Source organism: Shinella sp. GW835-FHT14H05, from assembly GCF_058793575.1.
The window spans coordinates 106,762-163,470 of record NZ_JBXAFY010000007.1; the positions used below are offsets into that span (position 1 = coordinate 106,762).

The following is a 56,709-nucleotide window of genomic DNA, read 5'->3' on the forward strand; positions in this document are numbered from 1 at the left end:
TTCCAAACCTGGTTGCCGATGTCGGCCGTCACGCCCTCGAATACAAGGACATCAACGAGCCACGACTCCAGCCCCCGCCCCCAACCCCAGACGTGCATTTCGACGCGGTCACGCTGGACGTCGATGCCGGCGGTAAGGAAGCAGGCGCCGCGCGGAACGGTTCCGATCGAATGGTGGTCGCGGCGGTCGTACAATTTCCGCCACTCCGGGGCATCCCCGGTGATCTGGAAGGGCAAACCCAGCTGCGTGTTATAAAACGTCTTCAGAAGTTCCGAATTCTTGGACTTCGATGCCTTGAGCCACTTGCGTGCAACGTCGTCCAGACCGCCCCACGGCGAATAGAGCTTGGACGCCCAGAACCCGGCATGTCCCTCGAACAGGGACCGCTTGCCACAGTGCTCGCAAAGCGAATGACCTTCGCCGTCCCACTTGGTCGGCGTCTGCTCATGGCCGCAGCACATGAAGGTCGCAGTCTGACGCCATTCAATGGCATCGGACGTACGAAGAAGGCGCTGACGCGCCGTCTCGTCCCATGGCTGGTCGCACTCGACGCAATGGTAGCGCGCCGTGCTCGGAAGGTGCTCACCGTCCGCAGACTTGTCCCACCTTACCCGCTCGAACTCGAGGACCTGGCGGGTGTCGCAATGCGGGCACGCGAGAAACGGCTTCCGCTGGTCGGACGCCTCGTATTCCGATTCGATCTTCGAGTTGCCCCCGATGGTCGGCGAGCAAGCGCGAATGAACTTGCGATTCCAGAATGACGCGGCGCGCTCTTCAGCAAGCGACAGCGGGTCGCCTTCCTTGCCGGCGCTGGCCGGGTACTTGTCGACCTCATCCGCGAGAACGACACGGATCGGCCGCGACGCAAGGTCCACCGGGCTGTTCGCACCGACGATCGTCAGGTGGCCGCCGTCGAAATCCTTATGCAGGATGGTGGTGCCGCTATCCTTGGATCGCGCCTCTCGCACGCGTTCCTTGATCACAGGCGTGTCGCGCCGCATCTTGTCGAAGCGGTCCTTCGACCAACTCTCTCCGAGCTTGGTCGTCGGCTGGATCAGGATGATTGGGGCCGGGTCCTGGTGGATGTAGAATCCGACGACGTTGTTTAAAAGCTCCGTCTTCATGAGCTGCGTGCAGCACATGATGGTGACAGTATGGATTCGCAGGTCGGTTGCAGCCAGCATCGGGCCGCGCGCCACTTCGACGTTCGAAGTGCGCCAGCGGCCAGGAGACGACGACGCTTCCGGGCTGAGATACCGGTGGGTATCGGCCCATTCGACCAGATTAAGCTTAGGCGGAGGCGTCAGCCCCTTCTGCCTGGATATCGTCAGGCGCTCGCGCAGCTTCGCTTGCCCTGCCGAAGTCAGTGCCGGATAGCTCATTGAGTGCCCCCGAAATCTCGTCAAAGACGCGATCACGAACAACAGCCGGATCAGGCTCGTTCGTCAGCGTCAGCGCCAGCGTTCCGGGTATTGCCAGGAGCCGCGCACGGACGCCGCTCAACACCATGTCGACCTCGGTGCCTACGACCTCGATCTCGACCAGTTCCCCGCTTTCGACAGCAAGCTTCAGTTCGGCAAGCTGCGCCTCGGCAACCACCTTGCGGCGCCTGCCCTCATCCTCTGAGATGACCGCGCCATCCTCTCCCTTGCCGCCGGCAACCTTCGACAGAAGGCGCTGCTCGCACCAGCGAATGACGTCCGCCGTGTTGTAGGTCGCAGACTTGCCGCGCCCCCCCTTCTGCAGCACCGGCATGCCTTCCTTTTCCCACGCTCTGATGGTGACCGCGGAAACATCGATGATGTTAGAAAGCTCCGACTGGTTGACTTCTTTGCCGCCGGCCATGTCGAGCGCCTTTCGAACTTAGCGGAGGCGCAATGTTACTACGTAACATTGACGGCTACCCGAACCTGGAAAGCAAAGTCGGTATGAAAATTTTCGAACCGAGTTCGAGATCGGGCCTCATCGCCCGCATCGGGGGTGGGGGTGGTTTCGGAGGACCCGACCGAGGGAGGGGTGGTGTGGCACATCTGCCACACTAGGAGACGATGCCCTTCGATATGACCCTGATCTCATGTTCGATACGCGGTTGAAGTCGCTTCGCACCCTGGAGCCAGGCAGCAGCGGTTGCGCCCTGCACCATCTCCACGGGAATGAATAGACCTGAGCGTTCTTTCTGGAACTTGGTGCCCTCACGCCGCCGCTTGATGATCCCCGCCCTGACGAGCGGATTGCTCTTCACGGCGTTATAGCTGTGGCCATCACCGACTCTGGAAAAGACCTGGCCATTCCAATTTGGTTTGACGACACGCTTCGGCCACCATCCGGCTTTCATAAAAGTACCGAGAATAACTCGTGGAGAATTCCACGGCTTGGCCTGCACGCCTCGGCGCGTCTCGCGCGGACTGAAGTAGCGCAACGAGATATTGCCGCCTTGGCCATGCACAACGTATGCGAGGGTGGACGGCGTCGCCTGCTCTACCTCTCGCCTCACCGCCTTGATGCCCGTCCTGCGAGGCAGGCCCGTCTGATCGGCAAGAGCCCTGCCCGCCTCGTTGCCTACCGTCTGGCCAGTGCGGTTGATGGCACGGGTGAAGGCTCGTCTGGCCTTGGCTTCGCTGCCAAGGCTGCGCGTGGCTTCCTCCAGCAAGGCAAGGCCATTGCCTTGGACGGTGATGAGGATGACCATGTGTGCGGCCCTCAAAGTGTGAAAATGCCGCGAGCCAGGCTTCGAACCCGCATCCACCCCTAGGGGCTGACTTGACCGATTAGTCCATCACGGCAAACTGGTTGCGGGGGCAGGATTTGAACCTGCGGCCTTCAGGTTATGAGCCTGACGAGCTACCGGGCTGCTCCACCCCGCAGAAAAGCGCACCACGAACGCCCGGTGCCGGGAGAGCGCATATAGCGCAGGCATGAATGCCGGCAGTTTCCGTTCATCAGGCGGGATTGCCGGCCGAAGGCTGTGGGCCTTGAAGAAAGAAACGTGTTGCCTGGAATCGAACCAGGTCCAGCCTGCCAGTGGCCGCCGTGCTTTGCCGTTACACCACAACACGTAAACAAAAGCGGCCGCTCAACCCCGCATCGCAGGGGAGCAGCCGCACGATCACCTGTCGCCGAGGAGAGAGGAGGCGCCAGGGGATGGGAATGAAGGCAACCGCGCCACCGGTTGAATTGCGCGATTTTCTGAAGCGGGGCTACGCACATAACCGCTGTGGCCGCCATCATGGCGTTTAACCGGTCGCGGGGCACTGCGCCCTACGGCACCACGAAAGAAGTCACGAAGATGGATGCACGCGCAAGTCAACGTGCATCGATAGTCGGCGTCCGCGCTTGCCTGCGGCTGATAGCCATAAGCGCAACCGTCACCGGCTCGCAGCATCTTCGTGGGCAAGGCGCAATGCGCCCGCTGATATGGACGAGACGGCCATGGGTAACTGATTAGCCCCAGCGCCTCCGTCTCGATGGTTAGACGATCTTGACGCCGCCACGGTAGATAATACCTACCTCGATGCTGCGCTGAACGAGTGTCTCGATCGGGGTTCGTGGCGCAATAGTAGTCGTCTTCATCATCTTCTCCTCTGATTCCGCGAAAACCTACAGCAAGCTGCGGCTTTCGCCCCTTACGTCGCGGCTCTATAGCTCGTGGCGCAAGGTGGGATAGTTAGGCGGTCATCGACCCGGCAATACCAGCTCGAACTGTATCGATCAGTTCCAGCGCCTCGCCCATATTTCGAACAACGAAATCCGGATCGGGACCTAGCGGGTTCGCGAGCCCAACGTCGATCACCCTCTCACCGATCGCGACATAGGAGACGCCAATCCCGCTGTAAGACTTGGTCGGGACGACCAGATCAGGACTGTGTGTCGGAAGCGCTTTTTTCTTCCGGGGCGCTACGTGCTCTGGCAAGTAGTATTCACGGGGATTGGATCGCACCAAGTCGCGCCGACGCGCCGCGTCCCATCGCATCCTCGCCATGCCTTCCTCCCCCAACTGCCGATAGTGACCCGAGGCTCAGCGGCTGCAACGAGGTGCAGCATGGCCACGGGTGGGGCATTCGTACCCCTTCATTCTTAAAGGGGTACGAGACTGGCAAAAAGTCAGACTATGCCGGCGAAAAACTACGCCGCGGACGCAATTTCCTTCGCAAGGAGGAAATTATCATTGGCTGCAACAAGAATCCGCCTTCCCGCCTCAATGGCGTACTTGCCCTTGTAGCCCTTGAGGTGCCCTAGTTCTTGTAGGCTTTTGGCGGACATTGCCTTGGTCAGTGTTTCGATATGCTCGTCCTTCATGTTCTGCAGGGTGACGTGCCAGACATTGCGCGCCTCCAGTCCGGAAGCTAGCCCCTCCCATGCTTGAGAGCCGCTGTCCCCCGTGGCCACCTTCACAAGTCCTGGCCAGAGGTGAGCAAGATTGCGCGGGCCGGCCGGGAAGCCATCGGGATATCTCTTGACCTCCGGCAGCACAGGCGTGTTCGCATAGGCGTCTGCCAGCATCTGCCGCTCCTCGGCTTTCGTGAGCGTCAGCCGCTTCTGCGAACGAGGCTTACTTCGAACCTTATTCGGGCGTTGCGCCTGGAACAGGCCGCCGATCTTCTTCTTTGTACGCTTCTCGGAAAAATAGGCATTCGTCCGCGCAGTCTCGACCGGATCCGGAAGAGACCCTTTGTCCCGCGCCGCCTTTTCGCGTGTCCTGAGCATGGCACCGACAGGCATTCGGAGATTAACGGCAATCACCCGTCCCTCGGAGATCTTGAATCCCGGTTCTGTCTGTGAACCGTCGCTGAAGCGCAAGCGACCGATACGGACAATAGTACGATGATGCTTCACCTGCTTTTCGCCGTTCTCGTCGATGTAGGCGTCAACGAAGTAACCGTAATCCACATCGCCGCCGGTGATGACGCCGTGAACCTCGCGCATTCTTGCCTGGTCTTCATCCTGCGCTCGCATCCACTCAGGTAGCCCGCCCCCGAGTACCATCGGTTCAGAGCGGTAGCTCATCTTGACGTTGGTAAGCGACGCTTCGATTGCATCTGGCGACGGGATGTACTCAACCGCTTGTTCGGTCCCGGCCCCCTCCCCAGGTCCGCGGTTGTCGTTGGCAGGCGCCAGGCTCCAGTTGCTTTTGAGCGCTGGTTCGGTGTCTGCCCCCCCGCCCTCCTTCACGCCGTCCGGCCGCCGGTAGAACGCCATCAACGAAGCCAGCTGGGCCAGATCCTTGTGCCTGCGTTTCTTGCCATTCTGATCGCCTGCGAAGAGTGCCTCATCATCTTGCGGCGCACTTTCACGCCACTGGTCCAGCTCGGCGCGGCGCTGTTCGATCGTGCGTTCCATATTATGTCCTCCTGCCATTGTAGCGTTCCAGTGCAGCTTGCCCTTTGGGTGAAAGCCCAAGGTGGTAAGTTCCATCTTGGCGCCTCTTCCACATGAACATCCTGCGCGACTCCAGGATCGTCTCCGTCCGCTGATTGATCTTCTCATGAACTGAGATGTCCCCGCTGTTCATGAATGCGGCCTGCGTTCGAGTGAGCCGCAACTCGTCGGCCGACCAAGTCATTCGGTAAGCCTTTCGTCGTCGCCCGACTGCTTAACCGGAGCGACCTTCACGACCGGCCACGCATCCGGATGGTTCAGTCGGTCGAACTTGGCCCTCTCGTCACGAGGAAGATGAAGGGGTCTCGTCATGGCGGGAGCTGCTCCCCTGCCGGGGAATGCGCCTCCGATGTTCTGGATTCGGGTTCTGATCATGATTGACTCCTAGTTCTGGTAAGCCACCCATTTCGCACCACGGCGTCGGGCGTACCGCGTGTCATCGCGACCGCCGGCGATGGTCTGGATTTGCATGACGCGGGGATCGATACGCCGGAAGAGGGTGATGCAGCCGGTCATGTCGGTGCAGTCGCCGTCATCAATATGGATGACGCCCAGCTTGGTGACGAAGTCGTAAGAGATACCGAGGACGTCACATTGGAGTTCAGGGTGATAGGTGGATGGTGCTGTCATGATGGTTCCTCCATTCACACTTTGATTATGAGCAATTCCTTGCTCGCTCTCGTTACGGCCGTATACAGCCATCGGAAGCGCCGCTCGCGAAAGACGTCGCTTTCGTCGAAAACGCATATCCGCTCCCATTCAGACCCCTGCGACTTGTGAGCCGTGATCGCCCAAGACCATTGAGCGTGCACGAGTGGCTTGGCGGCTATGTCCTCGATCCGCTTGCGTGCGCTGAATTCTTCCTCACAGTCGAACGGCAGCTTCCAAAGCGCCGCGCCTTCGATTCGCGTCGGTCTGCCGTCCAGACGAGTGATTGTGACCGGGTGGTCGATCGTTCGATCATCCCGGTAATAGGGCTTGATTTCACCCTCTCGGCTGCGGTCCTCCTCGACGCTGATCTCAGCCCCGTTCGCGATGAAGTGGTCGTCGATGAAGATGTTGCGGAGGACGATGAGTTTTTCATTCGGCACACCGATGGGGAGCGCGTTGCGAATGCCGTGCCGCTCCTTCATGAAGTCGTTGATGGCAAATCGGGTCTCATTCTTCCCGCAAATGATCTGGTCGAAGTATTCCGGATGATCGACCCCGACCTTGTCAAAAATCCTCCTGATATCTCCCCGACAACCCCTTCCGTCCACGTACTCGACGTTGTCAACCTCGGCCGCGCCGAACCCGAAATGCTCACGGCGCCTAATCATTGTCGCCAGTTCAAGGATTGTGGAATCCCCTTCTTGGCGGACAACCTTCTCCAACATGACGTCAGGGGCATCGACATCCGTCACCAGCGACGGTGGCGGGTTAGGTCCCTCGACAGGTGGGAGCTGACCGGGGTCGCCGACCAGCAGCAGCGGCAGTTGCAAGGAGAGCAGGTCTCTGTACATGTCGTTTTTGATCATGCTGCACTCGTCCACGATGATGATCTTGACGCCTGAACCGATCGCCCTTGTGCCTTTGAACGCAAACTCAGGCTTAGCCGCAGATGAACTGTCATTCATCTGCGCTTCGACTACCTCCAGCCGCCGCTCGTAGGCCGCACGGTTTTCCAGTACGCGAAAGCCCAACTTGGCTCTGATCGAATTCGCCTCCCGCTCAAGCGCCTCGAAAACCGAGTCATCCTCTCCAGTCTGGGTGTAGAGGGCCTTATGGATGGTCTGGGCGGCGTGCCCCTTGCCGATCAGCACCGCGGCCGCCTTACCGGTCGGAGCAAGGAACAAGACCTGAGACGGCGTGACACCGAGCTCGTCGAGTAGAGCCTGTTGCACCGTCGACTTGCCGGTGCCGGCGTATCCAAAAAGCCGGAACACCTGCTGAGATTCCCGGCCGTGAAGGAACCATGCTTTCGCCTTTGCGATTGCCGCCTTCTGGTCGGGTGAAAGCGTGATGAATTTACGCATACTCGTTCCTCCGATAGGCTGTTCCCAAATTCCCGATTTCCCGCGTATTAGGGAAAAGGGTGGGAAAAGGACCCGAAATTACGTTTTTCGGGAATTTTGGGAAATTGGGAACTGAGCTAAAAAGTAGATGAAAAATAATATCTATATTACTGATATTATTATATCTTCCCTTTAGCTTTTCAGTTCCCAGATTTTGGGAACTGACGGGACAATTGGGAACTGAAAGCCCGTTTTTGCCCCTACCAGTTCCCAAGTTCCCGTCATTCATCAGCTTCATGGGAACTGATCATGACCTTCGACCCGTCACCGGCATCGGATATGTCGATGACCGCACCAGATGCGTAAAGCCATGCCATAGCGGCCGTGTATTCCTGCATTGATGCATGCTTGATACCCGACAAGCGCATGAGCCTGCTTCGATACATCACGCCTCCCTTCGCCTTCCCCAGTGCCTCGACGATGGCGTTGCGAAGCTCCTCCTGATCTGAGCCGGCCATGTTTCTGACCCCTGCATCCATGATCGAAACTGACCGGTGGACAAGCGCCCATCCCCATTGAACGTCCTCGACGGTGACAAGGGGCTTCCAGGGGTTTCTGCTGATGGCCCTGAGCGTCGCAAGACGGATCGAGTTCTCGGCGGCGCGCCCCCGGATTTTGCTCTCCGTCTCGTCCCATGCTCGGCTGTGCTGCCACATGAAGAGCTCGTTCCACGCCTTATGGGCCGGGCTATCAATCCCGCCATCGAACGGCACGCGGTGCTTAACCTTGGCGGACTTTCCCGGTGCGGGCGCCGCCACAGGAAAACTGGTTACCGCCTTCTGCAGGTCCGCCACGAGCCTCGCTGGCGGCGAGTTATCCGCCCGCAGGTCGGGAGGCTTGATGCCTTCTGGATCGGGCGTAGCCTCGACAAACACGAAACGATTTAGAAACCCGTCCGTGACGCTTTCTCGCGACACCCCTTTATAGAGCGTCTCGGCAGTCGTCATGGCGAGCACCGTTAGGGCCGGCCCCTCGATGGGACTGTCGTCCTTCTTCGTGTCGGCGCTGGCATAAGCCTTGCCGTCGAAGCTCGAGTTCGCTTGATCGTAGATCGCCAAAAGAAACTTCCGGATCGACGCCGCTGCCGGGTCCTGTTTTTTCGAGTTCACGCCCTGAAGCGTGAGTCCAAATTCGTCCATCACGGTGACAACCGACGAGTTCTTTCGAAGGATGCGCTCGAACGCGGCGTAGCTGGTAGGGTCACCATTGGACACGGCGCCAGGAACTGCCTTATCCGCGAGAGCCCGTATCGCATTCGGTGGGCGGCCCTTGCCGCCGGCGGTTTTCACGATTGTGGTCGCGTAGATGTTGACGCCAGAATCGGTCGGAGTGAGCGCCCGGCTTCCGAATATGCCGGCCAGCAACGCGATTGAAGATGCAAGCGAGAGTTCTGCGACCTTCACGACGGACGTGCTCGTGATCCAGCGCGCGATGTCCCCGATGAGCCCGCCCGCTACCGTTGGGTTGTATGGATCAGGGTGCATCGCGGGAGTGGTCGGCAGTTCGCGTTTGTTGTCATTAGCTGCAACTAGCTCCTTTGTGGGGCGTTCCGACGCGCTCGCCGATTCAGGACGATGGTGCTTAGCCCTGCTTTTCGCAATCATGCCGCCGTACTGGTGGGGGTCGGCCGGCGGACGCTCATCGCCCACGCGCGCACGCAGCCAATCCGCCGCCTCTGTGGGACTGATGCCCAACGCGACCGAGGCTATGTCGATAGGGTTGTAGCCGCGGTTGCCGTCCGCATAGTCGACGATGCCGATCGGCGCGAAGCACACCGAGAGACCGCGCTTCGATCCGGTTTTCCCAGTTGAGGAGGTTGAAGGTCGGAAGTCCGCGCGGGCGAGGTAGCCCTGCTCATAGGTGCGCGTTCCTGATAGACCAAGCTCTGGCACCCATGCCCCAAGGTTAGCCATTGCCCGTGCCTTTAGCTCCGCCCAGACGCCGTCACCGGCAGGAGCGCGCTGCTTGGTCGGCTGATACTCGGGGTAAGTCGGCTCAGCACGCGGCTTGATCACCGGCTCCCCGGTGGCAGCAAGGTAGGCTTCCGCCTGTGCGATGTACTCATCGATCGCATCAGCGTCGAGTTCAGGGAGATCAGCGAATGGCGTATCGAGGGGCGATGCGCCCAACCACTCATAGGGCTTGCCGGTGTCGGGATGGACGCCAAAGCCGAGCACCTGCTGGCCGTCGCCCATCACCTCAACTTGGCACTTCTCCCCGCGTACAATGTAAGCTTTGGTCGAGCGCTTCTTCCTCGCCTCTGCGGCCCGGAAGAACAAGCAGATCTTGGGCGCCTTCCCGACCCGTTTCAGCGCCTGCTCGAATCCTGGCAGAATTTCAGCCATGGCGAGCAGATCCTCGGCCGCCTCGGCGTCGGGAGCGTCTATATCGACGGCGACGAGCGTGCCGCACAGCAGCCCGGTATTTGCATATGCAGCATTGGCATAGGTGAGTTCGCTGATTTCCTGTTCGGACTTAACCGGCGTGCGCCAGCCGGTGACGTCCGAGACCTTGCCGCGGGCCAGGACGGGCGAATAGCCGTTGGCGAAGAGGGCGAGGCGCAGCGCGAGAACAGAAAGGTCTTCAGGAGCTTGTCTTGATGCGATCATTGGACTTCCGGTCCCTTTCAAGTTCACGAACAGCGATCTCGGTGATCTGGGCCGCGGCCTCCTTGGAAAAGGTCACGCTGCGCTTCGATCCCGCGTTCGGCCCATATGACAGCCGGGTGCCGTCAGCGGCCTCGACAAGCCGCATCCCCGAGACGCGAACATGCGGCGACAACTCGATGTCGAAGGTGGCTATCGTGCTGTAGGTGGCATCATGAACGGGTGATGCGCGTTCCATTCTTAAAATGCGCAAAGGGTCTCCTTCTGGTGTGAACAGTGGTCAAAAGGGTAGTGCTGATGAAGAGGGCGCGACGCTAAGCCGGCGGCGCCGACCAGATACTGGTCGTGGCCGTTGAGTGCCTATGTCATTAACCTCATCCCGACTGAAATCGTAAAGGGCGAGTGAAGTCAGAACCGTCGGCCATTTTTAACGTAGGGGTCGCCGGTTCGTATCTACGGCAATGATTGGCAACGAATGGACGTTTTCAGGCGAGTTTTCGCGCCACAAACGGTCGCAAGAAATGCCGGTTTCTCAGGCTTTTGGGGCTCATTCTTGTTGTTCGGGACGTGGGGGTCGAGTGTTCGAATCACTCCACTCCGACCAGCTTGAACCGCTTAAAATTCAGGCGGTTCAGACCTTTCCCGAAAACTTCACGAAAACCATATTTATGCGTAACGGCCCGGTTGCGGACCTTTTCGGAATGCGTTCGCCGTACTCTCGCTTGGTCGGCTTGCCAGCTCCATGGGGCTGATGCGCTACGACGCGCCCGGGATGTCACCTTTCGGCTGTGCCCTTCTGGCGCGTTTGGCAAGCGTGATCTTGATAGCGACCAGCACGGGAGCGGCAAAGAGGAAGAGTAGGGCAACGGCGGCGAAGGCGGTGTCGAAGGCGATCACTGTCGACTGGCCGGTCACCGACCTGCCGAGAAGGCTGGTCGCCGCGCGGCCGGCGGCGGCCGCGTCGAGACCCTTCGCGCTGAACAGGGCCGTCGTGGCAGTCAGCCGTTCGACGACGGCGGGCGTTCCTGCCGTGACATTGGCGCCGATGACGGCAGTGTTTGCCACCGTGGCGTGGTCGATCAGCGTCTGGAGCCCGGCAACGCCCATCAGCCCGCCAAGCTGGCGGCCGCTGTTGAAAAGGCCGATCCCGGCGGCAAGATTACGCCCGTCAAGCCTGCTGAAGGCGATCAGGGTGATCGAGAGAAACAGGAAGCCGAGGCCAAAGCCGCGCAGCAGGATCGCTGCCATCATGTCCGGCGCGCCGCTCTCGCCGCTCGACCCTGACAGCATCCACATCGCCGCCATGATCATCAGAATGCCGAAGGGCACGGTGGCGAAGGGAGGAACGCCGCGCACCTGCACCAGAAAGGCAGCGATAAGCAGCGCGACGACGAACAGCGCGCCACTCGGCAGCAGCAGCAGACCGGCATCGGTGGGCGTGAAGGCGAGCACGGAGACGGCGAAGGACGGGATCAGGAAAGCGCTGCCAAAAAGTGCGGCGCCCGCCACGAAACTGACGATGAAGGCGAATGTAAAATCCGCGGACGCGAACAGGGTTGCATCGACGAGGCCCCGCTCCGCGGCAAAGAGCTGACGGCCGAGGAACGTCACCAAGGCGGCAGCGGCGATCACCGCCAACCACAGGAGATGCGGTGCCTCGAACCAGTCCCAGCGACTGCCCTGGCTGAAAACATACGTGAGGCAGAACAGTGTGATGGCAAGGAGCACGAAGCCTATCCCGTCGAAGGGTCGGCGTGCCATCTTCGCTGTGATCGGATCTTCGGCGGCGAGGAGAAGCCCGGTCGCTGCCAGCGCAACGGGAACGACGCAGAAGAAAATCCATGTCCAGGAATGGCTGTCGAGCAACCAGCCCTCCAAGGCGGGCGCGATCGTCGCGGGGGCAACGACGGAGCCGATGGCGAACAGGCATTGCAGGACAGGTTGGCGGGATGCCGGATGGGCGAGGAAGATCGCCGCCTGGCCCGCCACCAGCAAAACGCCGCCGGAAAAACCCTGCAGGAGCCGGAGGGCGATCAAGACATCGAGGCGCGCCGTGACGGCAGCGATCGCACACGCGCCCCCCATGACAAGGGTCGCGCCGAGGATAAGATTGCGAAGATTGAAGCGGTCCATCAGCCCGGCCGCGGCCATGAAGCCGATCAGCTTGAGCGCAGTGTAGCCGATGTCCAGCCACGCGAATTCGTCAGGCGTGGCATAGGTGTCGCCGATCATGTCGGCACGGCCAAGTGCCAGGACAGTGCTGGCGATCGCTTCGGTCAGCGCGGCCAGCGCGATGCCGCCGACGAACAGTGGCCCGGCCATCGACCGGCCGCGGGACGGCATATCGGCGAGGATGACGGTCATGGCCTGTCTCCAAGATCGACGGCGACACGGGCGGAAAGGCCGGGTACCAGGCGGCCGGGCAACGGATTGCCGGCAAAACGGATTTTGACGGGAACGCGCTGCACGACGCGGACGAAGTTTCCGGTCGCATTGTCAGCGGGAAGCAGACTGAAGGCCGAGCCGCTACCCGGCGCGAAACTGTCCACCACGCCTTCCAGCGTCTCGTCGGGATAGCCATCCACGGTGATGCGGACCCGCTGGCCCGGACGGATATGTTCGAGCTGGGTTTCCTTGAAATTCGCCACCAGCCAGACGTCGGCGACCGGAACGATATCGAGCAGCGAGACGCCGGGCGCAACGAGCCGACCGACGCGCACCTGGCGGTTGCCGACGACGCCGCCGACCGGCGCGCGAACGACAGTGCTGTCGACGTCGATCTCGGCAAGATCTCGCGCGGCCTTGGCCTGTGCCACGGCGGCGACGGCGGCTTCGCGCTGGGCGGCGAGCACGACAGTGCGCTGCTGCTGGGCCTCGACCAGTGCGGAAGCCGCAGCAAGGTTCGCCTCCGCCCGCGCCCGCGCGGAATCGCTTTCATCGACGCGCGCCTGGCTGACGGCATTGCTGAGGATAAGGCCGCGCTGCCGGTCGGACGCCTTGGTCGCGAGGTCCAACTCGGCAATGGCCGACCGACGCTGGGCCTCAGCCTGCCGAATGAGCATGCCTTGAAGCCGCACCTCGGCGTCGACATTGGCGAGGCGGGCGTCTGCTGCCTCGACATTGGCCGCCGCCTGCGCCAGCCGTGCGCGATAATCGCGGTCATCGATCCGAAACAGCACGTCGCCAGCCGCGACCGTCTGATTGTCGTTAACCTCGACCTGCGTGACATAGCCGGAAATCTTCGGCGCAAGCGAGGTGACGTCGCCGCGCACATAGGCGTTGTCGGTCGATGCCGTATCGCCCGAGCGGGCAAAGACCCAGCCTCCGGCCCCGATTGCCACAGCCAAAAGGCACAGCATCAGGCCGGCGATCTTCCTTCCCTTCCCGGACTTCGTCGCTGACGTGGCGGCACCTTCTTCCTGAAGCTGTTCCGTCATCTCAGTTTCCCCCGGCCTGCTGGCCAAGCCAGTCTGTAAAACCGATCGTGCCAAGGCGCGGATTCCGGCCTGGCGTCAGCGAGCGGTCGTCGAGAATGGCGCCGAAATAACGCGCACGGATATCGGCAATGACCTTGCGTCTGTCGCCCGTCGCCTGCGCGAAGCCGCGAACCGCTTCATCAAGCGGGATGGCCTGCGGGCCGGCAACTTCAATCGTGCCGTTCACCGGAGGCGCCAGCGCGAGGTCGGCGAGCGTATCGACAACGTCGTCAGATGCGATGGGCTGGAACAGCGCTGGCGACACGCGGATTTCCTCGCCGTCGGCGATGGACTGCGCAATACCGCCAACGAACTCGAAGAATTGCGTGGCGCGCAGGATGGTGTAGGCGATGCCGGAGGCCTTGATCAGGTTTTCCTGCGCGACCTTCGCCCGGAAATAGCCGTTGCCGGGCAGCCGTTCGCTGCCGACAATCGACAGGGCGACGTGGTGGCGAACGCCGGCGGCAGCCTCTGCGGCGAGAAGGTTGCGCCCCGAGGTCTCGAAAAAGTTGAGCACGGCCGCGTCTTCCCAAACTGGCGCGTTCGCCACGTCGATGACGACGTCTGCGCCATCGAGCGCTTCGGCGAGCCCCTTGCGGGTGATGGTATTGACGCCCGTGCTGGGCGAGGCGGCAAGTGCCTCATGGCCTCGTTCGACAAGGGCCTTGACGAGCTTCGATCCGATGAGGCCACTGCCTCCGATCACAACGATCTTCATGGCATCTCTCCACATGTTCCGACCGCTGGATTGCCGTCGACGTAAACAAAGAGTGCCTGCCGGCCGCCTCGAAGTCCTTGGCGCGCGCTTGAATTCCTCTTGAAGAAGTCTTGGTTATTCGTCCAAGGATGCGGGTCGTGTTTGGAGACCGGGCAAAAATCGGTGACGGCTCCGATGGAGCGAAGACGCTTTGGTGGGTTCAGTGAGCTCTTCGCCCGTTATCCCTTGGAAAGGAGTGAGCATGACCTTTTGGCACGGCCACGACGCCGGTTGCCAGTTCCCTTCATTCTTGCCGCCGTGGTCATTCGGGCAAGCCCGCCAGACGCAAACCCTCTGTCATGCGCAGAAGGTCTTCCGAGCGATGGATCGGCAGCCAATCCTTAAGGTTGGAGAGGCGGGCAGCAGGCTGCAAGTGGCGCAGGCGCCGCATTGCCTGCTGCGCCTCCATCGAGCGCCCCGCGAGCGCATGGCTTGCCGCCAGGAGGGTAAGGGCAATCAAGAGGTCGGGCAGGTTCCCCAAGGCCTTTTCCGCAGTGGCCGCAGCCGCGTCGAAGCGGCCGGCGCAGAAATGCGCGAGTGCGATGCCAGCCTGCATGCGAAACATCTCCGGATCGAGCGGGCTCAACCGGACGGCATGAGCGAGATCCTCCATCGCCTGTTCCGTTTCGCCGCGGAAAATGCGCAGGAAGGCGCCGAGGAACCAGGCAGGGGCGAAATTGGGATTGAGCAGCCGCGCCTTGTCGATGATTGCGATGCCGCCGTCGAGATCGCCGGCGAGGTGGCCGAGTGCATGGCCCGCGCGCGTCAGCGCCACCGCATCGTCGCGTCCGAATTCCACTGCCAGCCGCGCCAAACGTATGCCTTCGGCATTCTCCGCGGCCGGATTGCCCATCCAACCGTTCAGCTTACGCCAAAAATGGCACCATGCCGCACCGCTATAGGCAGACGCGAATTCCGGATCGCGTTCGATTGCCTGATGGAACAGGGGCAAAGCCTCCTCGATGGCGTCGCGCGTGCCATTGTGCAGCCGGGCCATGCCGCGCAGATAATAGTCGTAGGCGTCGAGGCTCTCCGTAGGCTTGCGCTTGGCGCGCTCGATCTCGGCCCGTTCGAGTTGCGGCGAGATCGCGCCGACGACGCTTTCGGCGATCTTGTCCTGAAGTTCGAAGAGGTTACCGAGTGTACCCTCGAAACGTTCGGCCCAGAGATGCGCGCCTGTCGAGGCCTCGATCAGCTGTCCGGTGATGCGCACCTTGTCGCCCGCCTTGCGCAGGCTCCCCTCCAAAACATAGCGCACGCCGAGCGCGCGGCCGACCTCTTTCACATCGACGGCCTGTCCCTTGTAGGTGAAGCTCGAATTGCGGGCGATGACGAAAAGCCACCGCAGACGGGATAGTGCTGTGATGATGTCCTCGACCACGCCGTCGGCGAAATAGTCCTGCTCCGGATCGCCGCTGAGGTTGTGAAACGGCAGCACCGTGATGGAGGGCTTGCTGGGCACGGCAAGAGCGGGGACCGGTTCCACGATTTCCACGGCAGGCGTTTCCACGGGGCTTGGCATACGGATGGAAATGTCGCCGACAAAACAGAACCCCTTACGGGCAACGGTGCGAATGAGGCGTTGCGCCTCGCCGCTGTCGCCGATTGCCTTGCGCACCGCATTAATATGGCTGGCAATAGTCGATTCAGAGACGATCCGCCCACCCCAAACCGCCTCAAGCAGATCATCCTTGCTGACGACGCAGTCGCGGTTCTTGACGAGATACAGCAGGAGATCGAAAACCTGCGGCCCGACAGCCACGACCTCGCCACACCGGGTGAGCTCCCGGCGCGGTTGGTCGAGCAGGTAGTCTCCAAACATGAACTGCACGATCGGCATCCTCGCGCGATGTCCGTCCACGCCCTGCGCTGCACGAGCGGGTTTCCGGCATTGTTACCACACTATCGCCTAGCGCGCCCGTTTGCTGGCTGCAAGCGTTTCGGCATCGGACGAAAATTCAAGGCATTTAAGAAGCAATTCGCGTCCACAACCAAGGGCTTCCGGCGGCTCGCAGAGAGACGATCCGCCTTGTCCGGCTTGACGAAAAACCGGGACATCCCTTAGCCTTCTGGTTAAGGCCGGGGGACACACTAGGGGATAGCAGTACTGCGCGGGCTGAACATCCAATTTACGTTGGCAAGGGCGGCAGCGATGATCATCATTGCGATGTTCATTTCGCTGCTCTTCATGCTCGGCCTGTGGCTCAACACGAGTTATCGGGACGCGGTCCGCCGTACCGAGGAACGGGCCATTGCGGCCTCCAAGATTGTCGCAAGCAACGTTTCGCTGCTCGACTCCCTGGCACGTCAGGCCCTTCGGCGCATCGACGAGACGCTTGGCGAGGACATCGTGCCGCCGGCATCGACCGAGGTGCGCAACATCGCGGAGGCCGCCGCAGACTTGCCCGGCCAGGTGAAGGCGTACGTGGTCGACGATAACGGTCTCACCCTCTATTCGACCGATCCCATGGTGAAGCCGATCAGCATCGTTGACCGACCCTATTTTTCGGATCTGGCAAAGGGTGCCAAGCGGCATATTTCAAGCCTCCTGATGAGCCGCCTCAACGGCGAGCAGATTTTCGCCTTCAGCCGCAGGCTGGAGCGGAATGGCCGCTTCGCCGGCGCCGCAGTGGTTTCTTTCGAAGCCAAAGTCCTTGCCGATGTCTGGGAGGCCGTCGATCTCGGCCCGAACTCCACTGTCAGCTTCGTCCGCTCTGATGGCCAGTTGGTCGCCCGCTATCCGCTCGCCGAGGGGCCGCTCGATATGAGCAAATACGTGCTTTTCACGGATTACTTACCCAAAGCGGAGGCCGGCACCTATGACGCCATTTCGCCCGTCGATAGCGCCCACCGCATCGTCGCTTACAGAACAGTCGAGGACACAGGGCTGATCGCACTCGCTTCGGCCGACTACGATTTCGGCATCCAACGCTTCTGGCGAGATGTGACCGTGGCGATTTCAGTGCTGATCCTGGCCAGCATCAGCCTTCTTGCCGCCGGCCAGTGGATCCGCCATCTGCGGCAACGCGATGCCGCGCAATCGCAACTGCTCCGCAATGCGCTCGCGGACAATCAGCTGCTCCTTCGCGAGATCCATCACCGCGTCAAGAACAACCTGCAGGCCGTCCAGAGCATCGTGCAGCTTCAGCGCCTGCCCTCGGACGTTCAACAATCGCTGACCGATCGCATCTCCTCCATGGTCGCCGTGCATGAGCAGATCTATCGGCATGACGAATTTTCACGTCTGCGCGCGCGGGACCTGATGACATCCGTGGTGGAGAAACTGATCAACGCCTATGGCGCACCCGTGACGGTGGACTATGACATCGACGATATCGCCGTCTCGGCCGACAATGCCACCCCCCTCGCCCTGCTGACGAACGAACTCCTGACCAACACCCTCAAATATGCCTTTGCGGATGGCCGCACTGGCATGGTTTCCATCGCGCTCAAGGCTACTGGGGGACGGCGAGCCCGGCTTACCGTCAAGGACAACGGCATCGGCTTTGATTCACAGACCATAAAACAGGGTATGGGAAGTCGCTTGGTCCGGGGCGTCGTCAACCAACTGAACGGTACGTATACCTTCGACGGAAGCAGCGGAGCGACCTTTGTGGCTGAGCTTGATATCGTGGATATATGAGCACCGCGCGCGCCGTTCGCAGACAACATTGAGGCACCAGTGCAGGCCGTCGGATCGATAAACGTATGCCCGACCCGACGCCATCGATCAGCAGACGGGTTCCCAGAAGATCGACAGCGACGGCGACCACGTCGCGTGCGAAACAACGCTCATCCATTCCGCAAGCGACCGTCAGACCCTCGATCCCGCATCGGGAACATAGGTCAGCCTAATCACATCATCGTCAATCCGATCGTTCGTGACGAGGCGGAGCGGCGGGCGGGGACCGGCGAAATAGGGTTTGCCGTGGCCGAGCACGACGGGATGCAGGTAGATTCGATATTCGTCGATCAGGCCAAGCTCGGTGAGGCTTTTCGCCACGTCCGGGCCGGCAACTTCGATTTCACCCTCGTGCGCGGCCTTCAGCGCGCGGATCTCGCCCTCAAGATCATCTCCAAGAAGCGTGGCATTGGGGCCGACCGACGTCAACGAACGCGAGACGACCCACTTGGGCTGGGCCCGCCACGCCGCGGCGAAGGCACGTCTATCTGCGTCCCACTCCGGATGATCGTCATCCCAGTAACGCATGATCTCGTACATGCGCCGACCATAGATACTGCCCGCCTGCCCCCGCGCCTCCTCGATGAAATGGCGGAACAGCGTAGGGCTCGGCCCGAAAGACATATGGTCGACATAGCCGTCGAGGGACTGGTTCATTCCAAACACGAGCTTCGCCATGCCAGTTCCTTCCTCGCGCGGCACATTCCCAAAGTGCTGATTGCGATATGCAACCGGTTAAAGGCTAGATCGAGTGGTTTCATATTGCAACCGGTTTTTTGAAGTATGTATGAATGCTCAAGGGCGACCGGTCGCTTTTCGGCAACTCAACCGCCGCTTTTTCGCCATCTTGACCACGCGTTTCCACTCCCTATATTGCGCTGCAACAAAGGAGCGAAACATGAACGTAGCGCCGAGAAATCCAATCACCGACCTTCGCGCAAGCACTGGCTATACCATCGAGGAGCTGTCGGTGGTTTCCGGTCTCACCGTTATCGAGATCATGAAAATCGAGAGCGGTGAGTTGGTCGACCCTGCAAAGGTTGCCCGCCTCTTTGCGGCGGCGGGGTTAAAGCAGGTGTAACTAGCGCATGACATCTATCTCCAAGACAGCTTGGTTGGACATTTAAGGGGGCTTTTGCCCCCTTTGTTTTGCGTGCCCCATGCGGCTGGCCTTGAGCAACTTTTACTGGAGCGCTCAATCGCTATGCTCGAATGAAAAATACTCCGGCTAGCAGCACCAAGGCGGCCGCCTGCAAAAACCACATTGGCCATTCTGACGACATGACAATTCCTCCTGTAACGGAAGGCGTGTAGAAGGGTTTGGTTCCGCAAAAGCGGCACTGGGCACGCAAAGGGGGTAGGGAAAATGTCGGTTCATGAAATCACAGCCAAGATAAACAATAGCAGCATTCTCGGCATGGGGTCGAAGCCCGATTCGAACAGTACGAACCGGCACAACACGCTTTCGGCGACGCACCGGCTGAAAAACTCCTTCGTACACACCAAAGCAACGGTGAACGCCACCAGCAACCGGCTTTCCTTTGTCGATGCCGCCAGCTCTATCGATTTCAATTCGAGCTACATTCACTTCCAGGACGACTGGACGACCTGCGGCACCCTGGACGTAAACCGCCGCCTTGTTGCGAGCGGCAACTTCAGCGGCTGCACCTACAAGGTCTTCGATTCCGGCTCCGGCGCCTTCACCTGCCTGCATATTGCACGGCCGTCGGGCAAAGGTGCGGATGCCCTGGTCGGGCTCGCCGACGATTATGCGGCTCAAAAGAAGTGGACGCTGGTGCGCGAGGTCAAGACCGTCGGCCATATCGGGGTCAACGGGTGCAAGGAAATCTTCCTGATTTCCTATCTCTCGCCGAACAAGGAGATCCACACGATCCGCGTGAACCTCAACAATATGGGCCTCGTCGTCGACAAGGAATTGTTTGTCGACAAGGTTTGATGCGCGCGCCGAATCAACGGCGTCGGGCTGGCGGGCCGGGCATCCAGGCCGCCAGCGCGTAGCCCTCCGGCCTGACGATATCTCGAAAAACTCCACAAAAGCCTGGTTTTTAGCCCTGCGGTCAGTCAGTTCGCGCCTTCATGCGCAATACTGCCCCGATAAGCAGAAGTATGACCAAATTTGTTCTTCCGTGCATGAATAAGGCTTCTTGCAGGAACGTTTCCCATTCCTATGATACCAGCATTCAAGGGGCGGGAGTGCGTCCGACGCAGGCACAATGCGTGCGGACCGGGGGAAATACTCGCCTTCCAGCAGAAATCCAGACGTTTTGGTCGAAGGGGCAACACGCATGACCGGCACAGGCAAGACGACAAAGACAATCTTCGCGACGGGATCGCAGTTCATTGACGCCGTCCTCAGCGGAAACGCCTGGGGCGGCACGAACATCACCTATGCATTCCCGACATCCACCAACAACTATTCCTACACGAACGAGACGAGCAACAATTTCGGCTCCGTCTCGCTCATGCAGAAGAATGCGGCCCTCTTCGCCATGGAGAAGAGTTTCGGCGGCACTGCGAATGACGGCTTTTCCGTCGAAGGCTTTACCAACCTCAATTTCAGCGCCGGCTCGTCGAGCACCGCAACGCTGCGCTTCGCCCAGTCCGATGCTGCGAACCCGACGGCCTATGCCTATTATCCGGGCGGGTCGGCCGAGGCCGGCGACGTCTGGTTCAGCACGGCCTATGCCGGCACGATCAACGACTACCGCACGCCACAGGCCGGCAACTATGCCTGGCACACGATGATCCACGAGCTCGGCCACGCGCTGGGTCTCAAGCACGCGCATGAAACTGATACATTCGGCGCCATCCAGCCCGAGTGGAACAGCCCCGAATATACCGTGATGACCTACAACGCCTTCGTCGGCGATTCGGGCGGGCCCTATCAATATGAAGAGTTCGGCGGACCACAGACCTTCATGATGGCCGACATCTACGCGCTCCAGCACATGTATGGCGCGGATTACACGACGAACAAGGGCGCGACCGTCTACAAATGGAAGCCCGGCAGCGGCGACACGTTCGTCAATGGCAAGGTCGCGATCGACGCCGGCGGCAACCGCATCTTCGCGACGATCTGGGACGGCGGCGGAAACGACACCTACGACCTGACGGCCTACAAGACGGGTGTCGAGATCGACCTTCGCGCCGGCGCCTATTCGATGTTCAGCAAGACCCAGCTTTCGTTCCTCGGCGGCGGGCCGAACGACGGCTATTCCCGCGGCAACATCTTCAATGCGCTGCTGTTCAACGGCGACAAGCGCTCTCTCATCGAGAATGCCAAGGGCGGCTCGGGCAATGACAGCATTCTCGGAAACGAGGCCAAGAACAAGCTGTACGGCAATGGCGGCAACGATACGCTGAACGGCGGAGGCAACACCGACAGGCTCGACGGTGGCGCCGGCAACGACAAGCTGACCGGCGGTTTCGGCGCGGATATCTTCGTGTTCAAGAAGGGTTATGGTCGCGACACCATCACCGACTTCAAGAACAATATCGACGATATCGACCTGCGCTCCTACAATTTCTCCAAGATCAGCCAGGTGCTGAGCAAGGCGGACCAGGTCGGCAGCGACGTGCATATCGAGCTCGGCGGCAACGACGTGCTGATCCTCAAGAAGTTCAACATCGACAATCTCGACAAGTCGGACTTCATTCTCTGAAGCCTCTCCCGGCGTGCCCTGACCCATTCGCGGCCGGGGCACGCCCTCACGCTTGCGCGCCGTCGACGCGAACTGTTGCAAATCCGCACGTTTGACGCCTCTTCGATGGGGATGACGGGAAAGTTCGCATGGTGGCGATTCCCCTTTTGCGCGCGCTGCGCTATGGCGAATCCAGGCTCCCATTCACGGCCACACCAAAGCTCCCAAGGAACTGGCACACATGAACTCCCGCATTGCAATTCTGGCAGGCGTCGCGCTTGCCCTCGCCGGATGCACCACCGCAATCGTCGCGTCCAATCCGCTGCAGGCCCGCTGGAACGGCAAGACCGCCGGCAGCTTCTTCGCGGCCTATGGTCCGCCGATCTCCGACGTGAGCGGCGCGGGCGGCACGACGCTCTACAAGTGGCGCGGCGGCTTCTCCAAGGGCAAGTCCTGCACGGTGGAGCTGACCGTCAACGACGCCTACCGGATCAACAACATCCGCGCCGTCGCCGACCGCGTCGACCCGAAGGGCGGTCCGACCCATTGCGAAAAGGTGCTGGACGCCGCGTCGTAAACAGCAGGCGCGATCGACATTTTCGAAGGCCGCGCATCCCTGTGCGGCCTTTTCCTTTTTGGGAGGACGACATGGACGAGGACCGCCTCTACCACGACCCGGCGCTTGCCGATTTCTACGATCTGGAAAACGGCTGGGAGCGCGCACCGGATTTCGACTTCTGCCTAAAACTTGCAGCAGACGTCGCAAGCGTGCTCGACCTCGGCTGCGGCACCGGCGAGCTCGCCGTGGCGCTTGCCGGCGGCAGGACGGTCGGCGGCGTCGATCCCGCACCGGCCATGCTCGCCATCGCGCGCGGCAAGGCGGGTGCTGAGGCTGTCGAATTCGTCGAGGGCGATGCCCGCACGCTGCGCCTCGGCCGCCGTTTCGAGCTCGTGCTGCTGACCGGCCACGCCTTCCAGGTTTTCCTGACGAAAGAAGACCGCCAGGCAGCCCTCGCCACCATCGCCGCCCACCTCGCCCCCGGCGGCCGCTTCATCTTCGACAGCCGCAACCCCGCCTGCCGCGAATGGGAGGAATGGGGGCCGGAGGAATCCATGCGCCTCCTCGACCACCCCCGCTTCGGCCCCGTCGCCGCCTGGAACGACGTCGCCCACGACCCCGCCACCGGCATCGTGACCTACGGCACCCACTACGAAATCCGCACCACCACCCAACGCCTCTCCGCCACCTCCCACATCGCCTTTCCGGAGAAGGCGGAGCTGGAGGTGTTGATCGCGGAAGCGGGCTTGCGGGTGGATCGGTGGCTCGGGGATTGGGAGGGAAATGCCTGGCTGCCGGGCGCCAAGGAGCTTATTCCGCTGGGTGGGTTAGGCTAAGATTTTTCCTCATGACCAGAGGCCCTAATCACGCCAGCATTGTTGCGTCTTAAACGCCTGAAGAAACAGCCTAAAGGCCATGGCCGCAGCCTGAGATCGATACGAATGCTTGAGAGTCCGCTGCGACTCAACGCACACTACTCCTCAGCAAATTGCAACTTCCAATTCCAAATTGAATATCCGAGAAAAACTGCTACAGGCATAAGAATTTCCATATTCTTGAGCTTCAAGATGGTTCCGGAACTCCCAAATAAATTCGCCCGAATTGGCGCAATTCTGGCACTGATCGGATCATTGATATGGATCCAATGGCCTATTGATTTTTCTAAGTTTAATTTTGCAGCCGTAATTCTGCTGATCGCATCATTTGTAACTTGGGTTAGCGTTGAGCTTGCCGAATATGCGGGAAATAGAAGCTCGCATGACAACGCCATGTCCGACGACGTTGATAAAGCCAATTTGCTTTTAAAAATTATTGATGAAAAACAATACTATATATTGAAGTTTAAGGCCGTTCAAACTCATATGGATGACGACGACTATGAGGGGCTTAGGCGCTTAATAAACTTTCGAGACAAAGATATATTTCCATTTCACAATCAAAAAATACAGTCTAATTACGAAAAATTCTGCACTACGGCGCGCGATTTTCATTCAGAATTCTATAGTTTGTACACATCTGACGGCCATGGCGGATCAACATGGCGTCCGCCAGGGGAGCGATATGTAGATGACGAGATTTACAACAAGGTCCGGAAAAAAATTGCGGTGCTGGATAACAAGGCATCGACGCTTGCAATGCAGTGGGAGGAATTTATTGCAGTTTCCCGGCAAGAATTAAAAGGCGCTTCGAAGTCAGTGCAGCGCTACGACATGTGAGCCTTACGCACAAATTACTCCGCTTGAAGCAGAAGCCCGCCGAACCTCTCGGCGGGCTTCTTTAATCAATCAATCCAGCAAGTCGGCCGGCACCTTGCCGCCGTTGTCGGCGAGGGCTTTCAGCAGGGCCTTGTGCAGCCAGATGTTCATGCTGGCGGAGTCGTTCTTGTCGCCCGTAAAGCCGAGTTCGTCGGCGAGCTCCTTGCGCTCCTGGAGGCTGGCATCCATGCCGAGGGCCTTCATCAAGTCCACGATGGAGCGGCGCCAGTCGAGCTTCTGGCCATTCTTGGCAACGGCAGCGTCGAGGATCGCCGCGACGTCGACCGGCTGGCTCGGCGTGGCCGCAACCGGCTGGCTTTCAGTGGTCGTTACGACCGCCTCGTTGCTGATCGTCGGCGTCGCGGAAACATCCGCCGTCGCCGGCTTGACGGCATCGGCCGTGATCGTTTCTACCGGCTTTTCTTCCTCTGCCTTGCCGAAGAGCTTTTCCTTGATGGAACTGAAGATACCCATGTGTGACTGACTCCCTGTTGATCTCTACCGGCTCTGACTCGGCGAGACGGAAAATAGAGGCGTTCCTCTTCATTTCAATGAAGGCCATGGCACAGATAAGCGCAAGCAAAACCTGGCTTTCGCCGGCGTTTAAAAAGCGCCTCTATTTGTTATGGAAAAGAGCCGTGGCTGGGGCGCCAGGATTCGAACCTGGGAATGCCGGTACCAAAAACCGGTGCCTTACCGCTTGGCGACGCCCCAACATGGCGGGAGCCTGATAGCAAAGGCGCGAGGCGTGGACAATGCTTAACTTCCGCCTGGGGTGATTATTCTCCGTGCGTGGCTCTCGAATTGCGCGGGCTTCAGCCTTGGCAGGCGGGCGTGGCGGGGATAGGGTCCGGGCATTCGACCGTCTTTCCGGCGGCGGCTTGCCCCCTTTGACCGGGCGCACCAGCCGCGCCGATTCTCACGAGGAGCCGCCATGTCCCAGTTTCGCGCCCGCCCGCCGGCGATGCCGACCGTTCTTCTCGACGATGCGGTGGTGCGCGTGACGCGCTGGGATTTCGAGCCGGGCGCCGATACCGGCCATCATGTGCACGGGCTCGGTTATGTCGTCGTGCCAATGACGGATTGCGATTTCCTCATCGAGGAGGAGACCGGCGAGCGGCGGGTGCACAGCAAGTCGGGTGCGGTCTACCGGCGCGAGGCGGGCGTGGCGCACAATGTCGTCAATGGCGGCGACAAGCCGATGAGCTTTATCGAAATCGAATACAAGTGACAGCCGTGTCCAATTCCGCACAAGACGACAGCCAGGAAGCCCCGCATTTCGACCTGGAGTTCAAGCCGGCGCATGGCGAGGCGGTGCCGGTGGCGCGGCGGGTGCAGCGCATCACCGTCAACAATCCCGGCCCCTTCACCTTCCACGGCACGAACAGCTATATCGTCGGCGACCGTTCGGTGGCGGTGATCGATCCCGGCCCGGAGGACGAGGCGCATTTCCAGGCGCTGATGAAGGCGCTTGCCGGGCGCGAGGTGACGCATATCGCCGTCAGCCACACCCACCGCGACCACTCGCCGCTCACTCGCCGTCTCAAGGCGGAGACGGGCGCGATCGTCGTGGCGGAGGGGCCGCACCGGGCGTCGCGACCGCTGCATGCCGGCGAGGTCAACCCCTTCTCCGAAAGCTCGGACATGGATTTCGTGCCGGATATCGCGCTCGGCGACGGCGAGACGGTGGAGGGCGACGGCTGGGCACTGACGGCGCTGCACACGCCCGGCCACACGGCCAACCACGCGGCCTTCGCGCTCGACGGGCCGGAGGGCATCGTCTTTTCCGCCGACCATGTGATGGCCTGGGCGACGACCATCGTGGCACCGCCGGATGGCGCCATGGCGGACTACATGGCCTCGCTCGACCGGCTGCTTCAGCGCGACGACCGCCTGTACTTCCCCGGCCATGGCGGGCCGGTCACCGAGCCGGCCTCGTTCCTGCGCGGGCTTCGGACTCATCGGCGCATGCGCGAGCGGGCGGTGCGCGAGCGGGTGCGCGCCGGCGACCGGCTGATTGCGGACATGGTGAAGGTGATCTACCGCGAGACGGACCCGCGCCTGCATGGCGCCGCCGCCCTTTCGGTGCTGGCGCATCTGGAGGATCTGGTGGGGCGCGGCGAGGTGGTGACCGAAGGGCCACCCGCGCTGAAGGGGCTCTATTTCCCCGCCCCCGGCTTCTAGAGTCTTACGTTTGTCTTTTCGGGAAAACCGGTTTCCACTTTTCCCTGACAAACTCTGATCAGTCGCCCGCGATGCCGAGCAGTTCGGCGTCGAGCGCCTTCAGGTAGCCCTCCACCAGCTCGGCGCCGATGCCGAGATCGTGCGGGCCATAGCGCGAGGCGGCGCGCATGTCGACCAGCGTCGTCTCCGCCTCCTCGCGCAGCCGGATGACCACATCGAAGCGGAAGCCGAAGAGCGGCGAGCGCCATTCGCCCTGCAGCAGCACGTCGCCGGGGCCGCCGATGCGCGGCATGATCGGCGTTTCCAGCGGGCGGGCTTCGGGGATCGGCACGTCGCCGAGCGGTTCCTCGCTCGCGGAGGCTTTGTTGGGGTCGACGACGAGGTCTTCCAGGTCGGCGAGGATATTGTCGAGCCCGTTCTCGGCGGTGATGGTGATGCCGTAGGCCGTCGCCACCTTGCGCACGCCCTGATAGACGCGGTCGAGTGCGCCGTCGTAGCGCCGGCCGGAAAGGCCGGGATAGGCTTCGAGCTGCACGGTACGGTCGCGGGCCGTCACGATGCCGACGCGCGGCAGCCAGTCCTGCTCGGCCGAGGGTTCGGAAAGCCAGGGCGGGGCGGCGACGGTATCCGTCGTCACGTCGTAGAGCGCCGGCTTGTAGAAATAGGCGTAAGCGCTGGCGCCGGCCACGCCGAGCGGCAGGAGCGAGAAGAGCAGCGCCGTCAGCGCCGCCTTGCCGCCACGCGCGCCGACATGCCAGAGGCGCGCCAGGCCCACGGCCGCCAGCAGCACGGCCAGCCCCGCCATCACCGCGGCGAAACCCGCCAGCACCAGGAAATGCGGCGTGGTCAGCGGCCCGAAGCGGTGCGACAGCACGGCGGCGATGAACAGCAGGCAAGAAAACAGCGCCATGCGCCGCGCCCAGTGCGCCGCATGCGAAACGGGCCGTTCGTACTGGATCGTGATTGCCATGGCCTCACCGGATGCGCCTGCCGTTCCCTCTCCCTAGCGCAGTGCCGCGGATTTTTCCATCGGCTTGGTGCGGCATCTTGACCGGGGGTTTTGCGGCACGGCGGCGGAAAATCCTTGCGTGCCGCAAATTCGCCACGCTCGTTAACGATTTTTCACACACGGGGGTTGAGAAGGAGCAAGATGATGTTGCCGATGCAGACGGCTGCCGACACGGCGATTGCCACCACCGCTGGCGAACCCGCCCTCCCCCTGGAGCTTCTGGAACTCGAACTTTCGCTCGATGGTTTTTCCGGCGACGAAGCGGGTTTTGCGGGCGCGGTGCGCGCCGCCGCCGATCGGGTGGGCGGCGATTTCCTGTTCGACCTTCCCGCTTCCGGGCTTGCGGAGGATTGCCGGCGTATCGCCGCACTGCGCGTGCCGCAGGGTGACGACGGCGCGCTCGCCGTGGTTTTCGCGCTGCTCGATGCGGAAGGTGCGGCCATCCGGGTGGAGAACCCCGACGAGAAGACCAAGGACCTGAAGCGTTTCGCGGATGCCTTCGTCGACGTGCTGGAGCGCATCTGAGGTCTTGCGAGCGCCCACTTACGGGCCTATCCATGGCGCGTCACAGATCGCCGGAGCCCGCATGTCCAAGATGCTCATTCGCCTCGCCGCCCTCGCCGCCACCGCACTCTTCCTCGCCGGCTGCCAGACGGCCGCCGAAGTGCGCGCGAATGACGAGAACAGATGCCGCTCCTATGGGTTCCGTATGGGCACGGACGCCTTCGCCGAATGCCTCCAGCGCATAGACCTCAACCGCCGCGCGGATTTCCGCGCCGCGCGCATGGAATCGCCGCTGTGGGATCGGCCGACCTACATCTACGTCCGTGGACGCCGCCACTGATCCTCAGCTCTTGCTGCCGTTGAACGCCGCCTGCGCCGCCGCGAGCCTTGCGATCGGCACGCGGAAGGGCGAGCAGGAGACGTAGTCGAGGCCCGCCTCCTCGCAGAAGTGGATCGAGGCCGGATCGCCGCCATGTTCGCCGCAGATGCCGAGCTTCAGGTCATTGCGGGTGCGGCGGCCACGCTCGGCCGCGATTCGGATCAATTCCCCCACGCCATCGAAATCGAGCTGCACGAACGGGTCCTGCTCGACGATACACTTCTGGATATAGGTCGAAAGGAACGCCGACGCGTCGTCGCGCGAGATGCCGAAGGTCGTCTGCGTCAGGTCGTTGGTGCCGAAGGAGAAGAACTCGGCCGATTCGGCGATGACATGGGCGCGAAGGGCTGCACGCGGCAGCTCGATCATCGTGCCGACGAGATAGTCGATCGTCACGCCGGTCTCGGCGATCACCGCCTTGGCGACCTCCTCGATGCGGGCCTTGACGTAATCGAGCTCCGCCTTGAGGCCGACGAGCGGCACCATGATTTCCGGCACGACGGCGGCCCCCGTTGTGCGCGCGGCTTCCGCCGCCGCCTCGAAGATGGCGCGGGCCTGCATTTCGGCGATTTCCGGATAGGAAATCGCCAGCCGGCAGCCGCGATGGCCGAGCATGGGGTTGAATTCGTGCAGCGTATCGACGCGGCGGCGCAGCACCGCCTCGTCGATGGCGAGTGCGGCCGCCACCTCGGCGATCTCCTCGTCGCTCTTCGGCAGGAATTCGTGCAGCGGCGGGTCGAGCAGGCGGATCGTCACCGGCAGGCCATGCATGATCTCGAACAGCTCCACGAAATCCGAGCGCTGCATGGGCAGGAGCTTTGCAAGCGACGCCCGGCGGCCTGCCTCGTCCTCGGCCAGGATCATCTCGCGCATCACATTGATGCGGCTGCCCTCGAAGAACATGTGCTCGGTGCGGCAAAGGCCGATGCCCTCGGCGCCGAAGGAACGCGCCGCGCGGGCATCCGCCGGCGTCTCGGCATTGGTGCGCACCTTCATGCGGCGCGTGCGGTCGGCCCATTCCATGATCTGGCCGAAATCGCCGGAGAGTTCCGGCTGGAGCATGGGGATCTCGCCCTTCAGCACCTGGCCGGAGGAGCCGTCGATGGTGATGATGTCGCCCTTGGTGAGCGTCAGGCCCTGGGCGATCAGCAGTTCGTTGCGCAGATCGACGCGCAGCGTGCCCGCGCCGGAGACGCAGGGCGTGCCCATGCCACGCGCGACGACGGCCGCATGGCTCGTCATGCCGCCGCGGGTGGTCAGGATGCCCTCGGCGGCATGCATGCCGTGGATGTCTTCCGGGCTCGTCTCGATGCGCACGAGGATGACCTTGCGGCCCTCCTCCTCTGCCTGCACGGCATCTTCCGAGGTGAAGACGATCGCGCCGGTCGCGGCACCCGGCGAGGCCGGAAGGCCCGAGCCGATGACGTCGCGGCGCGCGCGCGGATCGATGGTCGGGTGCAGCAGCTGGTCAAGCGAGGCGGGATCGATGCGCGCGACGGCCTCGCCCTCGCTGATCAGCCCCTCCGTCGCCATATCGACGGCGATCTTCAGCGCCGCCTTGGCGGTGCGCTTGCCCGAGCGGGTCTGGAGCATCCAGAGCGTGCCGCGCTCGATGGTGAATTCGAGGTCCTGCATGTCGCGGTAGTGACGCTCCAGCCGGTCGCAGATGGCGCGGAACTCGGCAAAGGCTTCCGGCATCAGCTTTTCCAGCGACGGCCGGTCGGAGCCTGACGCGATGCGTGCCTCCTCCGTGATGTTCTGCGGCGTGCGGATGCCGGCGACGACATCCTCGCCCTGCGCATTGACGAGGAACTCGCCGTAGAGCTTGTTTTCGCCCGTCGAGGGATTGCGCGTGAAGGCGACGCCGGTGGCCGACGAATTGCCGAGATTGCCGAACACCATCGCCTGGACGTTGACGGCCGTGCCCCAGATGGCGGGAATGTTGTGCAGGTGGCGGTAGGTGACTGCGCGGGCATTCATCCAGCTCGCAAAGACCGCGCCGATGGCGCCCCAGAGCTGGACTTCCGGATCCTGCGGAAATTCCTCGCCCAGTTCTTCGCGAATGATGTCCTTGTAGCGGCCGATGACATGCTGCCATTCGACCGCGGAAAGCTCGGTATCCTGCTCGTGGCCGAGGCGACCCTTCTCGTCTTCCAGGATTTCCTCGAAGACCTCGTGGTCGAGGCCCATGACGACATCGCCGTACATCTGGATGAAGCGGCGGTAGCTGTCCCAGGCGAAACGCGCATCGCCGGCATCATGGCCGAGCGCCTGCACCGTGCTGTCGTTGAGGCCGAGATTGAGCACCGTATCCATCATGCCGGGCATGGAGGCGCGCGCGCCGGAGCGCACGGAGAGCAGCAGCGGCTTTGAGGTATCGCCGAAGGCGCGGCCGGTGATCGCCTCCATCTGGCGAAGCCCGGCGCGGACCTGGTCCTTCAGCTCCGGCGGCAGCATGCGGCCGCTGTCGTAATAGTGGTTGCAGGCGGAGGTGACGATGGTGAGGCCGGGCGGCACCGGCAGGCCGAGATTGCACATTTCGGCAAGGTTCGCGCCCTTGCCGCCCAGCAGATTGCGATCGCTCGCGCTGCCTTCGGCGCGGCCTCCCCCAAAGGTATAGACCCACTTCTCCATCGACGCCTCCCCAAATGCGTTTTGACAATCTACATGAACAGCATGTCTTTGAAAACGCGGCGTGATGAGTTTTTTGCTGCATTGCATCAAAATTGCGACGGCACTGCAACATTATGAGAGCGAGATACAAAAAAGCCGTGCTCCCGGCGGAACACGGCTTGCGGTCGATGCGATCGACGGCTCAGTTTCCTTCGATGGAAAGCCCCTGCTCGTCTACCTTGATCTCGACGCCATCAGGCTTCTTTTCTTCCTGATAGGCATAGTAGGAAAAGCCGGCCACCACGACGATGAGGGCGCCGATGATCATGTAAAGTGCGTTTCTATTCACGTTTGGTCCCCGATTTCACAGATTGCCCGCGAATGTTCGCAGGCTCTCATAAACGCACGGGGGCAGCGTTTGTTCCTGAATGTATCAGGAAGCCTCGCGAAGCTGCTCGGCCGTCTGCAAGTCCACCGAGACCAGTTGCGAGACGCCCTGTTCGGCCATGGTGACGCCGAAGAGGCGGTTCATGCGGGCCATGGTGATGGGGTTGTGGGTGATGATGATGAAGCGGGTCTCGGTGGAGGCCGCCATCTCGTCCATCAGGTTGCAGTAGCGTTCCACATTGTGGTCGTCGAGCGGGGCGTCCACCTCGTCCAGCACGCAGATCGGTGCCGGATTGGTGAGGAAGACGGCGAAGATCAGCGCCATGGCGGTCAGCGCCTGCTCGCCTCCGGAGAGCAGCGTCATGGTCTGCGGCTTCTTGCCCGGTGGGCGGGCGAGGATTTCGAGGCCGGCATCGAGCGGGTCGTCGCTCTCGATCAGTTGCAGTTCCGCCGTGCCGCCGCCGAAGAGGTGGGTGAAGAGGCGCTGGAACTGCACGTTGACCACGTCGAAGGCGGCAAGCAGGCGCTCGCGGCCTTCGCGGTTGAGGCTCTGGATGGCGGAGCGCAGCTTGCGGATCGCCTCGATAATATCCTCGCGCTCGGCGACGAGGGCATCGAGCTTATCCGTCAACTCCTTCTGCTCTTCCTCGGCGCGCAGGTTGACGGCGCCAAGCCGCTCGCGCTCGATCCGCAGGCGGTCGAGCTCCCGCTCGCGCTCGCGCGGGTCCGGCAGCGGCGAGCCGGGCGGATGGCCAGTGAGCTTGTAGGCTTCATGCGGCGCGCAGGACAGCGCCTCGCGGATGCGGGCCTCGCCCTCGACGCGGCGTTCGCGGGCCGAGACGAGGCGTTCTTCCGCACGGCCGCGGGTTTCGCGCGATTCGGCGAGCTGCGAGAGCGCGGTGACAGCCACGCGGTCGGCCTCGCGCTGGCGGTTTTCCGCCTCCTGAAGCGCGTCGGCGGCCTCGCGGCGGGCGGCCTCGGCATTGGTGAGGCCGGTCAAGAGTTCGCGGCGCTTTTCCTCGATCTCATCCGGCGCCTCAGCGAGGCTCTCCATCTCGTCGCGCGCCTCCGCCTCGCGGTCACGCAGCGTTGCGATGTGGTTTTCCGCATTGGCGGCGCGGCTTTTCCACGTCTCGCGCTCGGCGGAGATCGCCATCAGCCGGCGGCGGCGGTCGGCCATTTCGCGGGCGAGGCCGTCATGGGCGGCGCGGACCTCGGCAAGTGCCGCGCGGTCGGTCGCAACGTCCATCGTGTGGGTGCGCAGGCGCAATTCCAGATCGCCGAGGTCGGGTGCGTCTTCCAGTGCGCCGCGGGTGTCTTCCAGGAATTCCGCGGCCTCTTCCGCCTGCGCTTCGATCTGCGCCCTCGTTTCGGAGAGCACGGCGCGGCGGCGGATGAGGTCGCCGGCGGCGCGTTCGGCCGCTTCCAGCGCGTCGCGGGCCTCGGCGAGCATGCGGCCGGCATTGCGCTGCGCCTCGCGCGCCGCCTGCTGGCGCTGCGTTTCGGCGCGGATCGTTTCCCCGGCGCGGGTGAGATCGGCTTGCGCATCGGCAAGGGCCGCGCGGGCGTCTTCCAGTTCGGCTTCGAGTTCGGCGAGGCGGTTCTTTTGTTCGAGACGCAGGGCGGCGGCACTTGGCGCATCGGCGCCGGTGACATGGCCGTCCCAGCGGAAGACGGCGCCCTCGCGGGTGATCAGGCGCTGACCGGTGCGCAGATGCGGAAGGAGGGACAGCGCCTCGTCGACGTTTGCGACGACGCCGATCTGCGCGAGCCGCCGGTGCAGCACTTTTGGCGCACGGACGTGTGCGGTCAGCGCGGTGACACCGCTCGGCAGATGCGGATCGTCAGAGGTGTTGCCCGACAGCCGCCAATGGGCGGGCGCCGAAACGTCCGTCGGCGATTCGAGATCGTCGCCGAGGGCTGCACCGAGCGCGGTCTCATAGCCTCGATCGACATGCACATCCTCGACGACAGGCGCAAAGGAGCCGTCGCCGGCACCGGCCTCCAGCATGCGCCGGATGGTGCGGGCTTCCGTCTCGATGCCGGCCAATCGCGCGCGGGCCGTATCGACGGGGGCGCGCAGCGCGGATTCGGCAAAACGCGCCTCTTCCAGCGCCTCTTCCACGGCGGCAAGCATCTCGCCGGCCGCTTCCAGCGCCTCCTCGGCGGCCTGAACGTCGGCGCGGCGCTCTTCCGGATCGGGAAGGGCCGCAATGCGGGCGTCCATCTCCTCAAGCTCGCGAGCCTGCGCTTCGAGCTGCTGGCCGAGCCGCAGGTGGCGTTCGGACAGGTCGCGGATCGCCTTTTCGAGCTGGTTGCGCATGGCGGACGCTTCCGCGCGCTCCGCCGTGACGGCGGCAAGTGCCTCTTCGCTTTCCGTGAGCTTCGCGGCCGCCTCGTCCATGGTTTCGCGGGCGGCCTCGGCGCGCTCGTCGGCCTCGGCGAGGATCTCGCCGATTTCCTCCTCCTCCGCGACCAGCCGCTCCAGCACGGCGGCATTGTCGGCCACCATGCGCTCTTCGCGCACGATATCCTCGGCAAGCTGCGCGAGGCGGCGGGTGAGTTCGTCGCGGCGGCGCAGCAGCCGGGCGGAATCCTCTTCGAGCTGCGCGCGGGCGATCTGCAGGCGTTGCAGCACGGCGGCGAGTTTCGCTTCGTTCTCGCGCAGTTCCGGCAGCTTCAGGCTGGCGACGGCCTGTTCCTTGGCGGCCTGCATCTGCGCGTTCGCGCGTTCGGCGACGAGCGAGGTCGCCTGGTTGAGCTGGCTTTCCGCCTCGCCTTCCGCCTCCTTCGCCTGCACCCAGCGAATGTGCAGCAGCATTGCCTCGTGGCGGCGGATATCGGCGGAGAGCGCCTTGAAGCGGTTCGCCTGGCGCGACTGGCGCTTCAGGCTCTCGATCTGGCTTTCGAGCTGCGAGGTCACATCATCGAGCCGTTCGAGATTGGTTTCGGCGGCGCGCAGGCGCAGTTCCGCCTCGTGGCGGCGCGAATGCAGTCCGGAAATGCCCGCGGCTTCTTCGAGAAGCTGGCGGCGGGCCTGCGGTTTCGCCTGGATCAGCTCGCCGATGCGGCCTTGCCCGACCATGGACGGCGAGCGGGCGCCGGTGGAGGCGTCGGCAAAGAGCAGCTGCACATCCTTGGCGCGCGCTTCCTTGCCGTTGATGCGGTAGATCGAACCGTTTTCGCGCTCGATACGGCGGGTGACCTGGATCTCGTCCTGGTCGTTGAAGGCGGCTGGCGCGGTGCGGTCGGCATTGTCGAGATAGAGGCCGACTTCGGCGGTGTTTCTCGCGGGGCGGTGTCCGGAGCCGGAGAAGATGACGTCGTCCATGCCGGACGCGCGCATGTTCTTGTAGGAATTCTCCCCCATCACCCAGCGCAGCGCCTCGACAAGGTTCGACTTGCCGCAGCCGTTCGGGCCGACGACGCCGGTGAGGCCGCGCTCGATGATGAATTCGGTGGGTTCGACGAAGGACTTGAAGCCGAGCAGGCGGAGCTTGGTGAACCTCATACGCTCACCCAACCCACAACGTAAAAAGCGGGCGAGCGGCTTCCGCCGTCGCCCGCTTGAAATCCGGCCGAAGGATCAGAGCATGCTGTCGATGAGGGCCGACATAGAGTCAACCGACATGTCTCCGGAATAACGCTTGCCATTGATGAGGAAGGTCGGTGTCGCCGCGACGCCGAATTCCTTGGCACCGCGCTCGCGTACCGAGTTCACATCATCCAGAAGCTTCTGGTTCGTCAAGCAGGCCTGGAAGCTCTCCTGTGTAAAACCGGCGAGTTTCGACATCTGGAGCAGCGCTTCGCGGCCATCCTGCGCCGCAGCCCAGGTTTCCTGCTGTTTCATCAGCATGGAGATCATCGGGAAATACTGCGAGGCATCCGTCAGTTCTGCGGGCGTCGCCGGCTTGCAGCGCGCCAGCATGAAGGCTGCGGCAGCGCGCGGATCGAACGGGAACTCGCGCACGATGAAACGAACCTTGCCGCTGTCGACATACTTCGCCTTGATCGCGTCGAAGGTGTTGTTGTGGAAGGCCGCGCAGTGCGGGCAGGTCGTCGACATGTATTCGACGATGGTGACGGGGGCATTGGCCTCGCCGAGCGCCATTTCCGGCAGCGCGCCGGCCTTCAGCACTTCCGCCATGTCCACGTCGCCTTCGGCGGAGGGAACTTCCGCCGTCTTGGTCTCGGTGGCAGGGGTCTGCGCAGTCTCGGTGGTGGTTGTCGTCGTGGTAGTGGTCGGGGTCGTCGCGGTTTCCGTCGTCGTGCCGGTGGACGTGGCCGGCGTCGAGCTTGCGCTTTCCTCGGTCGTCGTCTGGCTGGTTTCGGGAGCCTTTGCGGTCTCCTTCTTCTCGTCGCTGCACGCGACGAGCGTCACGGCGAGCGCGGCAACAGCGACGCCGGAGAAGAGGCGCTTCATCAGGCTCATTTCGGAAAGGGACATGGTCTCTCCTGTCGGAAGGGATATGGAATTCTTTGGTCCATCGACGCAATGGCGGTCGGAAACCGGAATTGCTCTCGGCACTCCCGTTATACCTGCTTTGGGGCGGGAACAAGCGGTGTTAAGGCAAGTAACTTCAAAGAATTGTGACCGTTCGATGGTCTTACGCGACGCTTTCGAGCGCAGTTCGATCTGACTGGATCAGATCGGCGCTCTATCCTTTTTTTGAAGCGCAATCTTATCGATCCTCGTTTCACTCCGGTCGGATTGCGCTTTAGCGCGTCTTCGCGCGGCCGCCGAGCACCGCCGTGCCGAGCCGCTTCAGCGCCGCCTTCAGCGCGTCCCCCTCGATGCCGTCGACGAGGTCGTCGAGATGGCGGGCCGCCTCCCCCGTCAAGGGGCGCGGCTTCGGCCGGCCGCGCGACAGCGGCGTCACCGGTTTCTGCACGATGCGCACCTGGCTGATCGCCGGAAAGCCGAAGAAGCCGTTGATGCGCTGGATGATCTCGCCCTGCTGGTGGCTGAGGAAGAGAGCCCGCGCACCCTCGCAGGCAATCGTCAGCACGCCCGGCTGGTGGCCACCGCCCTCGCCCGTCATTTCGGAGGCGCGGCGCGGCCAGGTGATACGCTCGGGCCGCGTGCAATCGGCAAATTGCGCGCCGGCGATCTCGTCCCAGGAGCCGAGCAGCATCGTATTCAGCCCGGCGCGCTTGGCGAGCACGGGGTCGATGAGCGCATTCGCCACTTCGCTGATCTGGACTATGCCGCGTCGCTGGCCGCTCTTGTAGCCGCTTTGCGGGCCGCGCCAGGGCGCCTTGCTGGTGTTCACGTTGACTACCCCGATCGGGAAAATATTCCTGTCTTGCCGGCGAAGCACCTTGAAGATCGCCGACCGCTCCGCCAGTTATAGGCGCTCCGACCCCGTTCAGGCAAATCATGACCCAGGCCCACCGGACCGCGGCGCCCGCCGACCTCATTCTCGACTGGTACGACCGGCACCACCGCGACCTGCCCTGGCGCGTGAGCCCGCCGATGGCCGCGCGCGGCGTGACGCCGGACCCGTACAGGATCTGGCTTTCCGAGGTCATGCTGCAGCAGACGACGGTGCAGGCGGTCAAATCCTATTTCGCGCTCTTCACCACCCGCTGGCCGACCGTCACCGATCTCGCGAAGGCCGACAACGAGGACGTCATGAAGTCCTGGGCGGGGCTCGGTTATTACGCGCGCGCCCGCAATCTGAAGAAATGCGCCGAGGCCGTCGCTTTCGAACATGGCGGCGTGTTTCCCGATAGCGAGGACGGGCTGAAGGCGTTGCCCGGCATCGGCGACTATACCGCCGCCGCCATCGCCGCCATCGCCTTCAACCGGCAAAGTGCCGTGCTCGACGGCAATGTCGAGCGCGTCATCTCGCGCCTGCATGCCATCGAGACGCCGCTTCCCGCGGCGAAACCCGAGATGCGGGCGCTGGTCGCGACGATGACGCCCCAACATCGGCCGGGCGACTTCGCCCAGGCGATGATGGATCTAGGTGCCACGATCTGCACGCCGCGCCGGCCGGCCTGCGCGCTCTGTCCGGTGAATGCGCATTGTCGCGTGCTCGGCCGCGAGGACCCGGAGCTTTTTCCGCGCAAGGCCGCCAAGAAGGAGAAGCCGGTGCGCGTCGGCGCGGCTTTTGTCGCCGAGGACCAGACGGGCGCCGTCTTCCTGCGCAAGCGCATCGACAGCGGCCTGCTCGGCGGCATGACGGAAGTGCCGGGCAGCGCCTGGACCGCCCGCATCGACGGCGAGACCGGCCTTGCCGCTGCCCCCTTCCCGGCCGACTGGCAGGCCTGCGGCACCGTCACCCATGTCTTCACGCATTTCGAGTTGCGCCTCTCCATCTACCGTTCCATGGTATCCGGCGCGGTGCGGACCGGCGAAGGGTGGTGGCAGCCGAAGGAGACGCTTGACGGCGAGGCGCTGCCGACCGTCATGAAGAAGGCAATAAAGCAAGCGATACCGGATGCTTTCGGGCGAGTAGCGAATAGGGAGTAGCGAAGAGGAACAAGTGCTCGCGAACGTCCTTCTGGCAACTACTCCCTATTCGCTACTCGCCTATACACACGAGGAAAACATGAGCAGCATCGAAATCCGACACATCGTCTTCGACATCGGCCGGGTGCTGATCCATTACGATCCCCATATTCCCTTCACCCGCCTCATTCCGGACGATGCCGAACGCAACTGGTTCTTCGCCAATGTCTGCACCCATGACTGGAACCTGGAGCAGGACCGCGGGCGCGACTGGGCGGAGGCGGAAGCCCTGCTGATCGCCGAACATCCCGAGCGCATCGACGAGATCCGCGCCTTCCGCAAATATTGGCACGAGATGGTCTCGCACGCCTATGTGGAGAGTGTCGCGATCATGGAGGCCCTCATCGCGGAGGGCCGCGACGTGACCATGCTCACCAATTTCGCCCCTGACACCTTCAAGGAAGCGCGCAAGCTCTTCCCCTTCCTCGACATGCCGCGCGGCGTGACCGTTTCCGGCGAGATCGGCCTCATCAAGCCGGACCTCGCGATCTACGAGAAGCATACGAAGGATTTCGACCTGTCGCCCGCCCACACGCTGTTCATCGACGACAGCGGGCCAAACGTGGTGGGTGCCCGCGCCGCCGGCTGGCATGCCGTGCAGTTCACCGATCCGGAAAAGCTGAAGAGTGACCTTGCCGCGCACGGCATCCTGCTTTGAGCGGTGTTCGATCCCTCTGAAACCGAAACGCCCGGAGCCTTGCGGCTCCGGGCGTTTTCGCATTTCCGGGACTGAAGGTACTAAAACCGGAAAAGCGATATCCTGCCTGCCTGACCGGTTGATCGGTCTCAGCTTTCCACAACGATTTCCGTTGCTTGGCCTGATGTATTTGCCAAACTACCCTAAGCGCCTGATGGTTAAGATCAACTGAATGCTCGAAGTGGAAAGTTTGGGTTTTTGCGGCGCGCGGCGCCTTCAAAAGCCACAGCCCCCGGTGCAGGGAACACCGGAGGCCGCAGCTGGAGAACCACGTTTTAGGTTCGGGTATTGTTTATTCGAGGCCGGCCATGCCGCTGCGCACCACGGCGCGCAGGGCATCGATCGGCTTCAGTTCGGCACCGTCGGCATAGTGCCAGAAGGTCCAGCCGTTGCAGGCGTCGAGCCCCTGCACCTTGGCGCCGACCCGGTGGATGGAGCCGGCATCGCTGCCCGAGGCGAGCGTGCCATCGGCGCGCACGATGGCGCTGTGGCGGCGGCGCGCATCCGTCAGCACCGTGCCGGGCGCGATCAGGCCGCTTTCGATCAGCGTGTTGAAGGCGACGCGCGGCTCGGCCTTCTTGCCACTCATGACGGAGAGCATGCCGGAACCGAGCGGCTCGACCGCATCGATGCGCTCGCGGGCGGCGTCGATATAGGCCTGTTCGCGCTCGATGCCGACGAAGTGGCGGCCGAGGCGTTTTGCCACTGCGCCTGTCGTGCCGGAGCCGAAGAACGGGTCGAGGATGACGTCGCCCGGCTTGGAGGAGGCCATCAGGATGCGGGCGAGCAGCGCTTCCGGCTTCTGGGTCGGGTGCACCTTCTTGCCGTCGGCATCCTTCAGGCGTTCGCCGCCGTTGCAGATCGGGAACAGCCAGTCGGAGCGCATCTGCACGTCGTCGTTGGCGGCCTTCATGGCGTCGTAGTTGAAGGTATAGCCCTTGGCCTTGGCATCGCGCGTCGCCCAGATCATCGTCTCATGCGCATTCTGGAAGCGACGGCCCTTGAAGTTCGGCATCGGATTGGTCTTGCGCCAGACGATGTCGTTGAGGATCCAGAAATTGAGGTCCTGCAAGGTCGCGCCGACGCGAAAGATGTTGTGGTAGGAGCCGATGACCCAGATCGTGCCGGCGGGCTTCAGCACGCGGCGGCAGGCCAGCAGCCAGGCGCGGGTGAAGGCATCATAGGCTTCGAAGGAGGCGAACTGGTCCCACTCGTCGTCCACCGCGTCGACCAGCGACTGGTCCGGCCGATGCAGCGTGCCACCGAGCTGGAGGTTGTACGGCGGATCGGCGAAGATGACGTCGACCGACTGGTCCGGAAGCGCCTCGAGCGCTGCGACGCAGTCCCCCTTGATGATCGTGTCGAGCCACGCACTCCGGCGGGGCGAACGGGAGACGTCTGCAAGCGAAAGAACAGATGGCATTTGATACTCGCTGATACGCTTACTCGGAACTGAACTGTCCCTTATGGTTACCGAAGATGGTTACCAAAGGCTGAAAGGATTGAAGAAAAAGCGAAACTCGTTTCGTGGCGGGATCGTCGGCGGAATTCAAGCGGCACCGAATAGACCTCCCTTCCCGCACGTCACTAACGCAACATCGCCGAGCCCTGCCGGCGTGGGCGGGCAGGTTTTACTTTAAGGTCGAGGAGGATAAACGTGCGATTGAGAGCCGTCTTCATGCTTCTGGCGGGGCTTCTTGCCGCCACCGAGACGATTGCCGCCGACAAGACGATGATCGTGCTCGATGCCTCCGGCTCGATGTGGGGGCAGATCGGCGGGCGCGCCAAGATCGACATCGCCCGGGAGACGCTCGGCACCGTTCTGAAATCCGTGCCTGTCGGCACCGAGCTCGGGCTGATGGTCTATGGCCACCGCGAGAAGGGCTCGTGCAGCGATATCGAACTCGCCGTACCGCCGGGTGCGGGCACCGAGGATGCGATCAATGCCTTCGTCGCCGGGCTCAATCCCAAGGGCAAGACGCCGATTTCGCATTCCGTCGAGCAGGCGGCCGATATCCTCAAATATACCGAGGACAAGGCGACGGTGGTGCTGGTGACAGACGGGCTGGAGACCTGCGAGGCGGATCCCTGCGCGCTCGCCTCGGCGCTCGAAAGCAAGGGCGTAGATTTCACCACCCATGTCGTCGGCTTCGGCCTGACCGAAGAGGAAGGCAAGCAGGTCGCATGCCTCGCTGAAAACACCGGCGGCAAGTATTTCCAAGCTTCCGATGCCACACAGCTCGTGGCGGCGCTGACGGAGACGGTGGCGGATGCGCCGATGTCGAAGCCGACGCAGGAGGTGGCGGTCGCCGAGCCGGAACCCGAACCGGTGCCGGCGATCGAGTTCAACACCGAGCTCGACAGCGTGCTTTCGGAGGGCGGGCCGTCGCTCGGCGACAACAACGACGTCTTCTGGACGATCTACAAGGCGGATGCGAATGGCGCGCCGGAAGGCGACTACATCGAAAGCCAGTACAAGGGCAAATATTCCGGCAACTACCCGCCGGGCAAATATGTGGCGGTCGCGACGCTGCAAAGCTCGATCAAGCGGCAGGTGCCCTTCGAGGTGAAGGACGGCGAGGTCGCAAAACCCTTCATCAATTTCGATGCCGCCTATGTGACGGTCAAGCCGAAGCGGACGCCGCAGGATGCGGAGGCCGATTCGAATGCGGCCGTCGAGATCGCCTTCGGTGACTATTCGACGACCTATTATGGTACCGCAAAATTCTATGCTTCCGCCGGCGAGGTGACGCTCAATGGCGCCATCGGCCCCGCCAAGGTGTCGGAGACCTTCACGGTGAAGGCCGGCGAGACGGTCGAGCGCGACCTCGTCATCGGCTCGGGCATCGTGCTCAACAAGGCCATCTACGCCGAGGGCGGGCCGGAGGTGGATTCGGGCAACATATTCTTCGAAGTGGTCGAGGCGAAGAAAGCCATCGACGGTACGCGCAAAGCCATCGCCAACAGCTACGGCACAGGCACCAAGATCGACGTTCCCCCCGGCGAACATGTGCTGACGGCAAAACTCGGCTCGGCGACGGGCGAAATCCCCTTTACCCTGAAGGCGGGCGAGATGAGCGAGGTCATCGTCAACATCAATGCCGGCGTATTGGCCGTCACCGCCCCCGGTGCCTACAGCATCGAAATCGTCAGCGCCAAGAAGGACATCCAGGGCAACCAGAAGTCCATCTCCACCAATTACGGCCCCGAATGGCAGGACACGCTGCCGCCCGGCGATTACGTCGTGCGGGTGAAATACGAGGGCGATGTGGCGCCGAAGGAGGCCAACACGACGATCAAGGCCGGCGAGCGGTCGGAAGTGACGGTGGAGTAATCGGCATGCTTTTCCCAGAGGGAACAGCAGCATAAGGGCTGCCCCTCATCCGCCTGCCGGCACCTTCTCCCCGCAAGCGGGGAGAAGGCGGATGTGGCAACGCGCGATGCCTTGATCGATAGGAAAACGGCGCAGCGCAGTCCCTTCTCTCCGCTTGCGGGGAGAAGGTCGCGGCAGCGGGATGAGGGGCTTTCACAACGTAAAATGCCCTCACGTCACGCCGCATGAAACGCCCGGCTGTCCTCCGGCGCCTCATCCCGGTCGTTGAGGCCATAATCCCGCACCACGCTCGCAATGCGCAGTCGGTAGGCGTCGAGCACGCCATCGCGGCCCATGGCCTGGGCGGCGCGATGTTCCTCCGTGTTGCGCCAGGCCTTCACCGCCGCCTCGTCGCGCCAGAAGGAGAGCGAGAGCAGCCGGGTCGGGTCGGTGAGGCTGCGGAAGCGCTCGATGGAGAGGAAGCCGTCGATGCCGTCGAGCAGCGGGCGCAGGTCTCGCGCGGTGTCGAGATAGAGATCGATGCGGCCGGGTGCGGGCACGACCTCGAAAATGACGGCGATCATGGCGTTACCCTCGGGGCGTGCGGCAGCGAGACGTTTTTCAGGAAGATGCGGTCCTCCTTCAGGATGAAGCGCTCGCTGCGGGAGAAGTCGTAGTTTTCCCGGCCGAGCGGATCGGCGGTGAGCCTTGCGCGGTAGGCCTCGTAGGCGGCGAGATTTTCGATGTTGTAGACGCCGTACGCCGTGGTGGCGGAGCCTTCGTGCGGGCCGAAATAGCCGATCAGGTCTGCCCCGCAGCGCGGGATCGCCTGCCCCCAGTTGCGGGCATAGGTGGCGAAGGCATCCTTTTTGAAAGGGTCGATCTCGTAGCGGATGAAGCAGGTGATCATCGTGATTTCTTCCTGTTTGGCGCAATCCCGGACGCAAAACCGCTTACGCACTTTTGCTGGTATTGCTTCTGTTTGCGATGACCCCTTTTCCCACATTGCCGGACGCGAATGCTTCGGTTATCATCGAAGTATGAAAGAAGGACCGGACATTTCCCAGATCGGGGCGCTGATCGGCGATCCCGCCCGCGCCAACATGCTGACCGCGCTGATGGGCGGGCAGGCGTTGACAGCGACCGAGCTTGCGGGCGTCGCCGGCATCACCCTGCAGACCGCCAGTTCACACCTTTCCAAGCTGGAGGCGGGCGGGTTGATCGTGCAGCGCAAGCAGGGCCGGCACCGCTATTTCGCGCTTGCCGACGACGCGGTCGGCCTCCTGCTCGAAAACATCATGGGTTTTGCCGCAAACCGCGGCCATATGCGCACCCGGCCCGGCCCGAAGGACCCGGCGCTGCGCAAGGCGCGCGTCTGCTACAACCATCTCGCCGGCGATTTTGGCGTGCGCATGCTCGATCGGCTGGTGGGCGATGGCGACGTGACGCTCGATGGCGACGACGCCGCGCTGACGCCATCGGGCGAGACCCGCATCGCCGCCATCGGCATCGACCTTGCCGCGCTGAAGGCTCAGCGCCGCCCGGTCTGCCGCACCTGCCTGGACTGGAGCGAGCGGCGCTCGCATCTGGCAGGTTCGCTCGGCGAGGCGCTGCTCGCCCGCTTCATCGCCGATGGCTGGGCGAAGCGCGAGAAGGACAGCCGCGCCATCCGCTTCACCGCGGAGGGCGAGCGGAGGTTCATGGCGCTGTTTCCGTGAGCACGGCGCGCGCATAGCTCGTGCGCTTAATCGGCAATTGTCCGAGAGGCCCCTTTCGTGTAGGGAAGCCGCGACTTCATGGGCGCTTGCGTGCCCCTCCTGACCCCCACTTGAAAGACGGCATGTCATGGACGGTTTCGACCTCATCATCTTCGACTGCGACGGCGTTCTGGTCGATTCGGAAATCATCGCGGCGGAAGTGGAATCGCGGCTCCTCACCGAGGCGGGCTACCCGATCGGCGTGGAGGAAATGGGCGAGCGTTTTGCCGGCATGACCTGGCACAACATCCTGCTCACCATCGAGCGCGAGGCATCCATCCCGCTCTCCGCCTCGCTGCTCGACAAGTCGGAAAAGCTGCTCGATGAGCGGCTTGCCGCAGAAGTGCAGGTTATCGACGGCGTAAAGCTGATGCTGTCGCGCATCCGCAAGCCCTATTGCATCTGCTCGAATTCGTCCCTTCACCGCCTCGACATGATGCTGTCGAAGGTCGGCCTCAAGGAGGTCTTTGCGCCGCATATCTACTCGGCCAAGGATCTCGGTCCCGATCGCGTCAAGCCGAAGCCGGACATCTTCCTGCACGGCGCAAAGCAGTTCGACGCCGATCCGGCCAACACGCTGGTGATCGAAGATTCCGTGCACGGCATTGCCGGTGCGCGCGCCGCCGGCATGCGCGTCGTCGGCTTCACCGGCGCCTCGCACACCTACCCCTCCCATGCCGACCGCCTGACCGAAGCCGGCGCCGAGACCGTGATCTCGCGCATGAGCGAGCTGCCGGGCGTGATTGCCGCGCTTGCGGAGTGGCAGGAAGCTATTTGAGCGAATAGCGAATAGCGAATAGCGAATAGCGAATAGCGAATAGCGAATAGCGAATAGCGAATAGGATTGTTCCTCTATTCGCTATTCGCAACTCCCTATTCGCTCACTTCGTGTTGTACGGGCCTTCGTCGAAGCCGACATAGACCTTGGTGAAGCCGCCCGAACCGCCGGGGATCGCGACTTCGCCCTTGGTGAAGATGAACTGGCCGGCGTCCGTGTTCACCGGATACTGGATGAGTTCGGAATAGAGCGTCGTGCTGCCATCGCTTGCGGCGACGCGGATCGGCACGTTGACGGTTCCGCCGGAGCTTGCCGGACCGGTGACCACGCGGCCCTGCACCATCACGGTCATCACGAGCTGGCTTTCGTTCAGCACGCAGCGGCGCGTCGTGTCGGCCAAGGTCACCTGGTAGAGCAGGTTCTGCGGATCGTCCTTGGCGCCCTTGGCGTAGCGGCGCAGCACCGCGGTGCCGTCACGCAGGTAGACCTGCGGGCACGAGCCCTGCACGATGGCGGTCTGCGTCTGCTGCTGGGCGGCGGTCTGCGCGCCGGACGGGTCGCTGTTGACGCCCATGTCGGCGGGCTTGTCGGTCTGGTTGCAACCGGCAACGACGGCGAGAAGGGAGATGCCGAGAAAGCGGCGAATGGTCATTCCAAACACGTTACTGTAACCCCTGCAATCAGGCCCCGCCCCCGGCGTCCAAGCCTTTCGGAACTCTTCTGGCGGGCCTTTTCACGGCCCTAGGCGATGGTCTATAGCAGCGGCGTGGCGAAAAATCGATTGTCGAATGAATCCGCCCGCAGAATTTCGAAAAGCCCGCGCCCGCGGGCAGGAAACAACGGCATTGCCACGATCTGCCGCAAAGAGACCTGCGGTATTCGTGGCCTTTCGTTAGGGTCAAAAAAGCGCTGGTGTGGAGCGAGTGTAGGTTTTTGCGATCGACATCGCTCGACATAACCAACAATTCCAAGGACGTATGACGTGGATTATGTTTCGACGCGGGGCGAGGCCCCTTCCCTCGGTTTCTCCGATGCGCTTCTGGCCGGCCTTGCCCGCGATGGCGGCCTCTATGTGCCGCGCGAATGGCCGACCTTCTCCAAGAAGCAAATCCGGGCGCTGCGCGGAAAATCCTATGAGGAGATCGCCTTCACCGTGCTCTCCCCCTTCCTCGAGGGCGACATTCCGGCCGACAAATTCCGCGCGATGATCGACGAGGCCTACGCGACCTTCCGCCATCCGGCGATCGCGCCGCTGGTGCAGACCGGCCCGAATGCCTTCGTGCTGGAGCTCTTCCACGGCACGACGCTCGCCTTCAAGGACGTGGCGATGCAGCTTCTCGCCCGCCTGATGGACCATGCGCTGGCCGTTCGCGGCGAACGCGCCACCATCGTCGGTGCCACCTCGGGCGATACCGGCGGGGCGGCAATCGACGCCTTTGCCGGCCGCGAGCGCACCGACATCTTCATCCTCTTCCCGGAAGGCAAGGTCTCGCCGGTGCAGCAGCGCCAGATGACCACGTCGAAGGAAAAGAACGTGCACGCGCTCGCCATCAAGGGCAATTTCGACGATTGCCAGAACCTCGTGAAGGCGATGTTCAACGACGTGAAATTCCGCGACCGGGTCAAGCTCTCCGGCGTCAACTCGATCAACTGGGCGCGCATCATGGCCCAGATCGTCTACTACTTCACCAGCGCCGTGGCGCTCGGCGGGCCGGACCGGAAGATCTCCTTCACCGTGCCGACCGGCAATTTCGGCGACATCTTCGCCGGCTATGCCGCCAAGCGCATGGGCCTGCCGATCGACAAGCTGGTCATCGCCACCAACGAGAACGACATCCTCGCCCGCACGCTGAAGACCGGCCGCTACGAGATGAAGGGCGTCAAGGCCACCACCTCGCCGTCCATGGACATCCAGATCTCCTCCAACTTCGAACGCCTGCTGTTCGAGGCCAATGACCGCGATGCCGGCGCCGTGCGCCGCGCGATGGAAAGCCTCAAGCAATCCAATGCCTTCGAGATCGAAGAGGGCGCGCTGAAGACGATCCGCAAGAAGTTCCGGGCTGGCCGCGCGACGGAAAAGCAGGTGGCCCAGACGATCAAGGACACGCTGAAGAAGACCGGCTACCTGCTCGATCCGCATTCGGCGATCGGCGTCTTCGTCGCCGCCAAGCACGAGAAGCCCGGTGCGCCGATGGTTACGCTTGCCACCGCCCACCCGGCCAAATTCCCCGCCGCAGTAAAATCGGCATGCGGTATTGACCCGGCGCTTCCGTCGTGGCTTGCTGACCTCATGCAAAGGGAGGAGCGGTTCGACGTCCTCGATGCGGAGCTCGATGGGTTGGAAGACTTCATCGGGAAACAGACGCGGGTTCGAGGCTAGAAACGCAGAAAGTGCGCATGATGAAAGTTGAGTGCACCCGGCTTCCGTCCGGGTTGACCGTGGTGACCGAAAACATGCCGCATCTCGAGAGCGTCGCTCTCGGCGTGTGGATCAAGTCGGGGTCGCGCAACGAAACCACGGACGAGCACGGCATCGCCCATCTCCTCGAACACATGGCCTTCAAGGGCACGGAGCGCCGCTCCGCCCGCCAGATCGCCGAGGAAATCGAAAATGTCGGCGGCGAGGTCAACGCCGCGACATCGACGGAAACCACCTCCTATTATGCCCGCGTGCTGAAGGACCACGTCCCGCTCGCCGTCGACATCCTCGCCGATATCCTGACGGAATCCGTCTTCGACGAGGAAGAGCTTCGCCGCGAAAAGCACGTCATCCTGCAGGAAATCGGTGCTGCCAACGACACGCCGGACGACGTGGTCTTCGACAAGTTCTCCGAGGTCGCCTATCGCGACCAGATCATCGGCCGCGCCATTCTGGGCACGCCGGATTCCGTGCTCTCCTTCTCGCCCGGCGAGATCCGCCATTATCTCGACCGCAACTACACGACGGACCGCATGTTCGTCGTCGCGGCCGGTGCGGTGAATCACGAGGAATTCGTGCGCCAGGTCGAGGATCGTTTCTCGACCCTTCCGACCGCGCCGAAAATCTCGCCGGTCTTCGAGCCGGCCCGCTACACCGGCGGCGATATTCGCGAGACGCGCGACCTGATGGATGCGCAAGTGCTGCTCGGCTTCGAGGGCAAGGCCTATCACGCGCGCGACTTCTACTGTTCGCAGATCCTCGCCAACATCCTCGGCGGCGGCATGTCCTCGCGCCTCTTCCAGGAAGTGCGCGAGCATCGCGGCCTGTGTTATTCGATCTACGCCTTCCACTGGGGCTTTTCCGATACCGGCATCTTCGGCATCCATGCCGCGACCGGCGGCGAGAACCTGCCCGAGCTGATGCCCGTCATCTTCGACGAGCTGCGCAAGTCGTCTGAAAACATCGAGCAGCAGGAAATCGAGCGCGCCCGCGCCCAGATCCGCGCCCAGCTTTTGATGGGCCAGGAAAGCCCCGCCGCCCGCGCCGGCCAGATCGCCCGCCAGATGATGCTCTACGGCCGCCCGATCCCCAACGAGGAGCTGATGGAACGCCTGCAAGGCATCACCATCGAACGCCTCACCGACCTCGCCGGCCGCCTGTTCTTCGACACGGTCCCGACAATCTCGGCCATCGGCCCGCTGGAGCACCTGGTTTCGGCCGGCGACATTAGCCGGTCGCTGGCGCGCGGAACGGTGCCGGAGCGCGCGGCGAGCTGAGGGGCGGCTTAGTGGCTGACATCCCGGATAGGTGCCGGTAAACGCGATATCGATCATTTGTAAATCGGCGCGCTGCTGTCGCATGCCGTATCCGAATTGTCGATACCATCATAGACAGCGAATTTGGCCGACCTTGTGTGCAATCTTGCCAATATGACGCCCGTCGGTTCCACAGCATCCGCCCCAGACATTGATATGCGGGAATCGTTGCGCCAGTTGCGCCATTTGATGGCCAAGCTCCTCAGGGTCGCCGTCCTCCAAATGCCCGAGTTTGCAAAGCGCGAGGGCCTCCATGGCAACAGCATTCGGCATGAAGCCGCCGAGCCGGCTCACCCAGTCTCCCCTCGTCAATGCGGGCGCGAATTCCGTTGGATGGGTGCAATTGATCATGTAGTAGGCAGGCGCGGCATCGGTGGCGGCATCTACCATTTCAATGGCTTGCTGCATGGTATGGCCACCTGAAAGCAACCCGCCACGCTGTACGAAAAATGAGATGACGATCGGAATGTCAGCCGCGCGCGCAGCTCTGGAAATACCGATTGCCTCCTCGACCGATGAAAAAGTCATTGCCGTGATCATATCCGCGCCGGCCTTTTTCAGAGTCTGTATCTGTTCGGAGTGATAGTCTTCAGCAGACGCAGCGTCGATGACTTCCCCTCTTTGATAGGCGTCTCCTCGCGGTCCGATCGCACCGCCGACGATCATCGGCGTTTCTGCGGTGTGATATTCGCGGGCGATCTCGCGGTAGAATTCAACCCCTCGGATGTTGATATCTTCAAGCGCCCGTGGTGAATAACCGATAAGCGTGCCCCAGTCGCGGCTGGCCCGATAATGCAAACCCTCGTTGATCACGCCGAAGCCTTGAGCAACGGCCGCCTCGACAAGCCTTCTTTGGTATTGTTCGAGACACATCGCTCCGCGTTCGTCATCCAGCAGTTCAAAGCCGCAGAAATGCCGCAGCTCGAAGCCGTCGACGTATTGGAGCCAGGTCTCAAATCCACCTCCGGTGGCCATTAGTCGACCACGAAGCTGCGGGAGCATTTCGATACCCATAGCCATTCTCCGTTTTGACGGAGCCCAATCTACACCTCCTCGTCGTTCTTCGCAGCCATCCGCATAAAAAATTGACGGAAAGCAACCTCCTGCCAATGTAGGCTTCACTGCCGCAAAGCGCCCACCCACCCTCTCCCCACCAACACCATTTGACGCCGTCCCGCCCGCTGTCATACTCTTAACCGATGGCGTGCCTCAGGGCTGGCGTGCGCGGAGGTTTGAATGACAAGGTCGGTATTTCGGTTTCTGTCCCGGCAGTCCGAGAGCCTCGAGCTTGCCAGCGATCGCCATCTGCTTCGCCTGCCCCGTTTCCAGGATTACCGGCAATGGTATCAGCTACGCTCGGAGAGCCGGCGTTTTCTCGAACCGTGGGAGCCAACCTGGCGGGGAGACGAGCTGACCGAGAGCTCGTTTCGGGCGCGCGTCATCAGAAATGAACAGGAATTTTCATCGGGCCAGGCCGTGCCGCTTTTGATGTTCGAGCGGGAGGAAAAGGTGCTGCTGGGTGGGCTTACCATCGGCTATATCAGGCGTGGGGCGGCGCAATGCTGCATGATCGGCTACTGGATGGGCGAGCGCCATGCCGGCCACGGCCACATGTTCGGTGCCCTGAAACTGGCCATACCCTATATCTTTTCGAGCCTTCAGTTGCACCGTATCGAGGCAGCCTGTATTCCAGACAATACAAGAAGCATCCGTCTCCTTGAAAAGGCCGGCTTTCAACAGGAAGGCTACCTTCGGGAGTATCTGAAGATAAACGGGGAGTGGCGCGACCACGTGATGTACTCGCTTCTGGCGGCCGACAGGCGGTCTTGAGCGGCACCCGGGCGCGACAGGACTGGGCCGTACCTAAGGACAATGCAGTTTCAATGATGCCTCCATCCGTGCAGCAAACGCTGCGTGCCAGCCGGTTGCTTGCCCTCGTTCTCCTCGCCGTGACGATGCTCGTCGGCGCGCTGGGCCTGCCCGCCCATGCCGTCGAGCCCGTCAAGATCTCCCGTGACGACACCGCGCTCGACCTGACCGCCACCACCGAGATCTATACCGGCCGCGGCGAGGCCTTCCAGGTTTCCACGGCGCCGGGCACGGACGGCATCGTGCGCCGCATCGAGGTGCGCGCCACGTCCGAAGACCACCAGGGCGACTGGGCCGTCTTCGCGCTCGCCAATGTCTCTGAAGAGCAGATCGACCGCGTGATCGTCGCGCCGCACTTCCGCCTCGTGCAGTCCAAACTGTTCTGGCCGGACCTTGGCGCCAAACGCATCATCTCGATCACGCCAAGCGAAGGCTTTGCGCTCGATCGGCAGCCGAGCGAAGAGGCCGACGTCTTCCGCATCACGCTCAACCCCGGCTCGGTCGTCACCTTCGTCGCGGAGCTCGCAACGCCCGACCTGCCGCAGATCTACCTCTGGGAGCCGGACGCCTACAAGGACACGGTCAACGCCTTCACGCTCTATCGCGGCATCGTGCTCGGCATTGCGGGCCTGCTCGCGGTGTTCCTCACCATCCTCTTCGTGGTGAAGGGCACCTCCATGCTGCCGGCGACGGCGGCGCTCGCCTGGGCGGTGCTCGGCTATATCTGCGTCGATTTCGGCTTCCTGTCGAAGCTCATCAGCATCACCGCGGGCGATGAACGAATATGGCGGGCGGGCACGGAGGTCTTCCTTGCCGCCGGCCTCGTGGTGTTCCTGTTCACCTACCTGAACCTCAACCGCTGGCACGCGCATCTCTCCTATGCGACGCTCGCCTGGATCCTCGGCCTCGGCCTGCTGTTCGGCGTGGCGATCTACGATCCGCCGATCGCGTCCGGCATCGCCCGCCTGTCCTTCGCGCTCACCGGCTCCGTCGGCATCGTGCTCATCGCCTATCTCGGCTTCAATCGGTATGACCGCGCGATCCTGCTGGTGCCTGCCTGGGCGCTGATCCTCGTCTGGCTGTTTGGCGCCTGGCTCACGGTGACGGGGCAGCTCAACAACGACATCATCCAGCCGGCCCTGGGCGGCGGCCTCGTGCTGATCGTGCTCCTCATCGGCTTCACGGTGATGCAGCACGCCTTTGCCGGCGGCGCTTATAGCCAGGGCCTGTTTTCCGATCTCGAACGCCAGTCGCTGGCGTTGACGGGCTCCGGCGATACGGTCTGGGACTGGGACGTGGCGCGCGACCGCGTCGTCACCATTCCCGATATCTCCATCCAGCTCGGCCTTGCGCCCGGCGTCATGCATGGCCCCGCGCGCAACTGGCTGCCGCGCCTCCACCCGGACGACCGCGACCGTTTTCGCGCGACGCTCGACGTGCTGCTGGAACACCGCAAGGGCCGGCTCAACCATCAGTTCCGCGTGCGCGCCGAAGACGGCCATTATCACTGGCTGTCGATCCGCGCCCGGCCAGTGCTCGGCGCAAACGGCGAAATCATCCGCTGCGTTGGCACGATCATCGACATCACCGAACAGCGCAACTCCGTCGACCGCCTGCTCCAGGATGCGCTGCACGACAACCTCACCGGCCTGCCGAACCGTCAGGTTTTCCTCGATCGCCTGCAATCGGTCCTCGCCCTGACCGCCAGCTCGGAAAACGTGCGCCCGACCGTGCTGACCATCGACATCGACCGCTACAAGCAGGTCAACGATGCACTCGGCATTGCGGCAGGCGACAACATCCTTATCGCGCTGACCCGCCGCCTGCGACGCCTGCTGAAGCCGCAGGACACGCTGGCGCGGCTGGCCGGCGACCAGTTCGGACTGATCCTGATGTCCGAGCGTGACCCCGCCAAGGTGGCGGATTTTGCGGATGCCGTCAGCAAGGCGATCATGGTGCCGATCAATTTCGGCGGCCGCGAGATCATCCTGACCGCCTCGATCGGCCTCGTCTCCTGGGTCGACCAGCAGGAGGATGCGGCCGGCCTGCTTAATGACGCGGAACTCGCCATGTACCGGGCGAAAAAGGCCGGCGGCAACCGTGTCGAGCCGTTCCGCCCTGCCTTCCGCACCTTCGGCGCCGATCGCCTGCAGATCGAGACGGATCTCCGCCGCGCCATCGAGCGCAAGGAGCTTTCCCTCGTCTACCAGCCGATCGTCCGCCTCTCGGATGCCGAAATCGCCGGCTTCGAGGCGCTGATGCGCTGGGACCACCCCAAGCGTGGCAACATCTCGCCGACCGAGTTCATCCCGATCGCGGAAGCCTCGGACCTCATCAACCAGCTCGGCCTCTTCGCCTTCGACAAGGCGGCAAGCGACCTGATGGACTGGCAGCTCCAGACCGGCGAGCTGCCGATCTTCGTCTCTGTCAACCTCTCAAGCGCGCAGCTCCTCAACAACGAGCTCTACAACGACGTGCGTGCGGCGCTGGCCAAGACGCGCTGCGAGCCGCACAAGCTGAAGCTGGAACTCACCGAATCCGTCGTGATGGAGAACCCGGAACAGGCCCGCCTCATCCTCAACAAGCTCAAGGATGTCGGCCTTGGCCTGGCGCTCGACGATTTCGGCACGGGCCATTCCTCGCTCTCCTACCTCACCCGCTTCCCCTTCGACACGATCAAGCTCGACAAGGCGCTGGTGCGCGACGCCTCCGACAAGCGCCCCGTGCTGCTGCGCTCCGTCATCTCGATGGCCCGGGAACTGGAAATGCAGGTCGTCGCCGAAGGCATCGAGTCCGAAGAGGACGCGATCGAACTCGGCAATATGGGCTGCGAATTCGGCCAGAGCTACCTCTTCGGCCCGCCGATCGGCTACGACTCAGTGCAGCGGCTGCTCAAAGAACGGTTTCCGCTGATGAAGCGGGCGTGAGCGAATAGCGAATAGCGAATAGCGAATAGCGAATAGCGAATAGCGAATAGGGGGTTATCGCCTATTCGCTATTCGCAACTCCCTATTCACTCCTGCGCACCAGCCGGTTGATGAAATCGAGTTTTTCCACGACCGGCGGCGGCAGGACGAAGGGGTAGCTGTCGGGCTGGCCCATGGAGCGCTGGATGGCGTTAAGGGCCACGCTGAGGGGGATCCAGGATTCGACGAGGCGGCCGGCGTTGGGGGCGCGGTAAGGGTCGAAGGTCACTTCGGCTTCCAGTTCCTCGTGGCCCTTCGGATCGGTGTTGAGGCCGAAGGCGCGGGCAGTCTCCAGCGTATCGACAATGTGGAAGAAGTGCGCCCAGCATTCCGCGAAGTCCTCGGCCGGATGGCTGCTCGCATAGGTGCTGATGAAATAGTTCTGCCAGTCGGCGGGCGGGCCTTGTTCGTAGTTGCGCTGGAGGGCGGCGGCATAATCCTGCCGTTCGTCGCCGAAGAGGCGCCTCGCCTCCCCCAGGGTCGCATCGTCACGCACGAGCTGCGACCAGTAGAAATGGCCGATCTCGTGGCGGAAATGGCCGAGCAGCGAGCGGTAGGGCTCGCCCATGGAGACGCGCACGCTTTCGCGCACCTCGTCGTCGGCCTCTGCCGCGCGCAGGCTGATGAGGCCCGCTTCATGGCCGGTCATGGCGGCATTGACGACATTGCCGCCGGCGTCGACCTCGTCGGCCAGGAAATCGAAGACCAGGCCGCTGTTCGGATCTTCCTCACGGGTCGGGTGCGGCAGCCGCCAGCGCAGGATCGAATAGAAGAGATGGTGTTGCGCGAGCCCGATGCGGCGCCAGCGTTCCAGCCCGTGGGGATCGGTCGTCGGCACGATGCGATTGTGGCGGCAGGCCTCGCAGAAGGCGTGCGAGCTATCCGCCGGCAGCAACCAGTTGCAGACGTCGTGCACGGCATTTTCGCAGAAGCGGTAGACGCCTTCGTTCGGCGCGATCTTCCAAAAACCCTCGCCTTCCGGCACCAGCGCATGCAGCGTTACATCCTGCGCCAGGAAGCCCAGCGAGGAGCCGCACCGCACGCAGACGCGGTTGTCGAAATGGATGGTCTGGCCGCAGGTCTGGCAGGTGAAAAGTTTCATGAGGTCCCCGGTATCGCATCGTAGAGAATACCCGCATCGGCCGAAGTCGATACGGGTATGCTTCAATCGCTATCGCTTGATGACACGGTCCGTGCCATCTGGCGTTCATCAGAGGCGGTCGACCGCACCCTTGACGGCGTCCTTGGCCTTGCCGACTGCCTTCTGGGTCTTGCCCTTGGCTTCCTGGCCGGCGCCTTCTGCCCGCAGCTTGGGGCTGTTCACTGCCTTGCCGGCGGCCTGCTTGGCCTTGCCTGCAACTTCGTTTGCGGTGCCCTTGATCTTGTCGCTCGTGCTACCCACCGTCGTACTCCTGTTGTTCGAGGCGTGCTCTTTCACGCGGCGAAACAACGGCGCAAAGCCGCACAAGTTCCAAAGAGAAGTCTGAAATAAGCGGAAGCGTCAGGCGTGGCCGGCTTCGGCCGAAAGCATGGCGGGCGAGATGCCCATCAGGCCGAGCGCGCGTTCGTATTTGCTGTCGAGATCGGTGTCGAAGATCAGCTCTTCCTGCGCCGGGCAGGACAGCCAGCCATTGGCGCCAATCTCGTTTTCGATCTGCCCCGCGCCCCAGCCGGCATAGCCGAGCATCATCAGGCCCTTCTGCGGGCCGCGGCCGCGCGAAATGGCGCGCACGATATCGAGCGTCGCCGTCAGACATATGTCGTCGCTGACCGGAATCGAGGATTCCGACATGTAATCATCCGAATGCAGCACGAAGCCGCGGCCGCTTTCCACCGGCCCGCCGCAACGGATGGGGAAATCGAGCGTGGAGCCCGGCAGGCGGATCACCTCGTCCTCGCCGAGCAGGTCGAGATGCAGTAGCACGTCGGAGAAGCTCAATTGCTGCGGCCGGTTGATGACGAAGCCCATCGCGCCGTCATCGGAATGGGCGCAGATATAGACCACGGTGCGGGAGAAATTGGAGTCGGCCATGCCCGGCATGGCGATCAGGAACTGACCGTCAAGGAAGCCGCGTTCTCGTCTGTTTTTCAGAACCGACATAGCCATAATGCGGACAGCCTACCAATTCACCGCCAAATGAAAAGCGTTCTTTTTTGCTGGCGCGGCATGCCAGCCTTGCAGGAAAGTTATGGTAGGAAAGCGCGCGATCAAGCTTTTATGATTGTCCCGCACGGTTTTGTTGCTGGAAAGCCGGTGCCCCCGGCGCTAGATATCGTTTCATGAAACGCCTGCAAACCGCTGCCATCGCGCTCATTTTTCTGCATTCGCCCGCCGCCGCCGCGACCTCGCAATGGGTCGAGACGCCCGGTGGCGACGTGCGCCTTGTTGCCCTTCCGGCCGGCGCCGACGGCGTGGTGCGCGCCATGATCGATATTCGCCTGCATGATGGCTGGAAGACCTATTGGCGTGATCCGGGCGGCAGCGGCATCCCGCCGTCGATCGCCATCAGCGGGGCCGAACTGAAATCGGTCGGCTTCCCCGCGCCAAAACGGCTCGGCGACCAGGAGAACCACTATATCGGCTACGACAAGCCGGTGCGCTTTCCGCTGAAGCTCGACAAGGCAGCCGGCGGGGCGATCACCGCGACGGTGTTTCTCGGCGTGTGCAAGGACATCTGTATTCCCGTGCAGGCGGAGCTGACGGTGGATTCGATCGGCGAGAGTTTTGCCAATCCGCTGGAGGAGACCGCGATCGCCGATGCCGAGGCGACGCTGCCGGGTGGATCGGGCAACGGGTTCAAACCGCTTTCCGGGCGTTTCGCGGCAGACGACAAGACCCTGACGGTGCGCTTCGAGGCGCCGGCCGATGGGGAGCTACCCGACGTCTTCCTTTCCGGTTCCTCGACCTTCGAATTCGGCGCGGCCGGTCCCGTCCGGCGCGATGGGAACGTCTTCGTCGCAGAGGTGCCGGTGCTGCACAAGCCCAAGGTTTTCGATCTTGCAAAAGATCCGATCCGCCTGACGGTGCGCTCCGGCGACAAGACGATGGAAAGCCCGCTTGCCATCGAGTGACCGTCGCCTATAGTCCCGTCACCCACATGAAGCCTACTATACAGACAGGGAGAGACCCGTGACCATTGCCGTTGGAGACAAGCTGCCCGACCTCAAGCTCAAGGAGCGCACGCCGGACGGTCCTGCCGAAATCTCGACCGAAGACCTGTTCAAGGGCAAGCGCGTCGTGCTCTTCGCCGTGCCGGGCGCCTTCACGCCGACCTGCTCGCTGAACCACCTGCCCGGCTATCTCGAAAATCGTGACGCGATCCTCGCCAAGGGCGTGGACGACATCGCCGTCGTCGCCGTCAACGACCATCACGTCATGGGCGCCTGGGCGAACTCCACGGGCGGTGCAGGCAAGCTGCGCTTCCTCGCCGATTGGGACGCCGGCTTCACCAAGGCGCTCGGCATGGAGGTCGACCTTTCCGCCGGCACGCTCGGCGTGCGCTCCAAGCGCTATTCCATGCTCGTCGAGGACGGCGTGGTGAAGAGCCTCAATGTTGAGGAAAGCCCCGGCCAGGCCACCGTTTCCGGTGCCGCCGCGATGATCGAGCAGCTCTGAATAGAGCCGGTCGCCGGACCGTCATCCTTTCAACGAGCCGAGAATGCCCGGGCAACACCCGGGCATTTCCATGAGGGCTTGCGGAAGGGAATGTCGGATGCAGGAAAATACGTGGCGAAAGGGCAGCACGGCAGAGGTGCCTGCGGGCCTTGCCATCCGGCTTGACGGCGCAATTCATGCGCTGCGTGCGGGCAGCCTCGATGCCGGCACCCTCGATACGCTTCTCGCCGACCTCGATCCCATTTCGCCGGAAGCGGCGCAGCAGGTCGCACGCCTCTGCACCGCATCCTTCCGCTATGGCCTCCCCTCGGACCCCGCCCCGACGCTGCTGGCCCGCCTGCTCGCGCTGCGCAAGAGCGCCCCGGACACGCCGCGCCAGACCGTTTCGCCGGGAGGGGCGGCCTGGCTTCGCCTTTGCCATCCGGACGGTTTCGTGCGCGAGACCGCGCTTCAGGCGCT

53 protein-coding genes and 3 tRNA genes (2 of these 56 cut by a window edge) are annotated in these 56,709 nt (G+C 62.6%); 23 read left to right on the plus strand and 33 right to left on the minus strand.

Annotation, left to right across the window (positions count from 1 at the left end; all coding sequences use genetic code 11):
- From AC1Q6Z_RS21005 to AC1Q6Z_RS21080, 16 genes are all read right to left on the minus strand, one after another.
- Positions 1-1,382, minus strand: partial view of a phage terminase large subunit family protein gene (locus tag AC1Q6Z_RS21005; protein ID WP_492649143.1) — the 5' portion only. 733 nt of this gene lie to the left of the window's left edge; only the first 1,382 of its 2,115 coding nucleotides appear in the window; it begins with the start codon at positions 1,380-1,382; the stop codon falls past the left edge of the window.
- A complete protein-coding gene (locus AC1Q6Z_RS21010; RefSeq protein ID WP_492649144.1) occupies positions 1,291-1,845 on the minus strand; it encodes a terminase small subunit in 555 nt (184 codons plus the stop codon). Before AC1Q6Z_RS21010 ends, AC1Q6Z_RS21005 begins: the two co-directional genes overlap by 92 nt.
- A 193-nt stretch (positions 1,846-2,038) precedes the next feature.
- A complete protein-coding gene (locus tag AC1Q6Z_RS21015; protein WP_492649145.1) occupies positions 2,039-2,689 on the minus strand; it encodes a hypothetical protein in 651 nt (216 codons plus the stop codon).
- 25 nt (positions 2,690-2,714) lie between these two features.
- Positions 2,715-2,783: transfer RNA gene (locus tag AC1Q6Z_RS21020), tRNA-OTHER, on the minus strand.
- A gap of 4 nt (positions 2,784-2,787) precedes the next feature.
- Positions 2,788-2,864, minus strand: a tRNA-Met gene (locus AC1Q6Z_RS21025).
- Positions 2,865-3,664: 800 nt separating this feature from the next.
- Positions 3,665-3,979, minus strand: coding sequence for a hypothetical protein (locus AC1Q6Z_RS21030; protein ID WP_492649146.1), 315 nt, complete (start codon positions 3,977-3,979; stop codon positions 3,665-3,667).
- 143 nt (positions 3,980-4,122) lie between these two features.
- Positions 4,123-5,337 carry a hypothetical protein gene (locus tag AC1Q6Z_RS21035; RefSeq protein ID WP_492649147.1) on the minus strand — a complete coding sequence of 405 codons (1,215 nt, stop codon included), beginning with the start codon at positions 5,335-5,337 and terminating at the stop codon, positions 4,123-4,125.
- 219 nt (positions 5,338-5,556) lie between these two features.
- Positions 5,557-5,688, minus strand: coding sequence for a hypothetical protein (locus AC1Q6Z_RS21040; protein ID WP_492649148.1), 132 nt, complete (start codon positions 5,686-5,688; stop codon positions 5,557-5,559).
- 72 nt (positions 5,689-5,760) lie between these two features.
- Positions 5,761-6,006 (minus strand): hypothetical protein, encoded by a 246-nt coding sequence (locus tag AC1Q6Z_RS21045; protein WP_492649149.1) that lies wholly within the window; start codon positions 6,004-6,006, stop codon positions 5,761-5,763.
- Positions 6,007-6,020: 14 nt separating this feature from the next.
- Complete coding sequence (locus AC1Q6Z_RS21050; protein ID WP_492649150.1) at positions 6,021-7,391, minus strand: ATP-dependent DNA helicase; 1,371 nt, start codon at positions 7,389-7,391, stop codon at positions 6,021-6,023.
- 260 nt (positions 7,392-7,651) lie between these two features.
- Entirely contained in the window at positions 7,652-10,039 is a 2,388-nt protein-coding gene (locus AC1Q6Z_RS21055; protein WP_492649151.1) for a bifunctional DNA primase/polymerase, read from the minus strand.
- Complete coding sequence (locus AC1Q6Z_RS21060; protein ID WP_492649152.1) at positions 10,014-10,274, minus strand: hypothetical protein; 261 nt, start codon at positions 10,272-10,274, stop codon at positions 10,014-10,016. The genes AC1Q6Z_RS21055 and AC1Q6Z_RS21060 overlap by 26 nt, the downstream gene beginning before the upstream one ends.
- Before the next feature lie 518 nt (positions 10,275-10,792).
- Positions 10,793-12,400, minus strand: a complete 1,608-nt coding sequence (locus AC1Q6Z_RS21065; RefSeq protein WP_492649153.1) for an MFS transporter — start codon at positions 12,398-12,400, stop codon at positions 10,793-10,795.
- Positions 12,397-13,473, minus strand: a complete 1,077-nt coding sequence (locus AC1Q6Z_RS21070; protein ID WP_492649154.1) for an HlyD family secretion protein — start codon at positions 13,471-13,473, stop codon at positions 12,397-12,399. The genes AC1Q6Z_RS21065 and AC1Q6Z_RS21070 overlap by 4 nt, the downstream gene beginning before the upstream one ends.
- Before the next feature lies 1 nt (position 13,474).
- Positions 13,475-14,230 carry an SDR family oxidoreductase gene (locus AC1Q6Z_RS21075; protein WP_492649155.1) on the minus strand — a complete coding sequence of 252 codons (756 nt, stop codon included), beginning with the start codon at positions 14,228-14,230 and terminating at the stop codon, positions 13,475-13,477.
- A 301-nt stretch (positions 14,231-14,531) separates the two neighbouring features.
- Entirely contained in the window at positions 14,532-16,100 is a 1,569-nt protein-coding gene (locus AC1Q6Z_RS21080) for a winged helix-turn-helix domain-containing tetratricopeptide repeat protein (RefSeq protein WP_492649156.1), read from the minus strand.
- Positions 16,101-16,421: 321 nt separating this feature from the next.
- Between AC1Q6Z_RS21080 and AC1Q6Z_RS21085 the strand changes: the two genes are divergently transcribed.
- Positions 16,422-17,912 carry a sensor histidine kinase gene (locus tag AC1Q6Z_RS21085; protein ID WP_492649157.1) on the plus strand — a complete coding sequence of 497 codons (1,491 nt, stop codon included), beginning with the start codon at positions 16,422-16,424 and terminating at the stop codon, positions 17,910-17,912.
- A gap of 171 nt (positions 17,913-18,083) precedes the next feature.
- Here the strand turns inward: AC1Q6Z_RS21085 and AC1Q6Z_RS21090 are convergent, their stop codons facing one another.
- Positions 18,084-18,629, minus strand: a complete 546-nt coding sequence (locus AC1Q6Z_RS21090) for a dihydrofolate reductase family protein (protein ID WP_492649158.1) — start codon at positions 18,627-18,629, stop codon at positions 18,084-18,086.
- Positions 18,630-18,849: 220 nt separating this feature from the next.
- Here AC1Q6Z_RS21090 and AC1Q6Z_RS21095 point away from each other — a divergent pair, with 220 nt between their 5' ends.
- The 6 genes from AC1Q6Z_RS21095 (at position 18,850) to AC1Q6Z_RS21120 (ending at position 23,887) form a co-directional block, all read left to right on the plus strand.
- Positions 18,850-19,032, plus strand: coding sequence for a hypothetical protein (locus AC1Q6Z_RS21095; RefSeq protein WP_256118663.1), 183 nt, complete (start codon positions 18,850-18,852; stop codon positions 19,030-19,032).
- Positions 19,033-19,317: 285 nt separating this feature from the next.
- Positions 19,318-19,908: a hypothetical protein gene (locus AC1Q6Z_RS21100; RefSeq protein WP_256118662.1), complete on the plus strand. Its 591-nt coding sequence runs from the start codon at positions 19,318-19,320 to the stop codon at positions 19,906-19,908.
- A gap of 349 nt (positions 19,909-20,257) precedes the next feature.
- Positions 20,258-21,634 carry a M10 family metallopeptidase gene (locus AC1Q6Z_RS21105; RefSeq protein ID WP_492649159.1) on the plus strand — a complete coding sequence of 459 codons (1,377 nt, stop codon included), beginning with the start codon at positions 20,258-20,260 and terminating at the stop codon, positions 21,632-21,634.
- A gap of 220 nt (positions 21,635-21,854) precedes the next feature.
- The gene (locus AC1Q6Z_RS21110) at positions 21,855-22,190 is read left to right on the plus strand and encodes a hypothetical protein (RefSeq protein ID WP_256118660.1); all 336 of its coding nucleotides are present in this window, start codon (positions 21,855-21,857) and stop codon (positions 22,188-22,190) included.
- Positions 22,191-22,261: 71 nt separating this feature from the next.
- A complete protein-coding gene (locus tag AC1Q6Z_RS21115; protein WP_492649160.1) occupies positions 22,262-23,008 on the plus strand; it encodes a class I SAM-dependent methyltransferase in 747 nt (248 codons plus the stop codon).
- 231 nt (positions 23,009-23,239) lie between these two features.
- Positions 23,240-23,887 carry a hypothetical protein gene (locus AC1Q6Z_RS21120; RefSeq protein WP_492649161.1) on the plus strand — a complete coding sequence of 216 codons (648 nt, stop codon included), beginning with the start codon at positions 23,240-23,242 and terminating at the stop codon, positions 23,885-23,887.
- A gap of 69 nt (positions 23,888-23,956) precedes the next feature.
- Here the strand turns inward: AC1Q6Z_RS21120 and AC1Q6Z_RS21125 are convergent, their stop codons facing one another.
- The gene (locus AC1Q6Z_RS21125) at positions 23,957-24,400 is read right to left on the minus strand and encodes a DUF3597 domain-containing protein (protein WP_492649162.1); all 444 of its coding nucleotides are present in this window, start codon (positions 24,398-24,400) and stop codon (positions 23,957-23,959) included.
- Between the two features lie 165 nt (positions 24,401-24,565).
- A tRNA-Gln gene (locus AC1Q6Z_RS21130) sits at positions 24,566-24,640 on the minus strand.
- Positions 24,641-24,860: 220 nt separating this feature from the next.
- On the opposite strand from AC1Q6Z_RS21130, the gene AC1Q6Z_RS21135 reads away from it, so the two are divergent.
- The gene (locus AC1Q6Z_RS21135) at positions 24,861-25,157 is read left to right on the plus strand and encodes a cupin domain-containing protein (RefSeq protein WP_492649163.1); all 297 of its coding nucleotides are present in this window, start codon (positions 24,861-24,863) and stop codon (positions 25,155-25,157) included.
- A 5-nt stretch (positions 25,158-25,162) separates the two neighbouring features.
- Complete coding sequence (locus tag AC1Q6Z_RS21140; protein WP_492649164.1) at positions 25,163-26,110, plus strand: MBL fold metallo-hydrolase; 948 nt, start codon at positions 25,163-25,165, stop codon at positions 26,108-26,110.
- Between the two features lie 58 nt (positions 26,111-26,168).
- On the opposite strand, the gene AC1Q6Z_RS21145 is transcribed toward AC1Q6Z_RS21140, so the two are convergent.
- Entirely contained in the window at positions 26,169-27,074 is a 906-nt protein-coding gene (locus tag AC1Q6Z_RS21145; RefSeq protein WP_492649302.1) for a DUF1499 domain-containing protein, read from the minus strand.
- A gap of 186 nt (positions 27,075-27,260) precedes the next feature.
- Between AC1Q6Z_RS21145 and AC1Q6Z_RS21150 the strand changes: the two genes are divergently transcribed.
- Positions 27,261-27,644, plus strand: a complete 384-nt coding sequence (locus AC1Q6Z_RS21150) for a hypothetical protein (protein ID WP_492649165.1) — start codon at positions 27,261-27,263, stop codon at positions 27,642-27,644.
- 61 nt (positions 27,645-27,705) lie between these two features.
- Positions 27,706-27,963, plus strand: a complete 258-nt coding sequence (locus AC1Q6Z_RS21155; protein WP_492649166.1) for a hypothetical protein — start codon at positions 27,706-27,708, stop codon at positions 27,961-27,963.
- A 3-nt stretch (positions 27,964-27,966) separates the two neighbouring features.
- Here the strand turns inward: AC1Q6Z_RS21155 and ppdK are convergent, their stop codons facing one another.
- The 5 genes from ppdK to AC1Q6Z_RS21180 form a co-directional block, all read right to left on the minus strand.
- A complete protein-coding gene (ppdK, locus tag AC1Q6Z_RS21160) occupies positions 27,967-30,636 on the minus strand; it encodes a pyruvate, phosphate dikinase (RefSeq protein ID WP_492649167.1) in 2,670 nt (889 codons plus the stop codon).
- Positions 30,637-30,817: 181 nt separating this feature from the next.
- Positions 30,818-30,964 (minus strand): hypothetical protein, encoded by a 147-nt coding sequence (locus AC1Q6Z_RS21165; protein ID WP_492649168.1) that lies wholly within the window; start codon positions 30,962-30,964, stop codon positions 30,818-30,820.
- A gap of 84 nt (positions 30,965-31,048) precedes the next feature.
- Positions 31,049-34,513: a chromosome segregation protein SMC gene (gene smc / locus AC1Q6Z_RS21170; RefSeq protein ID WP_492649169.1), complete on the minus strand. Its 3,465-nt coding sequence runs from the start codon at positions 34,511-34,513 to the stop codon at positions 31,049-31,051.
- 75 nt (positions 34,514-34,588) lie between these two features.
- A complete protein-coding gene (locus tag AC1Q6Z_RS21175) occupies positions 34,589-35,449 on the minus strand; it encodes a DsbA family protein (protein WP_492649170.1) in 861 nt (286 codons plus the stop codon).
- Between the two features lie 271 nt (positions 35,450-35,720).
- On the minus strand, positions 35,721-36,275 hold the full coding sequence (locus tag AC1Q6Z_RS21180; RefSeq protein WP_256118646.1) for a DUF721 domain-containing protein: 555 nt from the start codon (positions 36,273-36,275) through the stop codon (positions 35,721-35,723).
- Positions 36,276-36,382: 107 nt separating this feature from the next.
- On the opposite strand from AC1Q6Z_RS21180, the gene mutY reads away from it, so the two are divergent.
- Positions 36,383-37,480 (plus strand): A/G-specific adenine glycosylase, encoded by a 1,098-nt coding sequence (gene mutY / locus AC1Q6Z_RS21185; RefSeq protein ID WP_492649171.1) that lies wholly within the window; start codon positions 36,383-36,385, stop codon positions 37,478-37,480.
- A gap of 79 nt (positions 37,481-37,559) precedes the next feature.
- Positions 37,560-38,177 carry an HAD family hydrolase gene (locus AC1Q6Z_RS21190; protein ID WP_439616638.1) on the plus strand — a complete coding sequence of 206 codons (618 nt, stop codon included), beginning with the start codon at positions 37,560-37,562 and terminating at the stop codon, positions 38,175-38,177.
- 331 nt (positions 38,178-38,508) lie between these two features.
- Here the strand turns inward: AC1Q6Z_RS21190 and AC1Q6Z_RS21195 are convergent, their stop codons facing one another.
- On the minus strand, positions 38,509-39,639 hold the full coding sequence (locus AC1Q6Z_RS21195; protein ID WP_492649172.1) for a site-specific DNA-methyltransferase: 1,131 nt from the start codon (positions 39,637-39,639) through the stop codon (positions 38,509-38,511).
- A 234-nt stretch (positions 39,640-39,873) separates the two neighbouring features.
- On the opposite strand from AC1Q6Z_RS21195, the gene AC1Q6Z_RS21200 reads away from it, so the two are divergent.
- Positions 39,874-41,550 (plus strand): vWA domain-containing protein, encoded by a 1,677-nt coding sequence (locus tag AC1Q6Z_RS21200; protein ID WP_492649173.1) that lies wholly within the window; start codon positions 39,874-39,876, stop codon positions 41,548-41,550.
- Positions 41,551-41,765: 215 nt separating this feature from the next.
- Here the strand turns inward: AC1Q6Z_RS21200 and AC1Q6Z_RS21205 are convergent, their stop codons facing one another.
- Positions 41,766-42,113 (minus strand): antibiotic biosynthesis monooxygenase family protein, encoded by a 348-nt coding sequence (locus tag AC1Q6Z_RS21205; protein ID WP_492649174.1) that lies wholly within the window; start codon positions 42,111-42,113, stop codon positions 41,766-41,768.
- Positions 42,110-42,439 (minus strand): NIPSNAP family protein, encoded by a 330-nt coding sequence (locus tag AC1Q6Z_RS21210; RefSeq protein WP_492649175.1) that lies wholly within the window; start codon positions 42,437-42,439, stop codon positions 42,110-42,112. The genes AC1Q6Z_RS21205 and AC1Q6Z_RS21210 overlap by 4 nt, the downstream gene beginning before the upstream one ends.
- Positions 42,440-42,569: 130 nt before the next feature.
- Between AC1Q6Z_RS21210 and AC1Q6Z_RS21215 the strand changes: the two genes are divergently transcribed.
- Entirely contained in the window at positions 42,570-43,247 is a 678-nt protein-coding gene (locus AC1Q6Z_RS21215; RefSeq protein WP_492649176.1) for an ArsR/SmtB family transcription factor, read from the plus strand.
- Positions 43,248-43,374: 127 nt separating this feature from the next.
- Entirely contained in the window at positions 43,375-44,064 is a 690-nt protein-coding gene (locus AC1Q6Z_RS21220; RefSeq protein ID WP_256118636.1) for an HAD family hydrolase, read from the plus strand.
- A gap of 103 nt (positions 44,065-44,167) precedes the next feature.
- Here AC1Q6Z_RS21220 and AC1Q6Z_RS21225 read toward each other — a convergent pair whose 3' ends face one another.
- Entirely contained in the window at positions 44,168-44,725 is a 558-nt protein-coding gene (locus tag AC1Q6Z_RS21225) for a hypothetical protein (RefSeq protein ID WP_439655510.1), read from the minus strand.
- 321 nt (positions 44,726-45,046) lie between these two features.
- On the opposite strand from AC1Q6Z_RS21225, the gene thrC reads away from it, so the two are divergent.
- Entirely contained in the window at positions 45,047-46,444 is a 1,398-nt protein-coding gene (gene thrC, locus AC1Q6Z_RS21230; protein ID WP_492649177.1) for a threonine synthase, read from the plus strand.
- A gap of 17 nt (positions 46,445-46,461) precedes the next feature.
- A complete protein-coding gene (locus tag AC1Q6Z_RS21235) occupies positions 46,462-47,760 on the plus strand; it encodes a M16 family metallopeptidase (protein WP_492649178.1) in 1,299 nt (432 codons plus the stop codon).
- Positions 47,761-47,868: 108 nt separating this feature from the next.
- Here the strand turns inward: AC1Q6Z_RS21235 and AC1Q6Z_RS21240 are convergent, their stop codons facing one another.
- Positions 47,869-48,813, minus strand: coding sequence for a homocysteine S-methyltransferase family protein (locus AC1Q6Z_RS21240; RefSeq protein WP_492649179.1), 945 nt, complete (start codon positions 48,811-48,813; stop codon positions 47,869-47,871).
- Between the two features lie 222 nt (positions 48,814-49,035).
- Here AC1Q6Z_RS21240 and AC1Q6Z_RS21245 point away from each other — a divergent pair, with 222 nt between their 5' ends.
- Positions 49,036-49,629: a GNAT family N-acetyltransferase gene (locus tag AC1Q6Z_RS21245; protein ID WP_492649180.1), complete on the plus strand. Its 594-nt coding sequence runs from the start codon at positions 49,036-49,038 to the stop codon at positions 49,627-49,629.
- Positions 49,630-49,682: 53 nt separating this feature from the next.
- On the plus strand, positions 49,683-52,595 hold the full coding sequence (locus tag AC1Q6Z_RS21250; protein WP_439616629.1) for an EAL domain-containing protein: 2,913 nt from the start codon (positions 49,683-49,685) through the stop codon (positions 52,593-52,595).
- A gap of 82 nt (positions 52,596-52,677) precedes the next feature.
- Here AC1Q6Z_RS21250 and AC1Q6Z_RS21255 read toward each other — a convergent pair whose 3' ends face one another.
- The 3 genes from AC1Q6Z_RS21255 to AC1Q6Z_RS21265 form a co-directional block, all read right to left on the minus strand.
- Entirely contained in the window at positions 52,678-53,736 is a 1,059-nt protein-coding gene (locus tag AC1Q6Z_RS21255) for a zinc-binding metallopeptidase family protein (RefSeq protein ID WP_492649181.1), read from the minus strand.
- A 108-nt stretch (positions 53,737-53,844) separates the two neighbouring features.
- Positions 53,845-54,036 (minus strand): CsbD family protein, encoded by a 192-nt coding sequence (locus AC1Q6Z_RS21260; protein ID WP_256118628.1) that lies wholly within the window; start codon positions 54,034-54,036, stop codon positions 53,845-53,847.
- A gap of 99 nt (positions 54,037-54,135) precedes the next feature.
- A complete protein-coding gene (locus AC1Q6Z_RS21265) occupies positions 54,136-54,741 on the minus strand; it encodes a YqgE/AlgH family protein (RefSeq protein ID WP_492649182.1) in 606 nt (201 codons plus the stop codon).
- Between the two features lie 173 nt (positions 54,742-54,914).
- On the opposite strand from AC1Q6Z_RS21265, the gene AC1Q6Z_RS21270 reads away from it, so the two are divergent.
- The 3 genes from AC1Q6Z_RS21270 to AC1Q6Z_RS21280 all read left to right on the plus strand — a co-directional run.
- On the plus strand, positions 54,915-55,706 hold the full coding sequence (locus AC1Q6Z_RS21270; RefSeq protein ID WP_492649183.1) for a protein-disulfide reductase DsbD domain-containing protein: 792 nt from the start codon (positions 54,915-54,917) through the stop codon (positions 55,704-55,706).
- A 58-nt stretch (positions 55,707-55,764) separates the two neighbouring features.
- Positions 55,765-56,250 carry a peroxiredoxin gene (locus tag AC1Q6Z_RS21275; protein WP_256118625.1) on the plus strand — a complete coding sequence of 162 codons (486 nt, stop codon included), beginning with the start codon at positions 55,765-55,767 and terminating at the stop codon, positions 56,248-56,250.
- 97 nt (positions 56,251-56,347) lie between these two features.
- A protein-coding gene (locus AC1Q6Z_RS21280; protein WP_492649184.1) for a hypothetical protein crosses the window boundary here: on the plus strand, positions 56,348-56,709 show its 5' end (the start). The gene runs 700 nt beyond the window's last position; the window shows 362 of its 1,062 coding nt (coding positions 1-362); its start codon is at positions 56,348-56,350; its stop codon lies beyond the right edge, outside the window.

Coding starts and splice junctions, on each gene's coding strand:
- AC1Q6Z_RS21010 (WP_492649144.1), bottom strand. CDS start 1,845: ATGGCCGGCGGCAAAGAAGTCAACCAGTCGGAGCTTTCTAACATCATC.
- AC1Q6Z_RS21015 (WP_492649145.1), bottom strand. CDS start 2,689: ATGGTCATCCTCATCACCGTCCAAGGCAATGGCCTTGCCTTGCTGGAG.
- AC1Q6Z_RS21030 (WP_492649146.1), bottom strand. CDS start 3,979: ATGGCGAGGATGCGATGGGACGCGGCGCGTCGGCGCGACTTGGTGCGA.
- AC1Q6Z_RS21035 (WP_492649147.1), bottom strand. CDS start 5,337: ATGGAACGCACGATCGAACAGCGCCGCGCCGAGCTGGACCAGTGGCGT.
- AC1Q6Z_RS21040 (WP_492649148.1), bottom strand. CDS start 5,688: ATGACGAGACCCCTTCATCTTCCTCGTGACGAGAGGGCCAAGTTCGAC.
- AC1Q6Z_RS21045 (WP_492649149.1), bottom strand. CDS start 6,006: ATGACAGCACCATCCACCTATCACCCTGAACTCCAATGTGACGTCCTC.
- AC1Q6Z_RS21050 (WP_492649150.1), bottom strand. CDS start 7,391: ATGCGTAAATTCATCACGCTTTCACCCGACCAGAAGGCGGCAATCGCA.
- AC1Q6Z_RS21055 (WP_492649151.1), bottom strand. CDS start 10,039: ATGATCGCATCAAGACAAGCTCCTGAAGACCTTTCTGTTCTCGCGCTG.
- AC1Q6Z_RS21060 (WP_492649152.1), bottom strand. CDS start 10,274: ATGGAACGCGCATCACCCGTTCATGATGCCACCTACAGCACGATAGCC.
- AC1Q6Z_RS21065 (WP_492649153.1), bottom strand. CDS start 12,400: ATGACCGTCATCCTCGCCGATATGCCGTCCCGCGGCCGGTCGATGGCC.
- AC1Q6Z_RS21070 (WP_492649154.1), bottom strand. CDS start 13,473: ATGACGGAACAGCTTCAGGAAGAAGGTGCCGCCACGTCAGCGACGAAG.
- AC1Q6Z_RS21075 (WP_492649155.1), bottom strand. CDS start 14,230: ATGAAGATCGTTGTGATCGGAGGCAGTGGCCTCATCGGATCGAAGCTC.
- AC1Q6Z_RS21085 (WP_492649157.1), top strand. CDS start 16,422: ATGATCATCATTGCGATGTTCATTTCGCTGCTCTTCATGCTCGGCCTG.
- AC1Q6Z_RS21090 (WP_492649158.1), bottom strand. CDS start 18,629: ATGGCGAAGCTCGTGTTTGGAATGAACCAGTCCCTCGACGGCTATGTC.
- AC1Q6Z_RS21095 (WP_256118663.1), top strand. CDS start 18,850: ATGAACGTAGCGCCGAGAAATCCAATCACCGACCTTCGCGCAAGCACT.
- AC1Q6Z_RS21100 (WP_256118662.1), top strand. CDS start 19,318: ATGTCGGTTCATGAAATCACAGCCAAGATAAACAATAGCAGCATTCTC.
- AC1Q6Z_RS21105 (WP_492649159.1), top strand. CDS start 20,258: ATGACCGGCACAGGCAAGACGACAAAGACAATCTTCGCGACGGGATCG.
- AC1Q6Z_RS21110 (WP_256118660.1), top strand. CDS start 21,855: ATGAACTCCCGCATTGCAATTCTGGCAGGCGTCGCGCTTGCCCTCGCC.
- AC1Q6Z_RS21115 (WP_492649160.1), top strand. CDS start 22,262: ATGGACGAGGACCGCCTCTACCACGACCCGGCGCTTGCCGATTTCTAC.
- AC1Q6Z_RS21120 (WP_492649161.1), top strand. CDS start 23,240: ATGGTTCCGGAACTCCCAAATAAATTCGCCCGAATTGGCGCAATTCTG.
- AC1Q6Z_RS21125 (WP_492649162.1), bottom strand. CDS start 24,400: ATGGGTATCTTCAGTTCCATCAAGGAAAAGCTCTTCGGCAAGGCAGAG.
- AC1Q6Z_RS21135 (WP_492649163.1), top strand. CDS start 24,861: ATGTCCCAGTTTCGCGCCCGCCCGCCGGCGATGCCGACCGTTCTTCTC.
- AC1Q6Z_RS21150 (WP_492649165.1), top strand. CDS start 27,261: ATGATGTTGCCGATGCAGACGGCTGCCGACACGGCGATTGCCACCACC.
- AC1Q6Z_RS21155 (WP_492649166.1), top strand. CDS start 27,706: ATGTCCAAGATGCTCATTCGCCTCGCCGCCCTCGCCGCCACCGCACTC.
- ppdK (WP_492649167.1), bottom strand. CDS start 30,636: ATGGAGAAGTGGGTCTATACCTTTGGGGGAGGCCGCGCCGAAGGCAGC.
- smc (WP_492649169.1), bottom strand. CDS start 34,513: ATGAGGTTCACCAAGCTCCGCCTGCTCGGCTTCAAGTCCTTCGTCGAA.
- AC1Q6Z_RS21175 (WP_492649170.1), bottom strand. CDS start 35,449: ATGTCCCTTTCCGAAATGAGCCTGATGAAGCGCCTCTTCTCCGGCGTC.
- mutY (WP_492649171.1), top strand. CDS start 36,383: ATGACCCAGGCCCACCGGACCGCGGCGCCCGCCGACCTCATTCTCGAC.
- AC1Q6Z_RS21190 (WP_439616638.1), top strand. CDS start 37,560: ATGAGCAGCATCGAAATCCGACACATCGTCTTCGACATCGGCCGGGTG.
- AC1Q6Z_RS21195 (WP_492649172.1), bottom strand. CDS start 39,639: ATGCCATCTGTTCTTTCGCTTGCAGACGTCTCCCGTTCGCCCCGCCGG.
- AC1Q6Z_RS21205 (WP_492649174.1), bottom strand. CDS start 42,113: ATGATCGCCGTCATTTTCGAGGTCGTGCCCGCACCCGGCCGCATCGAT.
- AC1Q6Z_RS21210 (WP_492649175.1), bottom strand. CDS start 42,439: ATGATCACCTGCTTCATCCGCTACGAGATCGACCCTTTCAAAAAGGAT.
- AC1Q6Z_RS21215 (WP_492649176.1), top strand. CDS start 42,570: ATGAAAGAAGGACCGGACATTTCCCAGATCGGGGCGCTGATCGGCGAT.
- AC1Q6Z_RS21220 (WP_256118636.1), top strand. CDS start 43,375: ATGGACGGTTTCGACCTCATCATCTTCGACTGCGACGGCGTTCTGGTC.
- AC1Q6Z_RS21235 (WP_492649178.1), top strand. CDS start 46,462: ATGATGAAAGTTGAGTGCACCCGGCTTCCGTCCGGGTTGACCGTGGTG.
- AC1Q6Z_RS21240 (WP_492649179.1), bottom strand. CDS start 48,813: ATGGGTATCGAAATGCTCCCGCAGCTTCGTGGTCGACTAATGGCCACC.
- AC1Q6Z_RS21245 (WP_492649180.1), top strand. CDS start 49,036: ATGACAAGGTCGGTATTTCGGTTTCTGTCCCGGCAGTCCGAGAGCCTC.
- AC1Q6Z_RS21250 (WP_439616629.1), top strand. CDS start 49,683: ATGATGCCTCCATCCGTGCAGCAAACGCTGCGTGCCAGCCGGTTGCTT.
- AC1Q6Z_RS21255 (WP_492649181.1), bottom strand. CDS start 53,736: ATGAAACTTTTCACCTGCCAGACCTGCGGCCAGACCATCCATTTCGAC.
- AC1Q6Z_RS21265 (WP_492649182.1), bottom strand. CDS start 54,741: ATGGCTATGTCGGTTCTGAAAAACAGACGAGAACGCGGCTTCCTTGAC.
- AC1Q6Z_RS21270 (WP_492649183.1), top strand. CDS start 54,915: ATGAAACGCCTGCAAACCGCTGCCATCGCGCTCATTTTTCTGCATTCG.